At 72.7% G+C, this 45,812-nt stretch carries 21 protein-coding genes (1 of these 21 cut by a window edge); 3 read left to right on the top strand and 18 right to left on the bottom strand.

Annotation, left to right across the window (positions count from 1 at the left end; all coding sequences use genetic code 11):
* Positions 1-57: 57 nt before the first annotated feature.
* On the bottom strand, positions 58-780 hold the full coding sequence (locus tag ACZ56E_RS02755) for a phosphatase domain-containing protein (RefSeq protein WP_471210209.1): 723 nt from the start codon (positions 778-780) through the stop codon (positions 58-60).
* Here ACZ56E_RS02755 and ACZ56E_RS02750 point away from each other — a divergent pair.
* Positions 685-1,224 carry an HAD family hydrolase gene (locus ACZ56E_RS02750; protein ID WP_471210207.1) on the top strand — a complete coding sequence of 180 codons (540 nt, stop codon included), beginning with the start codon at positions 685-687 and terminating at the stop codon, positions 1,222-1,224. The genes ACZ56E_RS02755 and ACZ56E_RS02750 overlap by 96 nt on opposite strands.
* Here ACZ56E_RS02750 and ACZ56E_RS02745 read toward each other — a convergent pair.
* Genes ACZ56E_RS02745 through ACZ56E_RS02735 form a run of 3 tightly spaced genes read right to left on the bottom strand, consistent with a single transcriptional unit; the run spans position 1,106 to position 5,825 of the window.
* Positions 1,106-2,452, bottom strand: coding sequence for an MFS transporter (locus ACZ56E_RS02745; RefSeq protein ID WP_471210204.1), 1,347 nt, complete (start codon positions 2,450-2,452; stop codon positions 1,106-1,108). The two genes, ACZ56E_RS02750 and ACZ56E_RS02745, sit on opposite strands and share 119 nt — an antisense overlap.
* On the bottom strand, positions 2,449-4,458 hold the full coding sequence (locus tag ACZ56E_RS02740; protein ID WP_471210202.1) for a PEP/pyruvate-binding domain-containing protein: 2,010 nt from the start codon (positions 4,456-4,458) through the stop codon (positions 2,449-2,451). The genes ACZ56E_RS02745 and ACZ56E_RS02740 overlap by 4 nt, the downstream gene beginning before the upstream one ends.
* Positions 4,455-5,825, bottom strand: coding sequence for an ATP-grasp domain-containing protein (locus ACZ56E_RS02735; protein ID WP_471210200.1), 1,371 nt, complete (start codon positions 5,823-5,825; stop codon positions 4,455-4,457). Before ACZ56E_RS02735 ends, ACZ56E_RS02740 begins: the two co-directional genes overlap by 4 nt.
* A 241-nt stretch (positions 5,826-6,066) precedes the next feature.
* On the opposite strand from ACZ56E_RS02735, the gene ACZ56E_RS02730 reads away from it, so the two are divergent.
* Positions 6,067-7,098, top strand: a complete 1,032-nt coding sequence (locus ACZ56E_RS02730; RefSeq protein ID WP_471210198.1) for a PAS domain-containing protein — start codon at positions 6,067-6,069, stop codon at positions 7,096-7,098.
* Positions 7,099-7,110: 12 nt separating this feature from the next.
* Here the strand turns inward: ACZ56E_RS02730 and ACZ56E_RS02725 are convergent, their stop codons facing one another.
* On the bottom strand, positions 7,111-7,626 hold the full coding sequence (locus tag ACZ56E_RS02725; RefSeq protein WP_471210195.1) for a lytic polysaccharide monooxygenase auxiliary activity family 9 protein: 516 nt from the start codon (positions 7,624-7,626) through the stop codon (positions 7,111-7,113).
* 206 nt (positions 7,627-7,832) lie between these two features.
* Between ACZ56E_RS02725 and ACZ56E_RS02720 the strand changes: the two genes are divergently transcribed.
* Positions 7,833-8,837: an MsnO8 family LLM class oxidoreductase gene (locus ACZ56E_RS02720; RefSeq protein WP_471210192.1), complete on the top strand. Its 1,005-nt coding sequence runs from the start codon at positions 7,833-7,835 to the stop codon at positions 8,835-8,837.
* A gap of 215 nt (positions 8,838-9,052) precedes the next feature.
* On the opposite strand, the gene ACZ56E_RS02715 is transcribed toward ACZ56E_RS02720, so the two are convergent.
* The 13 genes from ACZ56E_RS02715 to ACZ56E_RS02655 all read right to left on the bottom strand — a co-directional run.
* Positions 9,053-10,225, bottom strand: a complete 1,173-nt coding sequence (locus ACZ56E_RS02715) for an ABC transporter permease (protein ID WP_471211507.1) — start codon at positions 10,223-10,225, stop codon at positions 9,053-9,055.
* Positions 10,226-10,299: 74 nt separating this feature from the next.
* Positions 10,300-11,067, bottom strand: coding sequence for an ABC transporter ATP-binding protein (locus ACZ56E_RS02710; protein WP_471210189.1), 768 nt, complete (start codon positions 11,065-11,067; stop codon positions 10,300-10,302).
* Positions 11,064-12,482, bottom strand: coding sequence for a peptidoglycan-binding protein (locus tag ACZ56E_RS02705; RefSeq protein WP_471210186.1), 1,419 nt, complete (start codon positions 12,480-12,482; stop codon positions 11,064-11,066). The genes ACZ56E_RS02710 and ACZ56E_RS02705 overlap by 4 nt, the downstream gene beginning before the upstream one ends.
* Positions 12,479-13,072 (bottom strand): hypothetical protein, encoded by a 594-nt coding sequence (locus ACZ56E_RS02700; protein ID WP_468606830.1) that lies wholly within the window; start codon positions 13,070-13,072, stop codon positions 12,479-12,481. Before ACZ56E_RS02700 ends, ACZ56E_RS02705 begins: the two co-directional genes overlap by 4 nt.
* Before the next feature lie 188 nt (positions 13,073-13,260).
* On the bottom strand, positions 13,261-14,631 hold the full coding sequence (locus tag ACZ56E_RS02695) for a cation:proton antiporter (RefSeq protein ID WP_471210183.1): 1,371 nt from the start codon (positions 14,629-14,631) through the stop codon (positions 13,261-13,263).
* 5 nt (positions 14,632-14,636) lie between these two features.
* Positions 14,637-15,164 (bottom strand): flavin reductase family protein, encoded by a 528-nt coding sequence (locus ACZ56E_RS02690; protein ID WP_468606834.1) that lies wholly within the window; start codon positions 15,162-15,164, stop codon positions 14,637-14,639.
* A 9-nt stretch (positions 15,165-15,173) separates the two neighbouring features.
* Positions 15,174-16,736: a tryptophan halogenase family protein gene (locus ACZ56E_RS02685; RefSeq protein WP_471210180.1), complete on the bottom strand. Its 1,563-nt coding sequence runs from the start codon at positions 16,734-16,736 to the stop codon at positions 15,174-15,176.
* 86 nt (positions 16,737-16,822) lie between these two features.
* Positions 16,823-17,035 carry a ferredoxin gene (locus ACZ56E_RS02680; RefSeq protein WP_471210177.1) on the bottom strand — a complete coding sequence of 71 codons (213 nt, stop codon included), beginning with the start codon at positions 17,033-17,035 and terminating at the stop codon, positions 16,823-16,825.
* A 57-nt stretch (positions 17,036-17,092) separates the two neighbouring features.
* Positions 17,093-18,295, bottom strand: coding sequence for a cytochrome P450 (locus ACZ56E_RS02675; RefSeq protein ID WP_471210174.1), 1,203 nt, complete (start codon positions 18,293-18,295; stop codon positions 17,093-17,095).
* An 8-nt stretch (positions 18,296-18,303) separates the two neighbouring features.
* Positions 18,304-19,419: a cytochrome P450 gene (locus ACZ56E_RS02670; protein ID WP_468606842.1), complete on the bottom strand. Its 1,116-nt coding sequence runs from the start codon at positions 19,417-19,419 to the stop codon at positions 18,304-18,306.
* A 71-nt stretch (positions 19,420-19,490) separates the two neighbouring features.
* Positions 19,491-20,693 (bottom strand): cytochrome P450, encoded by a 1,203-nt coding sequence (locus tag ACZ56E_RS02665; protein ID WP_471210169.1) that lies wholly within the window; start codon positions 20,691-20,693, stop codon positions 19,491-19,493.
* 38 nt (positions 20,694-20,731) lie between these two features.
* Positions 20,732-32,128 carry an amino acid adenylation domain-containing protein gene (locus ACZ56E_RS02660; RefSeq protein ID WP_471210165.1) on the bottom strand — a complete coding sequence of 3,799 codons (11,397 nt, stop codon included), beginning with the start codon at positions 32,126-32,128 and terminating at the stop codon, positions 20,732-20,734.
* Positions 32,125-45,812, bottom strand: the 3' portion of a protein-coding gene (locus ACZ56E_RS02655; RefSeq protein ID WP_471210162.1) for an amino acid adenylation domain-containing protein. Its footprint extends 484 nt past the window's final position; only the last 13,688 of its 14,172 coding nucleotides appear in the window; its start codon lies off the right edge, out of view; it ends in the stop codon at positions 32,125-32,127. Before ACZ56E_RS02655 ends, ACZ56E_RS02660 begins: the two co-directional genes overlap by 4 nt.

Here is a 45,812-nt window from a genome sequence, read left to right as displayed (position 1 = left end):
TCGTGGTTTTCGCGCCGTTCCCCGCGCCCCTGGTAGGGGCGCCCCCCAGCTGGGTGGTTAGGTGCGGCCCTCTCGTTCTTGGGCGTCTTTCAGGGGGGCCGAGGGGGGTGCCCAGTCGGCTCTGTGGGCGGGGAAGCCTGCTCGTTTTGCCTCTTCGCAGACCAGTTCGTCGTCGTCCACCAGGACGCGGATCTCGCGCTTGCGGGAGATCCTGCGGAGGATCTCCAGCTTGGTGCGGCGGGCGGGGCGGCGGTCGTCGTTGCGGCGCATCCAGATGCGCCCGGCAGGCAGGCCGTGGCGGGCCAGCCACTCCTCCGTGTCCGCGCGGCAGCGCTCGGGGCGTCCGGTGAGGTAGACGATCTCGCACTCCTCCGCGCTCGCCAGGGCCAGTTCGACGCCGCGGGCCAGCGGCGGATCCTGCGGCGCCGCCGCGAAGAACGCGTCCCAGTCGCGGGGCTTGCGCTCCAGGTACCGCTGCCGGTGCGCGGTGTCCGCGAGGGTGCCGTCCAGGTCGAACACGGCCAGAGGTTTGTTCTCTTCGGTCACGTGGACAGCGTAGAACGCGGGTATAGCGCAGTGGAGCAGTGTGTCTGGGTGGGCGTGAGGGAAGTGGGGGGAAGAGCTGTGGGCGTATTGGATCGGGCCGCCTTCAGGGGGGTCGTGCGAGGGAGTCTCGCGTTGAGCGTGGCGCTCGTGCCTGCCGTGTTCTGCGGGCCGGCGCGCGCTGCGGTGCCCGTCTGTCCCATCGTGTACTTCGACCTGGGCGAGACCCTCGTGCACACCGCCGACGACGGCGGCATCAGCTACCGGCCCGGGACGGACTCCTACCTGCGTGAACTGCGCGAACGGCACATCCGGGTCGGCCTGATCACCAATGTGCCGTCCGCCTGGGGCTCGACAGACGCCGAGCGTGCCGCCCGGCTGAAGCAAGAGGTCGACGCCACCTGGCGCGGATCCACGCCCTTCGCGTGGAAGGACTTCGGCGACCGTATTCTCACCCCGCGCACCGAGGCGGAGCGCAAACCGGCCCCCGCCCTCTGGCAGCGGGCGAAGGCCGGTTCGGGCGATTGCCGGGTCGTCCATCAGGCGGAGACCGCCGAGGAGGTCAGAGCCGCTTCCGCGGTCGGCTTCGTGCCGTATCAGGTGGGCCGACCGCACCGGCCCGCGTTTCTTCCGGTCCGGCTGGTGGAACTGCTCGGGGACCGGCACCACTCCCCTGCTTGACCATCCCGCTGCGCAGGAGCAGTTGGAAGACGCCGAGCAGCACCGCCGTCGCGAGCGCGCTGTGCCACAGCAGCGCGTCCAGGCGCCCGGCGGCGAGATAGGCGCCCACGGCGATCGCGGCCAGCGCGCACACCGCGCGGTCCACGATGCTCTCGACGGAGAGCAGGGTGGCGCGCGGGGCGTGCGCGGGCACCGCGTCGTTCACCAGCTTGCGCTGGATGGGGTACGCGAAGCCGGTCGCGGCGGCGAAGAGGCAGAGCAGCGCGACGACGGCCCAGGGTCCGCCGAGCGTCATGGCCGCCAGGCTGCCCGCGAGGGCGAGGCTGAGGATCGAGACCCAGGCGACCGGCGGCAGGCGGCGGCTCAGCCACTGCGGGCGGGCCGAGGCCACCGCCTCCGCCACCGTCATCGCCGCCATCACGCCGCCGTGCGAGGCCTCCGCGATGCCGTGGTCGAGGAGGATCGGCTGGAAGAGGTTGACCTGGCAGATCCGGGAGAGCGTGAAGATCGCCACGCCCTGCACCATCACCAGGGCCAGCCACCGCGAGGCGGCGACGCAGCGGAGCGCCGTGCCCGCGTCCCGCAGGAACGCGCCTCCCCCGCCCACCCTCTTCCCCGTGCCGCCGTCCGGCCCCGCGAGGCGCGGCAGCGCGATCGCGCAGGCGAGTGAGCCCGCCGCGCTCGCGGCGCTGAGCACGTACGGGGTCGGGTGCGCCACGGCCATCAGGGGGCCGACCAGTGGCCAGCACACGACCTTCGCCACCAGGCCCAGGGCCCGCGCGGTGCCCTCCGCCTTCAGGTAGTGGTCGTCGCACTTCTCGGAGCGCAGCCCGTCGTACAGGTAGGCGCTGGCCGCGCCCGAGGTGAGGGAGCGGCCCGCGGCGATGGCCAGGAAGTGGACGAGGAAGCCGGTGTAGGAGGCGCTGAACACCGGAGCCAGGTTCGCCGCCGTCATGACCACCGCGCCGGCCCGCAGGCAGTTGCGGGTGCCGATCCGGTCGGCGATCAGGCCGGTCGGGATCTCGAACAGGCAGAAGGCCACGTAGTAGATGCTCTGGATGCCGAAGATCTGCCCGTCGGAGAGCCCGGCCTCCTTCTGGTAGGCGTAGAAGACGGGCATCCACCACAGCAGGTTGAACAGCAGCTGGAAGCCGTAGTTGAGCCGGATGATCCGGTGGGCGGTGGGCGTGAGGCTGGTTGGCGCCGCCTTGCCGGAGGGCGCCCTCACAGCGCGTACGGGCGGATCTGGACCAGCCGGAAGTCGCCCCGGTCGGTCATCAGCCACTCGATGTCCAGCGGCCTGTCCACGTCGTCCGCGCTGAAGTGGGACTGGAGGAGCCGCCCGGTCAGGGACAGGTCGGCGAGCCGGGCGCGGGTGGCGGCGGAGAGCGCGTCGCCCCAGGAGCCCAGGGCGACGGTGCGGCCGCCGCCCTCCACGGTGTTGTAAAGGTACTGCTGCGGCAGGACCGAGCCCTCGACCACCTGTTCCGGGGAGCCGGGGGAACAGTTGAGGTAGACGTTGCGGAAGTCCTCGCGGCGGGTGGGGTTGCAGGTCACCAGGACGCCGCCGAGGGCTGCGGGCACGTACTCCTGGATGATGACGCCCATGTAGGTGTCGTCCAGGGAGATGCCGACCTGGTGGCGGAGGCGCACGCTGCGGGGCGAAAGCAGCGAGGCCCACACCTGGCGTACGGCCTCCAGGAGTTCGCCGGTGCCGTGGACGGTGGTGACGGAGTCGTAGACGCCCGCGGCGGAGAAGCCCGGCAGGTCCTCGGCATTGGACGAGGAGCGCACCACCAGGCGGCCGCGCGACCCGGCGGGGGCCGGGAAGGCCTGGCTGATCTGCCGGGTGACCGACTCGGGGACGGGGGTCTGCCGGATCAGGTGCTGGAGTTGCAGGCAGAGCGAGTCCAGGACGTCGGTCGCGTCGAGTTCGAGTGCCATCTTCAGCTTGCCGATGCCCTGTTGGAGTGCGGGCGAGGAGGCGAGGAAGTGCTGCTGGAGCGCGAAGGGCAGCGCGACGCCGTCCGGGGCGCCGACCGTCCGGGACACGAACTCGGCGGCACGCGTGCGGAGTTCCCCTTCTGAGGGTGCGGTCAGGCCGAGGCGGGTCGCGAGGTGTCCGCAGAGGTGCTCGCGCGGCGGGCGGGGCCGTCCGTAGAAGGCGGTCAGGTCGGCCGTACGGCTGTCGAGCACGTGGTGCAGCTCGCCGAGGTTCGCCGCCTTGGTGCCGTAGCGGTCGCGGTCGGCTGCGCGCAGCCGGTGCAGGGCGAGGACGGGGGTGTCGTCGAGCAGGGGCGGTTCGAGGCGGATGCGCTGCTGGTGCCAGGCCGGGGCCCGCAGGCCGGGGTCGTGGTCGAGCCGCTCCAGGGATATCTCGTCCTCGCGGACGCGGTAGCGGACCCACGCGCCGTCCAGGCCGTCCTTCTCGACGAGCTGTTCGAGGTCGCGCACGATCGCGTTGGGGATGCCCCAGCCGGAGGCGAGGACGTTGGTGTGGGAGAGCGGGGTGATCGGCGCGGTGTTGAGGAATCCTGCCACCCGGGGCACGTCGTCCGGCAGGCACGGCATGGCCACGATGTCCGCCCAGCCGAGCTGAGCTGCCGCCGCCTCGTACTCCTCGGTCGTGCGGAAGAACCGCAGCCGGCCGGTGGCCTCGCCGGGGTTGAGCGGCGTCCGGGTCCGGGAGCCGAAGAGTTCGTGGCTGAGAACGCGCGGCACGCGCTGCTCGCTGATCGCCGCCAGCTCCTCCTCCTGGCCGTGGTTGGCGGGTTTGAGGAGCAGCGGCAGCCTGCCGTCGACCCGGGAGCGCACGAACTCGTAGAAGAGGACGAGCAGTTCGCCGTGCATGGTGTCGGCCTCGGTCGTCTCCAGGACGAGGAAGGTGCGTTCGCGGCCGTCGGGCTCCTCGTCGGTGTGCAGGGAGAGCACACCGAGCAGGAAGCGGCGCTCGGGGTCCATGTAGACGGAGGCGTTGAACGCGTCGAGGTCCGCGTCGAGGGCGGTGAGGTCCATGCCCAGGACGCGCGTGGCGATGTAGTCGACGTGGAAGGGGTGCGCGGCGGTGTCGAGCAGGTGCCAGGTGTTCTCGGCGCGGTCGACGACGACTTTGAGGTACGGGTGTCCCGCGAGGACTCCGGAGAGGGTGCGGAAGAGCGGCAGGGAGAGGTTCTGGCCGATGACCGTGCGGTCCGTGGCCGGTTCGGCGGCGCCGGTGAGCAGGTGGGCGGTCATGCCGAGACCTCCTCGGGTGCCACGAGAGAGGGCCGGGCGGCGGGCAGGACCCGGGGCAGGGCGTCCACCAGGGTCTCGAAGTCGCGGAGCACGGTCCGCGCGTCGGTGGCGGAGAGCAGGCACAGGGCCGCCATGGTGTTGGCGCCCGCGGCCGGTTCGTACACCGGCACGACACTCCCGTCGGGCAGCGAGCTCTCCGCGACCACCGACAGGCGGCTGCCTCGGCTGAGAGGTGTGTCCGCCGAGACGGCGGGGAAGTCCCAGATCCTGCGGTCCTGCCAGGCGCGGCCGCTCCCGTCGACCGCGAGGACGACGAGGGAGCCCGCCGCGCCGCGCGCCTGCGCGGGGGTGAGTGCCTGCGCGGGCCAGTGCACCTCGCGTCCGAGGAGGTGGTCGACGAGCATGCCGACGAGGTCGAGTCCGAAGACCTCCTCGATCTGCGGCACGGTCATCGCGCCGCCGAACCGCGCGGCCGTCTCGATCAGCCACATGCTCCCGCCGGCGCCGAGCTTGATCTCGGTGTGGGTCCCGCAGTCGCGCAGGCCGAGGGCGTCGACCGCGCGCCGGGCCAGCTCCACGATCCGGTCCTGGGCGTCCCGGTCCAGGAGGGCGGGGGTGATGCTCGCGCGTTCGGTGAACGGCTCGACCGTGGGCATCCGGCCGCTGAGGCAGACCGGGTGGAAGGTGCCGTCCGTGACGACGCCCTCGACGCTGACGTAGTCGCCCCAGCCCGGCTCGTCGAACCAGTCGGACGCGGTGCCGGTGACGATCTGCTCGACCACGTAGTCCGCTGCGGCCTCGGCGACATGCAGCTCCGCGTAGCCCAGCTGGGCCGATTCGGCCATCACGTCGCGGGAGCGGGCCCAGGCGGCCGGCGCCTCGTGCGGGGAGCGGATGATCTGGTGTGCGGTGGAACCGGCGCTCCAGGCGGCCTTGAGCAGCAGCGGTCCCGGCAGGGAGCGGGCCGCCGCGCGCAGGTCCGCCTCGGTGGCGACGGGGCGGAACTCGGGCTGCGGCAGGCCGTGTCGGCGCCAGGTGTGCCGCATCAGCCGCTTGTCGCGGGCGAGCGCGGCGGCGCCGCCCGCCCCCGCGAGTCCGAGCGCCTCGCACGCCTCGGCGACGGCCACGACCGCGTACTCGGAGAAGGTGAGCACCGCGTCGGCGCCCACGGCTCGGGCCCGCGAGACGATCAGGGACACGAGGTCGGGGTGGTGTGCGTCGTCGGGTGTCACGACCGAGGCGCACAGTCTGCGGGCGGAGCCTGCCACGGCGGGCGGAAGAGCGCTGAGCGCCAGCAGGTGCACTTCCGCCTTCGCGGCCGTCCGGGAGAGGACGTGACCGAGGGGCGGGCCACCCTTGGCATGCACTAACAGCACCTTGCTCACGGAAGTTCGTCTCCATTCGTGTGGGTTGCCACGGATCGCCGTATCCGTGCGGGATGTGGGACGAGGCCGTGGGAATCAGCCGGTCCACATCGCGGGGCGTGTTCACCCGCTCACTCAAGGGGACCAGGCCACAGACGCCCGTGACGCCTCGATGGGCGCCCACGACTCAGGCAAATGCCTGAGTGACCGCGCGTCGGAGAGTCTGAGACGGACGGAGACCGCTGTGGACGATTCCAGCCTCAAGGCGCTGCCCCCGAGCGAGAGCCGGGCCCACAGCTTCGCGGACCTGGTGGATCTCGCCCCGGCCGCCGCCTTCATACGGGACAGCGACGGCCGCTACCTGTGGGCCAATCACGCCTACGCGCACCTCTACGGCACGGTCCCGGAGGACGTCGTCGGCAAGTACATCGAGGATCTCGACGCGCCCGCCGAAGCCGGCCGGTTCCGCGCCCTGGACCAGGAAGTCCTCAGCAGGGGCGCGCCGGTGCGGCACACGCTCGGCTACCGGCGCAGGGACGGCAGCGCGGGCCGGGCCGTGGGGCACCGCTTCCCCGTCCGGGAGAACGCGCGGACCTGCGTCGCCGGGATCTACGTGGACGTCACGGACCATGTGCGCGTCACGGTGCGGTGGCAGGAGGCGGAGGAGAATCTGCAGGCACTGCGCGACCACAGCGGGCTGCCCTGCGCGCTGCTCTCGGCGAACGGGCGCGTCGTCGAGGCGAGCGCGGCGGCCGCGGAGCTGTTCCGCCTCGACCCGCACGACCTGGTCGGCCGCCGGGCGCACACGCTGCTCGCCCCGGAGCCCGGCCTCGATCTGCTGCACCGCCGCTGGCAGGACCTGCTGTCCCGCCGCACCAGACGGATGGAGACGTCCGCGGTGCTCGTGGACGCCCAGGGGCTGAGGCGCCGCGCGCGGCTGCATCTGACGACGATCGGTCACTCCGCCGTACGGGCCAGGTACGTGTGGGCCGTCGTGACCCACCAGAGCCTCGCGCACGAGGCCCATCCGTCGCTCACCGCCGCGCAGATCCGCATCCTCTCCCTCCTGGCGGAGGGCAGCAGCAACGGGGACATCGCCACGTCGCTGAAGCTGTCCCGGCAGACGGTCGACTACCACCTCAGCCGGCTGCGGCAGCTCCTGGGCGCGGCGACCCGGCCGGCTCTCGTCGCCCGCGCCTATGTTCTCGGCATTCTGGCGCCGTGCGCCTGGCCGCCGCGCTCCGCCACGGCGGCCCATCCGCTCAGCGCTGTCTGACGGGTCCTCCGGTCAGCGGATGTTGACGTCGATGCAGGCGTAGAAGGCGTTGGAGGTGTCGCCGATGTTCCACACCGCGAGGACCTTGTGCCTGCCGGTGAAGTTGCCGAGATTGACCTGGTGCGAGACGGTCGACGGAGGCTGCTGGTTGCCGCCGTCGATGGTGGCGACCTTGGTGCCGTCGACGAAGTACTCGTAGTTCGCGGTGCGGTGCCGTGCGGTGAACGTCCAGGTGAAGGTCTGCGTCCTGCTGACGTCGCTGACCTTCCAGCCCTTGCTGTCGTTGTCCAGCTCCGCGAACCGGGCGTTGCCGCCGCTGCAGCTGCGCAGGCCCTTGGGCCCCTCGACGCTCTGCGGTTCGTACTTGATGTCGCCGCAGGGCACCGTGCGCGCGGCGCACTGGGCCTGGCGGCTCGCCGGGGAGTTGACGTAGCCGTGCGCGCTGGCCGAACCGGTCGGCAGGGTGAGGGCGAGGACGGGTGCCAGGCCGGCGCCGATCGCCGCGGCGATCTTCCGCTTCTTGTCCATGCGTACTCCTTCACGGGGCGGTGCTTCATGGGGGGGTGCGGCGTGAAGTGCTCTCGTGGGGCGAGTGAGGGGGTGGGGAATGGTGGGGGTGATGAGGGTGTTGCGGTCGAGCAGGGCCGGGGGTTCGCGGCTGCTGATTAGTCCAGACCATAGACTTCGGCCAGACGCGGTCAAGGTTGGTTTCCGGCCAGGTGAAGGGGTCTCCTGTGGAAGCAGTCCGGTTCTCTGTCCTCGACCGTTCACGCACCCGTGAGGGGCACGACGGTCCGGAGGCCCTGCGCGACACCGTGCGCCTCGCCCAGGACCTGGAAGCTCTCGGATATCACCGTTTTTGGGTCTCGGAGCACCACGGTGTGCCCGGTGTCGCGGGGTCGGCGCCGACGGTCCTCGCGGCGGCCGTCGCTGCGGCCACCCGCACCATCCGGGTCGGCACGGGCGGCGTGATGCTGCCGAACCATCAGTCGCTCGTCGTGGCCGAGCAGTTCGGGGTGCTCGAATCGCTCTTCCCCGGCCGGATCGACATGGGACTCGGCCGGTCGGTCGGCTTCACCGACGGGGTGCGCAAGGCGCTGGGGCGCGACAAGCACGACGCCGAGGACTTCGCGGACCAGCTGGCCGAGCTGCTCGACTGGTTCCGTGGCACGTCCGGCACGGGGGTGCGGGCCCGCCCCGCCGAGGGCCTGAGCGTCCCGCCATACATTTTGGCCGTGGGCGAGGGCGCGGCGATCGCCGCCGAGGCGGGTCTTCCGCTGGTCATCGGTGACATCCGGGGCCGCGAGAAGATGATGCGCGGCATCGAGCGGTACCGCGACGGGTTCCGGCCCTCGCCGTGGCTTGCCGAGCCGTACGTCATGATCTCGGGCACCGTCGCGGTGGCGGAGACCGAGGAGGCCGCCCGTCGCCTGCTGCTTCCGGAGGCCTGGTCGATGGCGTACTCCCGCACGCACGGCACGTTCCCGCCGCTCCCGCCGGCCGAGCGCGTGGAGGCGCTGGCCATGACGGAGAAGGAGCGCGGCTTCTACGAGTCGGGGCTGAGCGGCCACATCCACGGCACCGAGGAGCAGGTGGCGGACGCGTTGGGGCGGGTGATCAAGGAGAGTGCCGCGCAGGAGGTGCTTGTGACGACCAGTACGTACGACCGGGCGGGCCTGCTGGACTCCTTCCGGCGGCTGGCGCGGGTGGCGGGCCTGACTCCGGGCGGGCGCGCGTAGAGCAGGGCGCGCGTAGAGCAGGGCGCACAGGGCGGGGTCCGGGGTCCCGTTTCTCGGGTCCCGCCCGCGTCGCGGTCCGGGATCGGCCCGGAGGCGGCGCGGACGGGCGCGGTGCCCCCGTGGCACGGGGGACGGTTCCAGCGGAAGCACCGCGGTCCCAGTGGCCCTTGCGGTCGCTCCCCCAGGGCCCTCGGGGGTGGGTCGGGCGAAGGCGCTCACGTGGTCGCCAGCGCCTCCGTCGGGGGCAGCCGGGCCGCTCGTACGGCCGGGTAGAACCCCGCGAGGCCGCCGATGACCAGCGTGGCTCCGACGCCGCCCGCCATCGCCCAGAACGGGACCACGGACGGCCAGCCCTGGTAGGCGGAGTACCCGCCGGTGACGGCGATGCCGAGCAGGACGCCGCCGAGGCCGCCGAGGGCGGACAGGAGCAGCGCCTCGGCCAGGAACTGGGTGCGGATCTGGCCCCGCGTCGCGCCGAGCGAGCGGCGCAGGCCGATCTCGGAGCGGCGTTCCAGGACGGAGATGACCATGGTGTTGGCCACCCCGACGCCACCCACGAGCAGGGCCACTCCGCCGAGGCCGAGCAGCAGTCCGCTGAGGGTGTCGTCGGTGGCTTCCTTGGCGGCCAGCGCGTCCGAGGGGCGCGAGACGTTCGCCTCGTTGGGGCTCTCGGGGTTGGTGGTGGCCCCGAGGACGGCCTGTACGTCGTTGACGGCCGACTCCTCGGCCCGCGTGAAGATGGCGGTCGGTGAGCCGTCGAAGCCCAGTTCGCGCTCCGCCGCGGTCCAGCCCACGAGGGCCGACGAGTCGAGCGAGGGCACGAGTTCGTTGGGTGCGAGCAGGCCGACGACGGTGAACCAGCGGCCGCCGAGCCAGACCTTCACGTCCTCCCCCGCCTGGTGCACACCGAGCTGTTCGGCGGCCTTGGGGCCGAGGACGACGGACGGATAGCGGCTGTTGGCTGCGTTGAGCCAGCGGCCGTCGACGATCTCGGCGCCGACCGACTGCGGCAGGTCCGTCCTGGCGGCCGAGACGTTGAGGCCGCCGGTCTCCTCCTCGGGCGTGTGGTCGCTGCGGTAGACCTTGGCGTCGGTCTTGCCGATGGCGGAGACCGACTCGACGTCGTCCATGTTGGCGATCATGTCGACCGACTCCACGGGGAGATGGGCCTCCCCGCCGCTGAAGTTCTGCCCGGGGGTGACGGTCAGAAGATTGGTGCCGAGGGCCTGCAGCCTGCGGTTGAGGTCCTCGGTGGACGAGGTGGAGATGCCGACCACGCCGACCATCGCGGCGATGCCGATGGCGATGCCGAGCGCCGAGAGGAAGACCCGCATGGGACGGGAGCGCAGGCCGGAGCCGCCCACCCGCAGCACGTCGGCGGGGTTCATCCGGGCCGGCCGGGGCCGCCGCACGGGCTCGGGGGGTTCGGGAGCGGCGGACCGCTCCAGTTCCTTGATGCCGGTCATCGCACGGCCTCCTGGTGGGGAACGAGGGAGGAGGTGCTCCCGCCCGCGGCGACCGAGTCGTGCTCGATCCGGCCGTCCTTGAGGCGCACCTCGCGGGGCAGGGTCGCGGCGATGTCCCGGTCGTGGGTGATGACCACCACGGTCGTCCCGGCCTCGTGCAGCTCGTGGAGGAGCTCGATGACGACCGCTCCGGACCGCGAGTCAAGGGCGCCGGTCGGCTCGTCGGCGAGCAGCAGCGGCGGGTCGCCGAGCACCGCGCGGGCGATGGCCACGCGCTGCTTCTCGCCGCCGGACAGCTGGTGCGGCTCGTGGTAGAGCCGGTGGCCGAGGCCGACCCTGCGCAGCGCGCGCTCGGCGAGGCGGCGGCGTTCGCCGCGCGGCCTGCCGCTGTAGAGCAGCCCGTCCGCCACGCTGTCCAGGGCCGGTACGCCGTACGCCAGATGGAACTGCTGGAAGACGAAGCCGATGGTGTCGGCCCGCAGCGCGGACAGTTCACGGTCGGACAGTTCGGCCACGTCGTGTCCGTCGATGCGTACCCGCCCGGACGAGGGGCGGTCCAGGGTGCCCATGATGTTGAGCATCGTGGACTTGCCCGACCCCGAGGGGCCGACGATGGCGAGGAGTTCGCCGCGCCGGATGACGAGGTCCGCGCCGCGCAGGGCGGCGACGTCCTCGTACGTCTTGGAGACCCCGGTCAGCTCGACCACCGGCCGGTCCTGCCGGCCTGTCGCGGGCGCGGGGATCTCGCGGATGGGCAGGTTCACTTGGGAACCCCCACGACGGTGCCTTCCTTGATGCCCTCTCCGGACACCTCGACCTTGCTGTCGGCGAACATGCCGAGCTTGACCGGGCGGTACTCGGTGCCGTCGGCGGTGACGACCTCCACGGCGTACCCTCCGCCGCGCTGTGCCACCAGGGCGGCCACCGGGACGACGAGGACGTCCTTGCGGGACTCCGCCTTCAGCGTGACCTCGACGGCGGCGGCCTGGTAGCGGCCGAGGCCCTTCTGGTCCTTCACCGTCAGCTCGACGGGCAGCGTGGCCTTGTCGTCGGACTCCCCGGAGCCTGCGTCGCCGGAACCGCCCGCGGAGTCGTCGCTCTGCGCGGTGGACGGCGTTCCGATGTCCGTCACCTCGGCCTCGACCGTGTTGTCGTCCGGGAGTTGGACGGTGGCCTTGGTGCCCTTCTCGACGAGGTCCTCGAACTGCACGTCGAGGTCGACGCTGACGATCCGCTCGGTGCCGGTCCAGGAGAGCACGTCGCCGCTCAGGGCGGCGCCCGGCGCCGCCTTCACGTCCGCGACGCGCCGGGCGTCGGGGGCGACCACGGCGTCCCCGGCCCGTACCGTGCCGGTCTCCTCGCGGTTCAGGTCGTCCTGCCAGTCCTTCACGGCTTCGGCCGTGGCGGAGTTGTACGTCTCGTCGACAGTGAACCCCTTGTAGCCGAGGGCGCGGAGGTTCTTCTCCAGCATCTCGACGTCGTCCCCCTCGCTGCCCGAATGCAGGGTGCGGTAAAGGGGGAACGAGCCGTACAGGAGCGGGACCCGCTGCTGGTCGACGCGGTAGACGGTCTCGCCGCGCTCGACGACGGTGCCCTCCTCGGGCACCCAGGTGACGATGCCGTCGCCCGCGCTCCCGCCTGAAGCCCCGTCCTGGCCCGACTGACCGGACTGCCCCGACTGTCCTGACTGCGAGGACTGTCCGTCGCCCGTGCCGGACGCCGAGGCCGGGGCCTGCACGGTGGTGGCGTCGCCGTAGCCGAGGTTGCCGTCGACGCTCTCGGTGTCGGTCAGCGTCGTGCGCTCCACCTTCGCGGTGGCCGGCGGACCCGCGGGCGCGGAGCCCCCCGAGTCACCGCCGTCGCCGCCGATGGTGCCGGTGGCGGCGACACCGGCCGCCGCGGTCACGGTGATCGCGGCGAGCGCGATCAGCGAGGTGCGCAGCGGGCGGCGCCTGCGGCCGCTGCCGGACGCCGGCTCCTCCTCGTCCGCACCCGCCGCGGAGACGCGGTTCTCCGTGGAGACGGTCTCCAGCTCGGAGGCGGTGTCCGGCGCCGCGGTCGTGTCGAGCGCGGCGCCGCCGGTCCGGTTCGCCGGCACCTCGCCGGACCCGTGGCGTTCCAGCGCGCCGGACGGCTCGCCGGAGAGGGGCGGTGCTTCGGTCTCGTCGCGGCCGGTCACTGCGGGACGCCTCCCCCTTGACCGTTGTTCATCATCATGCCGCCACCGGGGTACTTGCTCTGGCAGGCGCCCATGGCCTTGGTGAACTCCGGGCCGCCCGGGGTGATGCCGGTGCCGTTGATGTCGATCTTCATGTTGCTGCCCTCGATCTCCGGGTCGGGGAACTTGGTCAGCCCGTTCTCGCGCAGGCACTTGGCCCACGCCGAGACCTTCTTCGAGTCGAGGGCCGCGCCCCCGCCCCCGCCGCCGCCCAGGCCCTGCGGGGCCTTGTCCCGGCAGGCCTCCTCGGCCTTCTTGTACGACTCCGAGTTCATGTCGACCCCGTCTCCGGGGGTGAGCCTGACGCCGCCCGTGTCCTGCTGCGGGTCGGGGTAGTCGGCCGCCCCGTTCTCGCGCATGCACTTCGAGTACGCGAGGCCCTGGTCGAACGGGCTGGTCGGGGAGGCGGACGAGTCCTTGTCCGACGAGGCGGCGGAGGAGTCTCCCGAGCAGCCGGTCAGGAGGGACCCGGTGACGAGGGCGGATGCGGCGACGAGTACGGGTGCGATGGTTCGCTTGCGGGCGAATGCCCGCTTCTGTGTGGTGAACATGGACCCAACTTCTACGCGGCGGGCGGTCACACGGCGGGCACAAAGCCGGGCGTCCGCACAGTGCCGCCATGGGTGGCGCAGAGCGCGCCGGGGCAGGCCGGAACGGCCGCGTGCCGAGGGCGCGCGGCCGTTCCGCTTCGCCCCTGGTGCGCGGGGGCGCGGGGTGCCGGTCAGGGGGCGGGTGCCGGTCAGGGTTCGGCGCGCTCCGGGCTGCCCCGGACCTGTGGTGTGCCGCACCACGCCGTGCGCCGGTGCTCCTCCTCCTGCGTGGAGTCGATCCGCTTCATGGCCGCCTTGAGCAGCGGTGGCGCCATGACGGAGGTGACCACCGCGACCAGCACGATGATCGTGTACGTCCTGGTGTCGAGGATGCCGAGCCGCAGTCCGACCATCGCGACGATCACCTCGATGACGCCGCGCGCGTTCATCCCCGCGCCGAGTGCCAGCGCCTCCCAGCGGCTCAGTCTGCTCAGCCGCGCCCCGATGTAGGCGCCCGCGAACTTGCCGAGGACCGCGATCGTGAGGACGAGCAGCGCGGCCGCGAGCACCGGCGGATGGCGCAGTGCCCGCAGGTCGATGCGGAGGCCCGCGGTCGCGAAGAAGACGGGGGCCAGGACGGCGAGGACCACCATGCGCAGCGACACCGTGCGCGCCCGGTCGAACTCCCCGCTCGAGCCGATGAGCATGCCGCAGAGGTACGCCCCGAAGACCGCTTCGAGGCCGAGCGCCTGGGTGCCGGCCGACGCGAGCAGGATCATCGCGGCGGCCGCCGAGACGGTCCGCTCGTCCGATCCCCTGCACAGCCGCAGGGCTCTGCGGACGACCGGGCGGCCGATCAGCAGCGCGAGCAGGAGGACCAGCAGGAGCGAGCCGATGGCCTCGGCGAACACGCCCGCGGTCAGCCCGCCGACGGTCATCGCGGACACCACGGAGAGCATGAGCCAGCCGAAGGTGTCGTCGATCATCCCGGCGGCCAGGGTCAGCTGGCCCACGTCGCGGTGGATGAGGTTCATGTCCATCAGCGTCTTGGCGATGACGGGGATGGCGCTGACGCACATCGCCACGCCGAGGAAGAGCGCGAACATCTGCCGGTCGGCCGCGCCGATGCCGAGCATCCGCGCGAGCGGGTAGCCGAGCCCGATCCCGAGGGCGAGGGGCACGAGGAGCCCCGCGAGGCTGACGCGCAGTGCTGTGGCGCCCCTGCGCCGGATCATCCGCAGGTCCATCTCGATGCCGGTGAGCCCGACGAGGAGGAGCACCGCGAGCTGGCCGACCGCGTCGAGGAGGTGGACCTGCCCGGGGTCGGAGGGCAGCAGCCAGGCCGCGGCGTCCGGCGCCACCCAGCCGAAGAGCGAGGGCCCGAGGAGGACGCCGGCGCTCAGCTCCCCCACGATCGCGGGGAGCCCGCAGCGGGCCGCCAGCCTGCCGAGCATGATGGCGAGCAGCAGCAGCACGCCGACCTGCAGCAGGAAGATCAGCAGGGCGTGCGCCGCGATCGGCGGCACGGGCGCGGCCGCCCACACCAGGTCGGCGGCCGCGGTCGGCCCGGTGCTGTGCACCGTGGTCACCTCCCGGGTCTGGATCCGGCGCCCCGCTCACCGGCCACGGCCGGTACCCCGGGGGAGAGTTCGCTGTACCGGCGGAAGCCGTAGAGGAGCGCGCTCTCGTGGCGGAAGCGCTCGACGGAACGCACCGCCCCGACGACGATCACGTGGTCGCCGGAGGGGTGGGTGCGCTCGACGGTGCATTCCGCGACCGCGTGCGCGGCCTCGATCAGGGCGGGGCTGCGGGTGCGGCCCGACGGACGCCAGGCGACGCGCTCGAACCGGTCGGGCGCGCCGGAGGCGAAGAGCGCGGCGACCCAGTCGGCCTCCCCATGCAGCAGGTTGACCGCGAACGCGCCGCTGGCGAGCACCGCGCCCAGCGTCGGGCTGCCGCTGCGCAGGCACGTCAGGAGCGTCGGCGGGTTCACACTGAGGCTGCACAGCGAGGAGCATGTCATCCCGCGGGGCTCCGCGCTGTCGTCCCGGGCCGTCACGACCGACACGCCGGTCGGGAACGACGCCATCATGTCGCGGAACTCGGTGTCCATGTGCCTCGCTCACACCCCGTCGCGCATGCGCTTGAAGTACTCGTTCTGCGTCGGCAGGGTGCGCACCAGCGACCGCGCCTTGTCCTTGATCGCCTGGAACTCGGCGAGCGCCTCCTTCTCGTCGACCAGGTCGAGCGCGGGCGACGGCTTCACGGGGATGCCGCCGGTGCCGAGCAGGATGCAGTTGTACGAGTACGGCGGCAGGCCGTGGTAGCGCGGGTAGACCGTGCCGGTGTCGGGGATCTTGCTCTCCCACAGTTCGAGGCGCTCGGCCAGCGAGTCGGGCACCTTCCGGGTCTTGGTGTCGCGCCAGTACTGGTTGTCGGCGCGCTTCGCGCCCCGGTAGTGCAGGACGAGGAATTCGCGTACGCCGTCCATCACATGGGTCAGGGCGCTGTTGTACTGCTCGCGCAGCGAACGGTCCCAGTCGGCCGCCGGGTAGTACTTGACCAGCTGCTCGATGGCGTAGTGGATGAAGAAGATCCCGGTGGACTCCAGTGGCTCGACGAAGCCGCTGGACAGGCCGATGGCCACGCAGTTGTTGACCCAGGAGCGGCGGCTGCGGCCGATCCGCATCCGGATGTGGTTGGCGGGCACGTCGGCGGCGGCGGGTCCGACGAACTCGCGCAGGGTGCGCTCGGCCTCGTCGGGGTCGATGTAGTCGCGCGCGTAGACGTATCCGGTGCCGATGCGGCTGATCAGCGGGATGGTCCAGATCCAGCCCGCGTCCTGGGCGGTGGCCGTCGTGCAGGGGCGGATCGGGTCCTTGTCCATGTCCATGGGGACCTGCAGGGCGACCGCGCTGTCGTTGGGCAGGGTGTCCTGGTACGGCACGAACGGTTCCTCGAGCGCCTTGTTCAGGAGCAGGCCGCGGAAGCCGGTGCAGTCGACGAAGAGGTCGCCCTCCAGCAGACCGTGCTCGGCGGTCCGCACGTGGGAAAGCCAGCCGCGCTCGTCGAGGCCGACGTCCACCACGTTGTCGACGACGTGCCGCACGCCGCGCTGCGTGGCGTACTTCGTGAGGTACTTGGCCAGCAGGTGCGCCTCGAAGTGGTAGGCGTACGGGAACTGCGCGCCCTGGTACTCGGCGATCGTGTTCGGCGGCGTCTCGCCCTCGACGAAGTCCTGTTCGAGGAGGCGGTTGTCGAGGTAGCGGGGGCTGCGGTCGGCGTCGATCACCGAGGCCATCACGAAGCAGTCCACGTCGAACCGCGCGGTGGTGGGGTGGCGCAGCCACCAGTCGGTGAGGGGGAAGCCCTTGACCGACCTGAGCTGCTCGAAGGGGTGGTAGAAGTGGTGCCCCGGCTCGCGCCAGTCCTCGAAGCGGACGGCGAGTTTGTACGTGGCGTTGCAGGCGGGCATCCAGTCCCGCTCGGCCAGGCCGAGGAACTCGAAGAAGTGCCTGATGTCGCTGAACGTGGCCTCGCCGACGCCGATGGTGCCGACGTCCGCAGACTCCACCAGTGTGATCTTGATCCGGTCGCCGAAGGCCGCCGTCAGATACGCGGCGGTCATCCAGCCGGCCGTGCCCCCGCCGACGATGACGACGTTGCGTACAGGAGCATGCGTCATTTCCCCCACCCCACTTTGATGATTGACCACCGATGCGCCGATGCACCGATGCCGGTGTGTCGGCGCACCGACGCACCCGCCGCGGCCTACCGGCCGCGTTCGTCCTGACCGCTCAGCGTGATCGCGCCGGCCGGGCACCTCGCGGCCGCGCCGCGTACCGCGGCGGCCGCACCGGGCCCGGGCCGTGCCGCTAGGAGCAGCACTTTCCCGTCGTCCTCCGACTGGTCGAACACAGCGGGTACGTAGCTCATGCACAGGCCGGAGCCCGCGCACCTGCCGCGGTCGACACGTACCTCCATCTCTCGCCCCTCCCTCCCCTCTCGCCCCTCTCGCTCCTTCGCCGGGTCGCCCCGGGCTCACCAGGTGACCGGCAGCCGCTCCACGCCGTATGCGGTCGACCGGACGCGGAACTCGACGTCCCGCACGGGCACCGCGAGCCGCAGGCCGGGGAAGCGCCGCAGCAGCGCCGCGTAGGCGATGCGCAGCTCCATCCGGGCCAGCGCGGCGCCGATGCAGTGGTGGATGCCGTGCCCGAACGCGACGTGCGGCACGGGTTCCCTGGTCACGTCGAGCCGGTCGGGCTCGGGCGTCAGTGCCGGGTCGCGGTTGGCCAGCGGGATCGAGCAGACGACGGTGTCGCCGGCCCTGATCAGCCTGCCGCCGAGCGTGACGTCCTCGACGGCGGTGCGGGGCGTCGGCGCGTGCGGCACGGACAGATAGCGGAGCAGTTCCTCGACGGCGCGGTCGAGGGCCGCCGGGTCGTCGCGCACCAGGGCGAGCTGACCGGGGTTCTCCAGGAGCGCGAGGGCGCCGAGGCCCAGCATGCCGGAGATGTTGTCGAGTCCGGCGAGCATCAGCAGGATGCAGATGCCCCGCAGTTCCTTGTCGGTGAACTCGGCGCCGTGGTCGCGCACCAGCATGCCGAGGAAGCCCTCGTCGGGGTCCTTTCGCTGCCGGGCGACCAGGGCGGCGAGGTAGCGGGTGAACGCCGATCCCGCGGCGGTGCGCTCCTGGCGTCCGCCGCCGGTGGCCAGGTGGGCGTGGCAGCGGCGCAGGAAGTCGTCGCGGTCGTCGCGGGGCACGCCGATCAGTTCGCACAGCACCGGTCCCGGGATCGCCGACGCGAACAGCTCGGCGAGGTCCGCGGGGCGCCCGGCGCGCTCCATGGCGTCGAGGCGCTCGGCGACGATGCCCTCGATGCGCGGCTGGAGTCTGCGCATCCGCCGGACCGTGAACTCCGGTGTCAGCATCTTCCGCAGCCGGGTGTGCTCGGGCGGGTCGTAGTCCATCAGGAGCCCGACTCCCTCGTCGGGCCGCCGGTCGTCGTCGGCCGGTGCGTGCGAGCCGAAGCGGCGGCGGGTGGAGAACCGGACGTGGTCGCCGAGTACCTTGCGCACCTCTTCGTGGCCCGTGACCAGCCACAGGGGCTCGCCGCCCGCGCCGGGGGCCAGGCCGGCGCGGGTGACGGGCCCGTCGGCGGCGAGCCGGCGCAGGTCGTCGGCCGGGTCGAAGCGGGTGCGGCGGGTGTGCAGCGGCACGGCTGCGGTCTCGTGCGGCATGTCGCCCCTCACCAGGCCACCGGCAGCGTCTCCACGGCCTTCGACGTGAAGCGGAGTTGGTCGCGCGGCACGGCGAGCCGCACCTCGGGGAACCTGCGCAGCAGTTCCGCTATGGCGATGCGCAGTTCCATCCTGGTCAGCGGCGCGCCGAGGCAGTAGTGGATGCCGTGCCCGAATGCCATGTGGCGGCTGTTGTCGCGGGTGATGTCGATGGGCTCCTGCGGCTCTCCCGGCGAGTTGGTGTTGTTGGCGCCGAGCAGGGAACAGGCGATGGACTCCCCCGCCTTGACCGTCTTGCCCGCGAGGGTGACGTCTTCCAGGGCGGTGCGGGGCGAGGCGTGCGAGATGATCGACACGCTCCGGATCAGCTCCTCCACCGCGTGGTCGATGAGCTCGGGACGCTTCTTGAGCAGGGCGAGCTGGTCGGGGTGCTCCAGGAGGGCGAGGATGCCGAGGCCCAGGGTGCCGCCCACGTTCTGGATGAAGGAGGCGAGGAGCGTCGCGGCGGTGCCCGTCAGTTCGGCGGGGCTGAGGTCGGCGCCGTGCCGTTGGATGAGCCGGCCGAGCATGTCCTCGCCCGGGTCGCGGCGCTTCCGCGCGGTGAACTTGCTCAGGTAGATCAGGTACGAGTTGCCCGCCGCGTCCCGCTGCTCCCTGTCCGGGTTGTCGATGCGGTTGGTGTCGAGGTGGCGGGCCAGTTCGGCCTGGTCGTCCCGGGGTATGCCGAGCAGCTCGCAGCCGATCAGGCTGGTGGTGGGCCACACGAAGTGCGGTACGAGGTCGATGGGCTGCTCGGCGCCCTCCATGGCGTCGAGGCGCTCGGTCACGATCTTCTCGACGAGTGGTTCCAGGGTGCGCACCCGCCGCAGTGTGAACTCGCCGGTGAGCATCTTCCGCAGCCGGGTGTGCTCGGGCGGGTCGTAGTGCAGCAGATTGCCGGGCTGGACGAGGCGTCGGGAGTCCTCGATGGTGTCCGCGGGCGGCAGCGTGGTGAACCGCTCCGTGTCGCCGAGCACCGCCCGCACCTCGTCGTACCCGGTGGCGAGCCAGGCGCGTTCCATGGTCCCCGGCGGGGTGGTCTCGACGAGCGGCGACTGTTCGGTTTCGTCCAATGGCTTGGGCATTCTCGGAATCCTTTCGCCCTTTCCTACGAGTCTGAATTCGGTGCCGCACACCCGTCAAGGATGTCCAAGTGTCACCAGCGGACGAGGAGTTCGTCTATTCCGTAGTTCGGCGTCCAGGTGCGGAAACGGATTTCCTCCGCGGGTACCGCGACGCTGAGTTCGGGGAACCGGCGGAACAGGGCCGCGATCGCGATGCGCAGCTCGACCCGGGCCAGTACGGCACCCAGGCAGTGGTGGACGCCGTGCCCGAAGGCGAGGTGCCCGGAGTTGTCGCGGGTGATGTCGAGGGTGTCCTGCGGCACGCCGTCGACCGGGGAGCGGCTCACCGCGAGCAGGGAGCAGATCACGGACTCGCCCGCCCGGATCAGGTGCCCGCCGACGGTCACGTCCACCAGGGCGGTACGGGGTGTGGCGTTCTGCACGGACGAGACGTAGCGGATGAGCTCCTCCACCGCCGAGGTGATCAGGTCCGGCCGCTCCTGGAGCAGGGCGAGCTGGTCGGGGTGGTCGAGCAGGGCCAGCGGGCCGAGGCCGAGCATGCCGCCGATGTCCTCCAGGCCCGAGCCCATGATGGCGGCGGCCATGCCGGTCAGTTCCTCGTCGGTGAGCTCCGCGCCGTGCCGGCGGATCACCATGCCCAGCAGGTCGTCGCCGGGGGCGCGGCGCTTCTGCCGGATGAGCCTGCGCATGTAGACCATGTACGCGTTCACGGCCGCCCGCTGCCGTTCCCGTTCCTCGCGGCTGGTGTGCCGGCCGAAGCCGGTGCCGGTCCTGCTGATGTTCAGGTTGCGGGCGAGTTCGGCCGCGTCGTCGCGGGGCACGCCGAGCAGCGCGCAGCCCACCAGGCCGGGGGTGGGCCAGGCGAAGTGCCGTACGAGGTCGGCGGGTTGTCCCGCGCCCTCCAGCGCGTCGAGGCAGTGCGCCACGGTCTCCTCGATGAAGGGTTCCAGCCTGCGGATGCGCCGGAGGGTGAACTCGGGGGTGAGCGTCTTGCGCAGCCGGCTGTGCTCGGGCGGGTCGTACTGGCGCAGGTTGCCGACCTCGATCTGGGGTTTCCCGCCCCTGCCGTCGTCGGGCGGCAGCATGCTGAACCTGTCGTCGCCGAGGATCGCCCGCACCTCTTCGTAGCCGGTGGCGAGCCAGTGCCGGGTCGGGGCGCGCCCGCCGGTGTCCAGTTCGACGAGCGGTGTGCGGGCGCCGAGTTCCGTCAGTTCGGGAACGGGTTCTATTCCGTTCCTGCGTGTGTGCGCGGAGGTGCTCACTGCCTTCGACATTCAGGGTCCCTTTCGCCCTGTGAAATCCGGAGAGCAATTCACGATTCCAGCTTTTCCGCGACGACTTCGCCGATCTGTGCCGAAGGCGCGGGCTGCAGCATGGTGTAGTGGCTGGCGGCGATTTCGTGGGACTCGATGGCGCCGCCGATGTACGGCCGCCAGCTCTCGCCGGAGACGGCTGCCGGGGTGTCCGCGGGCCGGTCCTCGGCCGCGACGAAGAGCAGCAGGTCGCCCTGGAAGCGGCGGGGCGTGTGGTGCGGGGTGAGCCGTCCCACGTTGTCGATGACCTGACGCATGTTCGCCCTGAGTCCTTCGTCCATGTCCTGGCCGATGTTCTCGTCGGGCGGCAGCCCGAGGTCGCTCGCCCTGGGCGTGGACGTGTCGTCCTGGCCCGCCGCGGGCTCGACGTTGCTGTACTGGGCTCCGCCGAATCCTTCGGGGTAGCCGTCGATCACCGCGAGCAGTGCGACCTGTTCGCCCTGTTCCTCCAGGTGGGTGGCGACCGCCTGGGCGATGAGGCCGCCGAGGGACCAGCCGAGCAGGTGGTAGGGGCCGGTGGGCTGGACGGTCCTGATGCGCTCCGCGTAGTCGGCCGCCATCTCCGCGAGGCTCTGCGGCAGCGGTTCCGGTGCGGCGAGTCCGCGGGCCTGCACGCCGTACACGGGCCGGTCCTGCGGCAGGTGCCGCAGGAGGGCGGCGTACGCCCAGCTCAGTCCCGTACCGGTGTGCATGCAGAACAGCGGCGGGAGGTCGCCCTTGGGCCGTAGCGGCAGCAGCATCTCCAGGTCGCCGTGGTCGCCGCCCGCGCGCCGCCCGGCGGTGCGGGTGCCTTCGCGGCCCTTGCCGCGGAGGGCGAGGAGGCCGTCGGCGGTCCGCCTGGCCCGTTCGCCCGTGCGCAGCATCCGTTCGCCCTCGGTCCCGTACGGGCAGGCGACGAACCGTTCACCGGTCGGCGCCGGCGCCTCGGCGTAGCCGCGGGCGAGGGACGGTCCTGCGACGTACAGGTCTCCCGTGGCGCCCGGCGGGACCGGTCGCAGGAAGTCGTCGAGGACGAGGGCTCGGGTGTTGGGCACGGGCCTGCCGGCGGGGGCGAGGCCGGGCAGGGACTCGCCGGGCTCGGTCCGGTGGCCGAGCCAGGGGCCGCCGGTCTCCGCGGCGCCGTGCGCGCTGACCAGGGTGGTCCCGGGGTGGTCCGCCAGCCATGCCCGGGTGTCGTCGACGGCCGCGGGGCCGCCGGTGTCGACGACCGTCACCTCCGCGAACGGCGCCTCTCCGGCCGCCCTGTCCGGCGCGGCCGGCAGCAACTCCCGTGTGGTGACGAGGTGTTGCGTTCCGCCGGGGCCCGCGGTCGGCACGGCGTCCTCGCCGGGTGCGCCGAGACGGACGCCGCCGCCCGCGCACAGGGCGGAGAGCAGCGGTGTCAGCAGGGCGGACACCGGGGCCCGTACGTCGAGGAGCGTCACCCCGTGGTGTGCGGGTGCGGTGTGCTGGTGGTGCACCGCGTGGTCGACGAGCGTGCGGTGCTCGACGACGGCGCCCGCGACGGTCCCGTCGCCGCTGTCCGCCGCCGTGGCGCCGAGCACGAGTGCCGCCTGCCGGGGCAGGGGCGGCGCCGGCGGTGGGCCGGTCTGCGGGGAGGCGCCGTTGGTCGCGGCGAGCCGCGGGTCGTCGAGCAGCAGGACCGGCACCGTCACGCCGTCGCCGAGCAGCGGTGCCAGGGCTGTCGCGCAGATCAGCGCGGCGGGGGTGACCTGCCGCAGACAGGAGGCGACGTCCTCCATGGGCCGGTTCGGGTCGGCGATCAGGCAGGCGGCACCGGACTTGAGCACGCCGAGCAGCGCGACGACGAGGCCGGTGGTGGGCGGCAGCGCCAGAACGACCACGTCCTCGGCGCCGATGCCCCGCTCGGCGAGGCGCCGGGCGAGCCGGCCGGACGCGTCGTCCAGCGCGCCGTGGGTGAGCAGCCCGTCGTGGTCCATGACGGCGACGGCGTCGGGGGCCAGCGCCGCCTGCTCGGCGAGCAGCTCGACGACGGTTCCGTCCGGGACCCGCGCCGCCGTGGCGTCGTGGGTCTCCAGCACCAGGCGGCGCTCCACCTCGTCCAGGAGGATTTCCACCTGGCTGAGCCGCAGTTCGGGATCGTCCGCGACCTGTTGGAGGACGCGGGTGAGCCGCTGGGCGAGGGCGGTGGCGGTGGTCCGGTCGAACAGTTCGGCGGCGTAGCGGAGCGTGCCGTCGACGCCGTTCGGACCGCTGTCGGAGCCGTGCCGTTCGGTGAGGCCGACGACGAGGTCGGCCTCGGCCGCCGGTGTTCCGACGGGCAGGCGGGTGGTGCGCAGGCCCGGCAGCTCCGGCGACTCCCACATCTCGGCGGAGTCGCCGAGGATTTCGAGGACCGCCTGGAACACGGGGTGATGACCCGCCTGGGGCAGCGCCAGCGCGTCCACGAGCCGGCCGAAGGGCACGTCGGGGTTCTGGACCGCGCGCTGGTAGGCGTCGCGTGCGCGCCGCAGCAGTTCGCGGTACGTGGGGTCGCCGGAGGTGTCCGTGCGCAGGGCCAGCGGGTCGGCGAACGGGCCGACGAGACCGTCCAGGTCGCCTTCCTCGTCCCGGCGCGGCAGCACCGTGCCGAGCGTGACGTCCGTGCCGGCGCCGAGCCCGGAGAGGAGCAGCGCGAGCGCGGCCTGCACGACCATGAAGAAGGTCGCGCCGTCGGCCTCCGCGATCTCCGTGAGCCGGATGTGCGTGGCGCTGTCGAGGGCCAGCGGCACCTCGTCGGCGCGGTGGGACGGCAGGGGCGGCCGTGGCCTGTCGGCCGGCAGCTCCAGTTCGGTGGCGGCGTCCGCCAGGGCCTTCTTCCAGTAGGCGAACTGCTCGCCGATCAGGCTGTCGCGGTCCTCCTCGTCCCGGAGCATCTCCTGCTCCCATAGCGCGTAGTCGGCGAACTGCAGGGGCAGCGGTGCCCGTTCGGGCACGCGGCCCTCCCTGCGTGCGCCGTACGCGGCCGCCAGGTCGCGGACCAGGACGATCAGCGACGCGTCGTCCGTGGCGATGCGGTGCACGACGAGGAGCAGCACGTGGTCGGTCTCCGCGAGCGCGAACAGGCGCGCCGTCCAGGGCGTCTCCCTGGCGAGGTCGAACTCGTGCGCCGCGTGGTCGGTGAGGAGACCCGGCAGGTCGTCCTCGGTGGTGTCGGTCACGGGCAGGACGGGACGGGCGGCTTCGGCGTCCAGGACACGTTGGCGCACACCGTCTTGCTTTATGTCCTCGGGGCGCACGTCGTCTTGACTCATGTGCTCGGGGCGTACGTCGTCTTCGCGTACGTCCTCGGGGCGTACGTCGTCTTCGCGTACGTCCTCGGGGCCCACGTCATCGCCCGCACTCTCGGCACCTGCGCCGACGAACGTCGTCCGCAGGATGTCGTGCCGTGCCGCGACGTCGCCCAGCGCGGCCTCCAGCGCCTCCCGGTCGAGCCTGCCGCCGAGGCGCAGCGCGATCGAGGTCCGCTGGGCGGTGGAGCCGGGGTTGGCTTTGGCGAGCCGCCAGGTGCGCAACTGGCCCGCAGTGACGGGGATCTCGTCGGGGTGGTCGACCGGCCGCAGCTCCGGGAGCTCCTTCGACGTCAGCATCCGGGCCACGCCCAGCGGGGTGGACTCACCGAAGAACCGCCGCATGCTCAGTTCGAGGCCGAGCTCCTCGCGGATCCGCGCGGAGAGGCGCATCGCGAGGCCCGAGTCGCCGCCCAGGTCGAAGAAGTTGTTGTCGACGCCGACCCGCTCCAGGCCGAGGACCTCGGCGAACAGCGCGCACAGGGTCGCTTCGAGCTCGGTCTCCGGCTCCCGGCCCGAGATGCGGCCCGCGAAGTCGGGCCGGGGCAGCGCGCCGCGGTCGATCTTGCCGTTGGCGGTGAGCGGCAGTGTCTCCAGGACCACGACGGCGGGCCGCATGTACTCGGGCAGCTCCTTCGCGAGGTGGTCGTGCACGGACTGGATCTCCAGGTCCTTGGACTCCGGCACGATGTAGCCGACGAGGCGTTTGTCGCCGGGCCGGTCCTCACGGGCCACCACCACGGCCTGCCGTACGCCGGGGTGCGCCGCGAGTGCCGCCTCCACCTCGCCCGGCTCGACGCGGAACCCGCGGACCTTCACCTGCTCGTCCGCCCGGCCGGCAAAGGTGAGCTGCCCGTCGGCCGTCCAACGGGCCAGGTCACCGGTGCGGTACATCCGGCCGCCGTCCTCGCCGAAGGGGCACGCCACGAAGCGTTCCGCCGTCAGGTCGGGGCGGCCCACATATCCACGGGCCACGCCCGGCCCCGCGACGTACAACTCGCCCGTCGCTCCGGCCGGGACCGGGTGCAGGAAGCCGTCCAGGACGTACGTCCGTACGTTGTCCAGCGGGCGCCCGATCGCGGGGGGCTTGTCCTGCGGCCTGATGTCGTCGTCGACGGGTCCCGCGGTGGCCATGACGGTGGCTTCGGTGGGCCCGTAGGTGTTCCAGACCCGTGCCTGCGTGGTCCAGCGGCTCGCGAGGCCGGCGGTCATCAGCTCGGCGCCGAGGACCCAGTTCCGCACTCCGGGGACGGAGGCGGGGTCGAGCATCGTGAGCAGGGAGGGCACGACGCTGGCCGTGCTCACCCCGGCCGACTCGATCATCTCCGCCAGCGCCGAAGGCTCCGCACGCTCCTCGGACGAGGCGATCGCCAACGTACCGCCCCCGGACAGTGTCACCGCCACATCCAGCACCGCCGCGTCAAAACTGAACGACGCGAACTGCAAGGCAGTGATCCCCTCGGACACACCAAGCACCGGACGCATCGCCGCCGCGAGATTCGCCACGCCACCATGCGCCACCCCCACACCCTTGGGACGCCCCGTCGAACCCGACGTGTAGATCACGTAGGCGAGTCGATCCGGTCCTGCGGTCGCACCCAGCGGTTCGGCGGACTCGGCCGCCACGGCCTCCACGATGTCCGCCGCGTCCAGCGGGACGGCCCGCGCCTCGCCGACCGACACCTCCGCCAGGCTCTCCGCCACACCCAGCACGACGGCCGCACCACTGTCGGCCACCATGAACGACAACCGGTCCACCGGATATTCGGGGTCCAGCGGGACGAAAGCGCCCCCCGCCTTCCACACCGCGAACTCCGCCGCCACCATGTCGACGCCGCGCGGCAGGCACAGACCCACCCGCGACTCCGGACCCACCCCGAGCCCGACCAGATAGCGCGCCAGCCGATTCGCCCGCGCCTCCAACTCCCCGTACGTCACAGCGTCCGCACCACACCGGACCGCCACCGCCTCCGGCGTGCGCACCGCCTGCGCGGCGAACAGTTCGGGCACGGAGGTGTCGGGGTGGGAGACGTCCGTGGTGTTCCAGGTCTCCAGGACGCGGGTGCGTTCCGCGGCGTCCGAGAGCTGGAGCCTGCCGACGGGGGACTGCGGGTCGGCGGCCATCTGGCGGAGGGCGCGCAGCAGCCGGTCGAGGAGGGCGTGGGCCGTCTCCTCGTCGAAGGCGTCCGGGCGGTAGGTGAGCCGCATCCGCAGCCCGTTGAGGGGGTCCACCACCAGGCCGAGCGGGTAGTTGATGGACTCGCGCATGCCGGCTTCGGTGAGCTCCACTCCGGCCGGTCCCGGCTCACGGGTGCTCCCGTCGTCCTCCGTCGCCGCGTCCACTCCGGTGGGGAAGCTCTCGAACGCCATGAGCGTGTCGAAGGTCGCCCCGCGTCCGGCCACGCGCTGGATGTCGCCCAGGCTCAGGTACTGGTGGTCCATCAGGACGGACTGCCGGGTCTGTACGTCCGTGAGGACGTCGGCGACGGTCGTCGCCGGGTCGAACCGCACCCGTACCGGGGCGGTGTTGATGAAGAGTCCGAGCATGTTCTCCATGCCGGGCAGGTCCGCGGGCCGGCCGGCCACGGAGGCGCCGAACACCACGTCCTGACGCCCCGCCAGCTGGCCTACCACCAGCGCCCACGCGGTCTGGACGACAGTGTTCAGGGTGACGCCGCGGGTGCGGGCCAGCTCGCCGAGCGCACGGTCGAGCGCGGGGCCCGCCACGGCGAAGACCTCGCCGGACGTCGCGTTCGGGTCCGTCCCCGCGACCGCGCCCGGGGCCATGGGGACAACCTGCGTCGGCTCGTCCGTGCCGGCCAGCTCCGTCCGCCAGGCCTCCTGGGCCGCCTCCTTGTCCTGCTGCGCCAGCCAGGCCAGGTACGCGCGGTAGGGCGTCACGGGCGGCAGCCCGGCCGCGGTGCCGCCGGCTTCGTAGCACGCCCACAGTTCGCGCCGCAGGACGGGCAACGACCAGCCGTCGAGCACGATGTGATGGAGCGTCACCATCATCCGGTAGCGGTCCTCACCGGTCCGGGCGAGGAACACCTTCACCAGCGGCGGCTTCGCCAGGTCGAAGCCCTTGGCCCGCTCCTCCCTGCCGATGCGCTCGGACTCCTCCCACGCCGCGTCGTCGTCGAGCCCGCAGAGGTCCTCCTCGCGCCACGGCAGGGCCGCGCGGTCGGCGACGACCTGCACGGACTGTCCGGAGCCCGCCACCTGCCGGAACCCCACGCGCAGGCTGGCGTGCCGGTCGACGACCGCCTGCCAGGAGGCGCGCAGGCGTGCCGTGTCGAGGGGGCCTTCGAGGCCGACGATCATCTGCTCGACGTACACGTCGGTGCTCTGCCGGTCGAACAGGGCGTGGAAGAGGAGGCCTTCCTGCAGCGGCGACAGCGGCCAGATGTCCACCAGGTCCGGGGCCGCCGTCTCCAGCTTCTCGATCTGTGCCTGGTCGAGGGTGACCAGCGGGAAGTCGGAGGGGGTGTGGCCGCCGGCGGTGGGCTCGTCGACGTGTGCGGCGAGGCCGGTCAGCATCGCCGCCCAGGCCTCGACGAGTGCCCGTGCCGCCGTCTCGTCGAGCAGCCGCCGCGGCCAGGCCAGGCTCAGCGTGAGCCGTGGCCCGCCGGTGGCGTCGTGGACCACACCGGTGACCTCCAGCGGATGCGCCACGGGGAACCGGCCGCCCGCGGGGTCGCCCGCCTGTGCCTCACCGGCGTCGTCCGGTGCGCCGCCGGGGATCCGGCCGAGGTAGGTGAAGCCGATCCGGGCGGTGGGCAGGGCCGCGAGGCCGGCGGCGGTGTCCGCGTTGAGCCGGCGCAGCAGGCCGTGGCCGAGTCCGTCGCCGGGCACGGCGCGCAGTTGTTCCTTGACGCGTTTCACGGCGTCGCCCGCGGCCGGGCCGCCGTCGCGGAGGTCTTCGAGGTCGTCGGCGTCGGCCGTTCCCACGTCGATGCGTACCGGGTGGGTGCCGGTGAACCAGCCGATGGTGCGCGAGAGGTCCATGGTCTCGGTGAGGGCCTCGCGGCCGTGGCCCTCCACGTCGACGAGGAACCCGCCGTCCGGCGTGCCGCCGTCGCACCACTCCGCCACGGCGGCGGCGAGCCCGGTCAGGAGCACGTCGTCGACGCCCGCGTGGAACGCCTCGGGCACGCCGGTCAGAAGCGCGGACGTGACGTCGGCGGGGACGGTCACGGACACTCGCCGCACGGTGTCGGCGAGGTCGAGGGCCGGGTCCATGGGCACCGCGGTGAGCTGCGGGTCGGGTCCCTGGAGCAGCTCGGTCCACGCGTCGAGCTCCGCCGTCCGTGCCGCGCTCGTCGCCTGCTCCGCCAGGGCGCGCGCCCAGTGCCGGAACGAGGTGGGGACCGGCTCCAGTTCGGGCTCGCGGCCCGCGGCTGTCGCGGCGCACGCCTGCTCCAGGTCGGGCAGCAGGATCCGCCACGACACGGCGTCCATCACGAGGTGGTCCACGACCAGGACGAGGCGTCCGGCGGTGTCGGGGCCCAGGTCGAGCCAGACCACCTGCAGCATGACGCCGGCCCGCGGGTCGAGCCGCTCCACGGCGGCCCGGGTCTCCTCGGCGATCGTGTGCGGCAGGTCGTCGGGGGCCGTACCGGTCGCGTCGAAGCGGCGGACGAACGATCCGGCGGGCACGGTGCCGGGCCCGGACACCACGAGGCGGCGCTCCGGGTCGGTCTCCAGGCGGGCCCGCAGCGCGTCGTGGTGGTCGACCAGCGCCCGCACCGCGTCGGCCAGGGTTTCGGTGTACAGGCCCGCGGGGGCCTCGACCACGGCGGACTGGACGACCCGGCCCACCGCGTCGGCGCCGACCCGGTCGATCAGTTCGTGCATCACGGGCGTCAGCGGCACCTCGCCGATGCCGGAGTCGCCGCCGCCGGTGTCCGCGGTGCCGGACGGGACGGCGACGAGTGCGAGGGCCGCCGGGGTGCGGTGTTCGAAGACCTGCCGTGCGGTGATCGCGAGGCCCGCGCGCCGGGCGCCGGACACCAGCATCATCGATGAGATCGAGTCGCCGCCGAGCGCGAAGAACGAGTCCTCGGCACCGGCCCGCTCGACGCCGAGCACCTCGGCGAACAGGTCGCACAGGACGGCCTCGACGGGTGTCCGCGGGTCGCGGCCGCCGGGCACGGCGAGTTCGGGGGCGGGCAGCGCGGAGCGGTCGAGCTTGCCGTTGACGGTGAGCGGCAGCGCGTCGAGCACGACCACGGTGGCCGGGACCATGTACTCGGGGAGCCGGGTGGCTGCGAAGGCGCGCAGCGCCTCGGTGTCGAGGGCGGGGCCTTGGGCTGCGTCCTGGCCCCGCGCGGGGTGGGCAGGGCTCTCGGCACCGTCCTGCCCCCGCGCGGGGTGCGGGGTGTCCGTCGCCGGGACGACGTACGCGACGAGGCGTTTGTCGCCGGGCAGGTCCTCGCGGGCGATCACCGCCGCCTCGCGCACGGCCGCGTGTCCGGCGAGGACGGCTTCGATCTCGCCCGGCTCGATCCGGAAGCCGCGCAGCTTCACCTGCTCGTCCGCGCGCCCCGCGAACGACAGCTGTCCGTCAGCGGTCCAGCGGGCCAGGTCCCCGGTGCGGTACATGCGCCCGGCGTCCCCGAAGGGGCACGCCACGAAGCGTTCCGCCGTCAGGTCGGGCCGTCCCACGTAGCCGCGCGCGACGCCCGGCCCTGCGACGTACAGCTCGCCGGTCACGCCGGGGGGCACCGGACGCAGGAAGCCGTCGAGGACGTAGGTCCGCATGTTGCCGAGCGGGCGGCCGATGGACGGCGGGGCGTCCACCGGTTTGATGCCCTCGTCGACCCGGCCGACGGTCGCCATCACGGTGGCCTCGGTGGGCCCGTAGGTGTTCCACACCCGGGCCCGCGTGGTCCACCGGCTCGCGAGGTCGGCGGTCAGCCACTCGCCTCCGAGGACCCAGTTCCGTACGCCCGGAACCGTCTCGGGGTCCAGGGCGCGCAGCACCGACGGCACGACGCTTGCGGCCTCGACACCGGTGGTGCGGATCATGTCCGCGAGGGCGGTGGGCTCGGTGCGCTGTTCCGTGGTGGCGATGGCGAGCGTGCCGCCTGCCGCCAGGGTGACGGCGACGTCCAGGACCGCTCCGTCGAAGCTGAAGGACGCGAACTGCAGCATCACGACGCCGTCGCGCAGGTCCAGTGCGGGCCGCATCGCCTCGGCGAGGTTCAGCAGGCCGTGGTGGGCGAGGGCGACGCCCTTGGGGCGGCCGGTCGAGCCGGACGTGTAGATGACGTAGGCGAGTTGGTCGGGGGTGACCGGGATGCCCAGCGGCTCGGCGGGCTCCGCCGCGATGGTCCGCGCGGTCCCCGGCTCGTCGAGGAGGACCACACGGGCGGTGCCCACGGGTACTTCGGCGACGGCGGTGCCGGTGGCCAGGACGACGTCGGTGCCGCTGTCGGCGATCATGTAGCCGAGCCGGTCGGCGGGGTGGTCGGGGTCGAGCGGGACGAAGGCGCCGCCCGCCTTCCACACCGCGAGCTCCGCCACGATCATGTCGGTGCCGCGCGGCAGGCAGAGGCCCACGCGGTCTTCACGGCCGACGCCGAGTCCGGTCAGGTGCCGGGCGAGCCGGTTCGCCCGCTCCTCCAACTCGCGGTAGGTGAGGGTGTCTTCGTCGCATCGCACGGCTGCCGCGTCCGGCGCCCGGCGGGCCCGTCCCTCGAACGCCTCGACGACCGAGCCCGCCGGCAGGGGGCGGCCGGTCGCGTTCCACTGCTCGACCACCGAGGCCCGTTCGGCCTGTTCCAGTACGTCGATGTCTCCCACGCGGGCCGACGGGTCGCCCACGACTTGCTCGAGGACGCGTACGAACCGCTGGACGACGGACTCCGCGGCGGCCCGGTCGAACAGGTCGGGCCGGTAGTCCAGCTTGAAGCGCATGCGGTCGCCGCCCGGCACGGCGACGAGGGTGAGCGGGTAGTGCGAGGCGTCGCGCGACGCCCCCGAGGGCCTGATGGTCACGGCGTCCGGGCCGGGCTCTGGTCCTGCGGGCGGCAGCGGGTAGTTCTCGTACAGGACGAGCGTGTCGAAGACCGCGGCGGGCCCTGCGAGCTTCTGCACCTCGGCGAGGCCGACGTGCTGGTGGGCGATCAGGCCGGACTGGGCGGCCTGCAGACGCGCCAGGAGGTCGGCCACGGGCTGCGCCCCGTCGAGGCGTACGCGCACGGGAAGCGTGTTGATGAACAGGCCGACCATCGATTCCACGCCCGGCAGCTCCGCCGGGCGGCCCGCGACGGTCGCGCCGAAGACGACGTCGGTGCGCCCGGCGAGCCGGGCGAGGACCAGCGCCCACGCGCCCTGCACCACGGTGTTCACGGTCAGGCCGTGACCGCGCGCCAACTCGACCAGGCCGGCGGTGAGTTCCTCCGGGAGGTCGGTGAGCACGTGGTCGGGCAGCACCGGGGCGCGGCTCGGGTCCGTCGGTGCGACGAGCGTCGATCCGTCGGCGCCCGCCAGCTCGGCGCGCCAGGCGGTGCGGGCCGCGTCCTTGTCCTGACGGGCCAGCCACGCCACGTACTCGCCGTAGGGTGCCACGCGCCCGAGGACGGAGGCGTCGCCGCCAGCCTCGTACACCTGCGAGAGCTCGGTGAGGAGGACCGGCATCGACCAGCCGTCGAGCAGGATGTGATGGAACGTCATGACGAGCCGGTGCCGCCGGTCGCCGAGCCGCACGAGCAGGAGCCGCAGCAGCGGCGGGACGGCGAGGTCGAACCGCTGGGCGCGTTCGCGCGCCGCGAGGCGGTCGATCTCGGCGAGGGCCTCGGGCTCCACGAGCCCGCTGACGTCCGCCTCCTGCCAGGGCAGTACGACCTCGCGCGGGATGACCTGCACCATCCGGGCGCCGGTCACCGGGCGGAAGCAGGCCCGCAGCGCGGCGTGCCGGGCCAGCAGCGCCTCCCACGACGCCCGCAGCCGATCCGTGTCCAAGGGCCCGTCGATGTCGAGGCCCGACTGCACGGTGTAGACGTCCGGGCCCTGGTCGTCGTAGGAGGCGTGGAAGAGCATCCCCTCCTGCAGCGGCGAGAGGGGCCACACGTCCTCGACGAGGGAGCGGGATCGGGTCGTCATCGGTCTGTCTCCTCAGTACGGCTGGTGGCTGTGGGCCATGGCTTCTCGCCGGCGAATCCGGCTTCTAGTTCCTCGATCTGGTGTTGTGCGAGGTTGAGGAGGTGGAAGTCGGATGGGGTGTGTCCGCCTGCCGCGGGGTCGGCGGTGTGGTCCGCGAGGCCGGCCAGCATCGCCAGCCAGGCCCTGCCGAGCTGTTCGGCGTCGGCCTCCTCCAGCAGCCGGCTCGCCCAGCTCAGCGTGATGGTCAGTGCGGGTCCGTCGGCGGTGTCCCTGACGACGGCGCTCGCGTCCAGTGCGTGGGTGGCGGGCATGTCCGGGTCGACCGAGCCGCCGATCGCGGTCTCACCGGCCATCTCCCACGGCCCCGGCGGTCCCGCGGCGCGGCCGCCGCCCGCGGCGAACCGGCCCAGGTAGTTGAAGCCGATCTGCGCGGCCGGCGCGGCCTCGAAGACGGGACGTGTCCCGGGGTTGAGGTGGCGCAGCAGTTCATGGCCGAGTCCGTCGCCGGGCACTGCCCTGGCCTGCTCCTTCACGGCCTTCACCAACGTACCGGCAGCGGACCCGCCGGCCCTAGCGGCGTCCAGGTCGGCGCCGGTCACCTCGAGCCGCACAGGGTGCACACCGGTGAACCAGCCCACCGTCCGCAACAGGTCGACGTCGCCGAGGGGTTGGCGGCCGTGGCTCTCGATGTCGACAAGCAGCCCGGACGCGGTCTGCGGCCGCCACTGTCCGACCGCGCCCGCGAGGGTCGCGAGCAGCACGTCGTCGACGCCGCAGTGGAAGGCGGTGGGCGTGCGGCCCACGAGGGTGGCGGCGTGTTCGGACGGCACGGTCCACGAGCGGTGGCGCAGGGTGCGTACGGTGTCGACGGCCGGGTCCAACGCCCGGTCGGCGACGGCCTGTTCGTCCTTACCGAGGAGGGCGAGCCAGTCGTCCGTCTCCGCGGTCCGCCGTTCGTCGGCCGCCTCGGCGGTCAACAGCTCCGCCCAGCGGCGGAACGACGTGCCGACGGGCTCCAGTCGGGGCGCGCGGCCCGCCGCTGCCGCCTCGCACGCGGCGCGCAGGTCGGGGACGAGAACGCGCCACGACACACCGTCGACGACGAGGTGGTGCACCACCAGCACGATGCGGCCGGTGCGGCCGGGGCCTGCGTCGACCCACACTGCTCGGGCCAGCACCCCGGCGGACGGGTCGAGCCGGCGCGCCGCTTCCTGCGCCGCCCGGCCGGCGATCTCGTCGAGGGTGGCGGTGGCGGTGGTGGTCGTCGCGTCGACGCGTGTCACCAGGGGCGCCGCGTCGACCGACCCTCGCTCCCCGACGACCAGCTTCGGCTCGCCGGGCACGGTACGGGCGCGCAGCATGTCGTGCGTGTCCAGGACGGCGGCGAGGCCCGCCGAGAGGACGTCGAGGCCGAGCCCGGCCGGGGCGCCGACGACCACCCACTGCGCGAACGCGGGGCTCGTCGCCCGCTCGCCCAGCGCGTGCATCACGGGGGTCCAGGGCACCTCGCCGACGCCGATGTCGTCGGGTGCGGTCTGCGGTTCAGCGGTCACCGTCACCTGCGCGAGGCGTGCGGGGGTCTTCTCGTCGAAGACCTGCCGCGAGGTGAGTGTCAGTCCTGCCCTGCGCGCCCGTGACGCGAGCTGCATCGACATGATCGAGTCGCCGCCGAGCTCGAAGAAGCTGTCGTCGACGCCGACCCGCTCCAAGCCGAGCACTTCGGCGAACAGGTCGCACAGGGTCCGCTCGGTCGCCGTCCGCGGCGCACGGCCGGTGACCCGCCCGGCGAAGTCGGGCGCGGGGAGCGCGGCCCGGTCCACCTTGCCGTTGGGGGTGAGCGGCAGCCGCTCCAGGGGGACGAAGGCGGTAGGGACCATGTACTCGGGCAGCCGGTCGCGTACGTACGCGGGGAGCCCGGGGGGTTCGGAGGGCACGGAGGGCTCGGGGAGCCCGTCGGAGCCAGGAGGCTCGGAGGGCTTGGTGAGCTCATCGGAACCAAGAGGCTCGGAGGGCTTGGCGAGCCCGTCGGAACCAGGAGGCTCGGGAGGCTGCTCGCCGTCGGTGACCACGTACGCCACGAGGCGGTGGGTGTCGTCGGGGCCGTCGCGGCGCGCGACGACCGCGGCCTGCGCGATGTCCGGGTGCGCGGCGAGGACCGCCTCGATCTCGCCCGGCTCGATCCGGTGGCCCCGGATCTTCACCTGGTCGTCGGCGCGGCCCACGAAGCGCAGTTCGCCCCGGTCGGTCCACCGGGCCAGGTCGCCCGTGCGGTACATCCGCTCCCCCGCGCCGAACGGGCAGGCCACGAACCGCCGCGCCGACAGACCCACGCGCGCCAGGTAGCCGCGGGCGAGCCCCGCGCCGGTCACGTACAGCTCACCGGTCACTCCCGGAGGCACGGGCAGCAGGAACTCATCCAGGACGAAGACCTGTACGCCGGTCATCGGCCGCCCCAGCGGAACGTTGACGTTGTCGCGGCCTGGCGTCAGCGGTTCGCTCATCGCCGCGCAGACCGTGGTCTCGGTCGGCCCGTACGCGTTGACCATGCGCCGGCCCGCCGACCACCGGTCCACCAGGGCGGGCGGGCACGCCTCCCCGGCCACCACCAGCGTCTCCAGCTCGGCGGGCAGGGCGTCCTCGGCCGCCAGTACGCTCGGCGGCACCGTCACATGTGTCGCGCGCGTCTCCCGCAGCGCCGCGTCCAGCGACACGCGCGGCGGCAGTTCGTCGGCCCCCGCGACGATCAGCGTCCCGCCCGAGAGCAGCGCCATGCACAGCTCGGAGACGGCGGCGTCGAAGCTCAGCGACGCGAACTGCAGCACGCGTGAGTCCGCCCGCACGCCGAAGCGGTCGATCTGGGCCCGAGCGAGATTCTCCAGCCCCGCGTGGGTGACGACGACACCTTTGGGCGCGCCGGTGGAGCCCGAGGTGTAGATGACGTACGCGGCGTGGGCGGCCGTCAACGGCACCGACCGCTCGGCGTCCCGCACCGGACCGGCCGGAAGCCGCCCGATCTCGCCGACCACCACCGGGTCGTCCACCACCACGACCCGCCCGGCGAACCCGTCGGGCACGGCGCCCCGCGAGGCCGTCGTGCACACCACCACCGAGGGGTCCGCGTCACGCAGCACGTACGCGACCCGCTCCGCCGGATATCCCGCGTCCACCGGTACGAACACGCCGCCCGCCAGCGACACCGCGAGCAGCGACACGAGCAGGGACACGGACCGCTCCCCCACCACGGCCACCCGGACCTCGGGCCCCACCCCCGCGGCCACCAAGTACCGGGCGAGACGACTCGCCTCCGCGCTCAACTGGTCATAGGAGAGCCGCTGTTCACCGGCCTCCAGCGCCACCGCATGCGGCGAGGCCGCCGCCTGTCGGGCGAACAGCTCCGGAAGCGGCGCAGGGGCGGGGGGTTTTCCTGTGGCGTTCCACTGGCGCAGGACCCGGTCGCGCACGTCGGTGTCGGCGACGTCGACCCGGCCCACAGGTACCGACGGATCCGCGACCAGCTGCTCAAGGACCCGCACCAGTGAGGTGACCATCTGCTCGGCGCGGGCGCGGTCGCACACGTCCGGCCGGAAGACGAAGTCGCCCTGCATGCGTTCGCCCGGCGAGACGACGAAGGTCAGCGGGTAGTGTCCCATGTCCTGCGGCAGGCCCGCCGGGCGGATGGTGAGGGCTCCTGGGGAGGCGTCGCCCGCGGGCGGGTGGGGGTAGTTCTCGTAGACGACGAGGGTGTCGAAGTCCGCGCCCGCCCCGGCGAGTTGGCGGATCTCGGAGAGGCCCACGTGCTGGTGGGCCATGAGGGCGACCTGGCGTTCCTGGAGTCCGGCCAGCATCTCGGCGGCCGGCTGCCGGGCGTCGAGGCTGACCCGCACCGGGAGGGTGTTGATGAAGAGGCCGATCGCCGATTCCGCGCCCGGCAGGTCGGGGGGCCGTCCCGCCACGGTGGCGCCGAACACCACGTCGGTGCGTCCGGCGAGGCGCGCGAGCAGCAGCGCCCACGCGCCCTGCACCAGCGTGTTCACCGTCAGTCCGCGGTCGCGGGCCAGTGCGGCGACACCCCGTGACAGTTCCTCGGGGAACGCGAAGCGCACCCGGTCGGGCACCACGGGCACCCGCACCGAGTCCGCGGGCACGACGAGCGTCGGCTCGTCCAGGCCCGCCAGTTCCGTGCGCCATGCCTGCCGCGCTTTCTCCTTGTCCTGACGGTCGAGCCAGGCCAGGTGTTCGCGGTACGACGTCACCGCCGGCAGGTCCCGTTCGTCGCCGCCCGTCGCCAGGGCCTCGTATGCGGCGGTCAGGTCGCCGATCAGGACGGGCAGGGACCAGCCGTCCATGATGATGTGGTGGCTGGTGATGACCAGGTGGTGACGGTTCTCGCCGAGGCGGATCAGGAGCAGCCGCATCAGCGGCGCCCGCGTGACGTCGATCCGTTCCGCGCGTTCGCTCGCGGCGAGGCGCTCTGTCTCGGCCTCCGCCTCGCCCGGGGCAGAATCGGTCAAGTCGGCCTCACGCCAAGGCAGTTCGACGTCGCGCGCCACGGCTTGCGCGGCCTCGCCCGAGGCCAGGCGGTGGAAGCTCGCGCGCAGAATCGGATGCCGGCGCAGCAGGACCCGCCACGCTTCGCGCAGCCGGGCCGCGTCCAACGGCCCTTCGAGTTCGAGGGCCCGCTGTCCTTCGTAGACGTCGGGGCCGTCCTCGTCGTAGGTGGCGTGGAACAGCATGCCTTCCTGCAACGGTGACAGCGGCCATACGTCGGTCAGCCCCGGCACCGCGGCGGCCAGGTCTTCCACATCGCCCTGTGTCATGGCGGAGCCGAGGAGAGGGAAGTCGGAGGGTGTGTGCCCGCCTGCGGCGGGGTCGGCGGTGGTGTGCGCGGCAAGACCGTCCAGCATCGCCACCCAGGTATGGCCGAGCTGCTCGGCTTCCGCCTTCGGTATCAGTTCGCCCGCCCAGCTCAGCGTGAGCGTCAGCTCCGGTCCTTCCGGGGTGTCGCGCACCGCGGCCCCGGCGTCCAGGGAGTGTTGCAGGGGCATGTCGGGGGCGACGGTTCCGCCGATGGCGGTCTCGCCGGTCAACTGCCAGGCGTGGGAAGGGGCTTGGGGTCCCTTGGGCGCGCCCCCAGTGAACCGGCCCATGTAGTTGAAGCCGATGTCGGGGGCGGGACGGACACGGAGCAGGGGGGCCGTTTCCGGGTTGAGGTGGCGGAGGAGTTCGTAGCCGAGGCCGTCGCCCGGGACGGCGCGCAGGTGCTCCTTGACTGTCTTCAGCAGTGTCCCGGCTGCGGGGCCGCCCGCCTTGACCTGGGTGAGATCGATACCGGTCGTGTCCACCCTGACCGGGTGCGCGCTGGTGAACCAGCCCACCGTGCGTGACAGGTCCACATCGCCGATCGGTTCGCGACCGTGACCCTCGACGTTGATGAGGAGGCCGGACGCCGCCGCCGTTTCTGGCCGGCAGTGCGTGACGGCGGCCGCCAGTGTCGCCAGCAGGACGTCGTCGGCGCCGCAGTGGAAGGCGGTCGCCGTGCGGCCAAGCAGCACGTCGGCCTGCTGCGGTGGGACCACCCAGGTGCGGCGGCGGGCGGTCCGGGCGGTGTCGACGGCAGGGTCCAACGCGCGTCGGCCGAGGGGTTTTTGGTTCTGCTGAGTCTCCCCTAGTAGGGCCAGCCAGTCTTCCAGCTCCGCGACTCGGCTCTCGTCGGTCGCTTGCGCGGCCAGCAGCTCCGCCCAGCGGCGGAACGAGGTGCCGACGGGGTCGAGCCGGGGCGCCCGCCCGTCGGCCGCCGCCTCGCACGCGGCCCGCAGGTCCGGGACAAGGACGCGCCAGGATACGCCGTCCGTGACCAAGTGGTGCGCCACGAGTACCAGTTGACCGGTCTGGTCGGGGCCTGCGTCGACCCAGGTCGCCCCCAGCATCACACCCGAGGCCGGGTCGAGCCGGCCCGCTGCCGACCGGGTCAGTTCGCCCAGGTCCAGGCCGCCTTGGCCGTCCGTGCCGCCCGGGCCGCCCGGGTTGTCCGAGCCCAGGCCCGGATCGTCCGCGCGGATGGCCGACGCGTCCACGCGGACGATCAGGCTCTCGGCGTCCAGCGATCCCGGCTCGCCGACGATCAGCTTCGGCTCGCCCGGGACGGTGCGGGCCCGGAGCATGTCGTGCGTATCGAGTAGGGCGTTCAGGCCCGCCGTCAGGACGTCCGGGCGCAGCCCGGCCGGGGTGGTCAACACCACCCACTGGGCGAATTCCGCGCTGGTGACGCGGTCGCCGAGCGCCCTCATGACCGGTGTCCACGGCACCTCGCCCACGCCGACATCGGCGGCCGCGACCTCGCGGGCCGCCGTCTCCACGACGAGCGCCAGCCGTTCCGCGGTCTTCTCCTCGAACACCTGGCGAGGTGTGAGGACGAGGCCTGCCTGGCGGGCCCGGGAGGCCAGCTGCATGGAGCTGATCGAGTCACCGCCCAGCTCGAAGAACCCGTCCTCGACCCCGACCCGCTCCAGCCCCAGCACCTCGGCGAACAGGCCGCAGAGGACCCGCTCCGCCTCCGTGCGCGGCTCACGCCCGGACACGCGTTCCGCGAAGTCCGGCGCGGGAAGAGCCGCCCGATCCACCTTCCCGTTCACCGTCAACGGCAGCGCATCCAGAACCACGACCGCCACCGGCACCATGTACTCCGGCAGCATTTTCGCCACGTACGCGCGCAGCTGCTCGGGATCGGGGTCCTCTTGGCCATGAGGCGCGACGTAACCGACAAGGCGTTTCTCGCCGGGGCGGTCCTCGCGGGCCACCACCGCCGCCTGACCGACCGACTCGTGTCCGGCGAGTACCGCCTCGACCTCGCCCAGCTCCACCCGGAACCCACGCACCTTGACCTGCGCGTCCGCCCGCCCCACGAACAACAGCTCACCCTCGGCGGACCAGCGCACGAGGTCACCGGTCCGATACATCCGCCCGCCCCCGCCGAAGGGACACGCCACGAAACGCTCCGCCGTCAGACCGGGCCGGTGCAGGTAGCCGCGCGCGAGGCCGGGCCCCGCGACGTACAGCTCGCCCACGGCCCCCGGGGCGACGGGCTTCAGGAAGTCGTCGAGCGCGTAGGCACGGGTGTTGACCAAGGGGCGGCCGACCGGCACGGGGCTCTCCTCCGCCGCCGGTCGCAAGGGCTCGCTCATCGCCGCGCAGACGGTCACCTCGGTGGGTCCGTACGCGTTGACCAGGCGACGGTCCGACCAGCGCCGCGCCAGCCAGGAAGGGCACTCCTCACCCGCCACCACCAGTGTCTCCACGGTGTCCGGCAGGGCGTCGACGGTCCCGAGGACCGACGGGGGCACGGTCATGTGGGTGACGCCGAACTCGGCGGCGACCTCCTCCAGCCTCCCGTGCGGCGGCAGCCGTTCGCCGTCGACCACCACCAGTGCCGCACCGGACAGCAGGGCCATGCACATTTCTGAGACGGCGGCGTCGAAGCTCCACGAGGCCAGTTGCAGGACGCGTGAGTCCTGTCGTACGGCGAAGCGTTCGATCTGGCCGGTGGCGAGGTTGCCGATGCCGCCGTGGGTGACGACCACGCCCTTGGGCGTGCCCGTCGAACCGGACGTGTAGATCACGTACGCGGGGTCCTCCACGCGGCATGCGGACCGAGCCGGCCGGGTCGCGCTCCCGGTGAGCGCGGAGACGGACAGGGGGGCGTCCAGCACCCAGCGGGCGGTTCGGGTGGGGCGGGTGGCGTGGGTGGCGCTCGTGGGGGTCTTGGGGATGTCGGGGATCGCCGGCTCGGTCGCCGTCGTGCACACGACCAGTGCGGGGTCCGCGTCGGCGAGCACGTGCGCGATCCGCTCCGCCGGGTACGCGGGATCGACCGGTACGAACGCCGCCCCGGCCCGGGCCACGCCCAGCAGCACCGCGACCACGTCCACGGAACGCTCCATGACCACGCCGACCAGGTGCCCCCGGCGCACACCGCGCGTCACCAGCCCGTGCGCCACGCGGTCGGCCGCCCGGCCGAGTTCGGCGTACGTCCACTGCCGGTCGGCGCCGATCACGGCCGGCGCGTCCGGGGAGCGGCGCACCTGCTCGTCGAAGAGCTCACCCAAAGTCCCTGTGCGGACCGGGCCGGCCGTGTCGTTCCACCGCTCCACGACCGAGGTGCGCTCGACCGTCTCCAGTACGTCGATGTCGCACACCCGCAGCGACGGGTCGGCCGCGAGCTGTTCGAGCACCCGCATGAGCTGCCGGCCCACCTGAAGGGCCCGCTGCCCGTCGAACACGTCCGGCCGGTACGTCACCCTGACCTCGATGCGGTCGTCCGGGACGACGCCGATGGCCAGCGGGTAGTGGGTTCCCGCCTGGCTGCTGAGCTGGGTGAGGGTGACCGGTGTGGGGGTGGGGCTGGTGGCGGCGGTGCCGACGCTGGTGGCGGTGTCGGTGAGCCGGGAGGTGTTCCGTGGGTAGTTCTCGACCATCAGCATCGTGTCGAAGACCGCGCCGGGCCCGCCGAGCGCCTGGATCTCGGCGAGGCCTGTGTGCTGGTGGGGGAGCAACGCGGCCTGGCGCTCCTGCAGCGCGGTGAGCAGCTCCGCGACGGGCTGTGCGGCGTCGAGGCGTACGCGTACCGGCAGGGTGTTGATGAACAGGCCGATCATCGACTCGATGCCGGGGATCTCCGGTGGCCGCCCCGCCACCGTCGTACCGAACACGACGTCCGTACGCCGGGCGAGGCGGGCGAGGACCAGCGCCCACGCGCCCTGCACGACGGTGTTGACGGTCAGCCCCTGGGAACGGGCCCATTCAGTGATGGCCCGCGTCGCCTCCCTGGACAGCCGTACCGAACGTTCCTCGGACAGGACCAGGCCGCCGCCGAGGTCGGCGGGCGCCACGAGCGTCGGCTCGTCGGCCCCGGCGAGCTCCGCCCGCCAGGCGGCCCGCCCGGCCTCCTTGTCCTGCTTGCCCAGCCAGGAGAGGTAGTCGCCGTAGGAGGCCGAACGGGTCTGGGGCAAGGCGGTCATGACGGCAGGGACGGCAGTGGTGGCTGCCGCTGTGGCGCTCGCGGTGGCCGCCGCGTAGGTCGCCGAGACCTCGTTGAGCATGACCGGCGTCGACCATCCGTCGGCCACGATGTGGTGGCTGGTGACGACGAGCCGGTACTGGTCCGCGCCGAGGCGGATCAGCAGCAGGCGCAGCAGTGGCGCGGCGGTCAGGTCCAGCCGCTGTGCCGCCTCGTTCTCGGCGAGTCGGTCCGCTTCGGCGAGGGCGTCGTCCCGGGAGAGCCCCGCCAAGTCAACCTGTCGCCAAGGGAGTTCGACACTGCCAGCCACGGCCTGCACGGCCTCGCCCGAGGCGAGACGGTGGAAGCCGGCACGCAGCGCGTCGTGCCGGGCGACCAGCGCTTCCCAGGCCGCCCGCAGCCGCCCGGCGTCCAGCGGGCCGTCGACGGCGAGCACACGCTGACTCTGGTAGGCGTCAGGGCCTTCTCGGTCGTACGTGGCGTGGAACAGCATGCCTTCCTGCAACGGCGACAACGGCCATACGTCGGCCAGACCCGGCACCGCCGCCTCCACCCTGTCGACGTCGGCCTGCGTCAGGGCGGCGCCGAGGAAAGGGAAGTCGGAGGGTGTGTGTCCGCCCGCAGCGGGGTCGGTGGTGGTGTGCGCGGCCAGTCCGGCCAGCATCGCCACCCAGGTACGGCCGAATTGCTCGGCCTCGCCCTGCGTCAGCACTCCGCCCGGCCAGCTGAGGCGGATCTCCAGCTCGGACCCGTCGGCCGTGTCGCGAACGGTCGCGTTCGCCTCCAAGGCGTGTGGCAGGGGCAGGTCCGGGGCGACGGTGCCGCCGATGGGGGTCACCCCTGCCAACTGCCAGGCGCGAGATGCCCCTTGGGACTCCCTTGGTGCGCCGCCCGTGAACCGGCCCATGTAGTTGAAGCCGATCTCGGGGGCGGGTCGGGCGTGTAGCTGGGGGGCCGTTTCCGGGTTGAGGTGGCGGAGCAATTCGTAGCCGAGGCCGTCGCCCGGGACGGCGCGCAGGTGCTCCTTGACTGTCTTCAACAGTGTCCCGGCTGCGGGGCCGCCCGCCATGACCTGGGCCAGGTCGATCCCGCTCGGGTCCGTCCGCACCGGGTGCGCACTCGTGAACCAGCCCACCGTGCGCGACAGATCCACGTCACCGACCGGCTCGCGACCGTGTCCCTCGACATCCACCAGAAGGCCGGACGCCACCGCCTCCGGTCGGCAGTGCGCGACGGCGGCCGTCAGCGCCGCCAGCAGGACGTCGTCGACGCCGCAGTGGAACGCGGCCGGCACCGGGCCCAGCAAGGCCTCGGCCTGCTCCGGCGGCACCACCCAGGTGTGCTGGCGCAGGGACCGGGCCGTGTCGACGTCGGGGTCGACCGCCCGCCGCCCGATGGGGTTTCGGTCCTCGCCCAGGAGTTCCAGCCACGCTTCCAGTTCCGCGACCCGGCTCTCGTCGGTCGCCTGCGTCGCCAGCAGTTCCGCCCAACGCCGGAACGACGTGCCCACCGGCTCCAGCTTCGGCGCCCGCCCCTCAGCCACCGCCTCACACGCGGCCCGCAGGTCCGGCACCAACACCCGCCACGACACACCATCAACCACCAAGTGATGCGCTACGACAATGAGTCGCCCGGCACGGCCGGGTCCCGCATCCACCCACACCGCCCGCACCATCACCCCGGACACCGGATCCAACCGCCCCGCCGCCTCCTGCGCAGCCCGCCCAGCGATCCCCTCCAACTCACCCGCAGCAGCACCCGTCGCATCGACACGAGAAACCACAGCCCCGGCATCGACCGACCCCGGCTCACCCACCACCAGCCTCGCCTCACCAGGAACGGCCCGCGCCCGCAACATGTCGTGCGTATCAAGGACAGCGCTCAGACCCGCCGCAAGAACATTCAGACCAAGGCCGGCCGGGGCACCCAGCACCACCCACTGCGCAAACCCCGGCCGCGCGGCCCGCTCACCCAGCGCCCGCATGACCGGCGTCCACGGAACTGGACCGGTACCGACGTCGGCAGTCCGCACCTCGCGGTCGGCCACCGTCTCCATGACCAGCGCCAGCCGTTCCGGGCTCTTCTCCGTGAAGACTTGCCGGGGTGTGATGACGAGCCCGGCGCGGCGGGCCCGGGAGGCCAACTGCATCGAGCTGATCGAGTCACCACCCAGCTCGAAGAACCCGTCCTCGACACCAACCCGCTCCAACCCCAACACCTCGGCGAACAGGCCGCACAGGACCCGCTCCACCTCCGTACGCGGCTCACGCCCCGACACCCGCTCCGCGAAGTCCGGCGCCGGAAGAGCCGCCCGATCCACCTTCCCGTTCACCGTCAACGGCAAGGCATCCAGAACCACGACCGCCACCGGCACCATGTACTCCGGCAACACCCCCGCCACATACGCACGCAACAGCTCGGGATCGGCGTCCCGACGACCATCGGGCACGACGTAACCGACAAGGCGCTTCTCGCCACCCGGGATGTCTTGGCGGGCCACCACCACTGCCTGCCCCACGGACTCGTGTCCGGCAAGTACAGCCTCGACCTCGCCCAGCTCCACCCGGAACCCACGGACCTTCACCTGCTCATCCGCGCGCCCCACGAACAACAACTCACCCTCGGCGGACCAGCGCACGAGGTCACCGGTCCGATACATGCGCCCGCCCCCGCCGAAGGGGCACGCCACGAAACGCTCCGCCGTCAGGGCAGGCCGCCGCAGATATCCGCGTGCCAGGCCGGACCCAGCGATGTACAACTCACCCACCACACCGGGCGGGACCGGGCGCAGGAAGGCGTCCAGGACATACGTGTGGCGATTGGTGAGCGGACGCCCGATCGGCAGGGCAGGCCGGTTGGGTGCCCCTACCGGCAGCGCATGCCATGTCGCGCAGAGCGTGATCTCGGTAGGGCCATACAGATGCCGTACCGCCACGCCCGGGCACGCCTCCCGCACCCGCGCCACCGCCCCGACCGGCACCACATCGCCGCCGGTCAACACCTCCTTGAGACCGGCGAAACACTCCGGGGACTCCTCCGCAAGCACCCGGAACATCCCCGCCGTCACATGCAGCACCGACACACCGCCCGCAACAGCGGCACGAACACGACCGGCATCCACCACACCCGGCCCCGCCACCACCACACGGCCACCCGCCGCCAACGGCACCCACACCTCAAAAAGCGACACATCAAAGGCATGCGGCGCATGCATCAACACCGCATCCTCCGGACCCACCGACCAGCCCGAATCCCCCACCAGCCCCGCCACACTCCCGTGCGGAACCGCCACACCCTTCGGCACACCCGACGACCCGGACGTATACATCACATACGCCACGTCCTCCGCCCCGATACCGACAACCGAGCGGCCAACCGGGCACCGCTCAACATCCGCGCGAACCCCCGGGTCATCCAGCACCACCAGCCGCGCCCCTACACCCGCAGGAACCACACCCCGATAGGTCTCCGTGCAGACGACCGCCACCGGCGCCGAGTCCTCCAGCAGATACGCCACCCGCTCCGCCGGATACTCCACATCCACCGGCACATACGCCGCCCCCGCACGCCACACCGCCAACAGCGCAACAACCAGGTCGACCGAGCGCTCCATCACCACCGCGACACGATCACCACGCCCCACCCCCACACCCGCCAGGTAGGACGCCAGCCGACCCGCCGCCGCATCCAACTCCCCGTAGAGAATGGACCGGTCACCATCCGCCACGGCGACCGCAGCCGGTGCGCGCTCCACCTGACGCGCAATCAGTTCAGGGACCGTCCCCGCCGGTGTCGGCCGTCGTGTCGCGTTCCATGCCTCCACCACCAGCGACCGCTCCGCCGGGCCCGCCACGTCGACGCGTCCCACGGGAAGCGACGGATCGGCCACCAGTTGTTCGAGGACCCGTGTGAGCCGGTCGATGACCGACTGGGCTGCGGGACGGTCGAACAGGTCGGGGCGGTAGTCGAGCTTGAAGCCCATCCGGTCGGCCTCGGGCGCCACGACCAGCGTGAGCGGGTAGTGCGCCGCCTCCTCGCCGCCGAGGAACCGGATGGCGAAGGTGCCGGGTGCGGGCTCCTCCTCCGGGGGGCGCGGGTAGTTCTCGTACACGACGATCGTGTCGAAGACCGCTCCGGGGCCCGCGAGCTTCTGGATCTCGGGCAGCCCGAGGTGCTGGTGGGCCATGAGGCCGGCCTGTCGTTCCTGGAGGGCGGTGAGCAGCTCCGCGACGGGCTGCGCGCCGTCGAGGCGTACGCGCACCGGGAGCGTGTTGATGAACAGGCCGATCATCGATTCCACGCCCGGCAGTTCGGCAGGGCGACCGGCCGCCGTGGCGCCGAAGACGACGTCGGTACGCCCGGCCAGGCGGGCCAGGACCAGCGCCCACGCGCCCTGGATCACCGTGTTCACCGTGACTCCGACGGTCCGGGCCGTCCGTGCGAGGCCCTGCGTCAGCTCCTCGGAGACGTGGGTGATGAGGCTTTCGGGGGCCACGGGTGTCCGGCCCGGGTCCGCCGGTGCCACCAGCGTCGGCTCGTCGGCCCCGGCGAGCTCCGCCCGCCAGGCGGCCCGTGCGGCACCCTTGTCCTGCCGGTTCAGCCAGGCCAGGTACTCGCGGTAGGACGTCGTGCGGGGCAGGCCGCGGGTGTGGCCGCCCGCCGCGTACACGG

Source organism: Streptomyces sp. NPDC039480, assembly GCF_055597165.1.
The sequence above is the reverse complement of the archived record's forward strand: the minus strand, read 5'-3'. Positions and strand labels throughout refer to the sequence as shown.

Excerpts from the sequence above, each read along its gene's own strand:
- ACZ56E_RS02740 (WP_471210202.1), bottom strand. The coding sequence starts at position 4,458 with ATGACCGCCCACCTGCTCACCGGCGCCGCCGAACCGGCCACGGACCGC.
- ACZ56E_RS02725 (WP_471210195.1), bottom strand. The coding sequence starts at position 7,626 with ATGGACAAGAAGCGGAAGATCGCCGCGGCGATCGGCGCCGGCCTGGCA.
- ACZ56E_RS02715 (WP_471211507.1), bottom strand. The coding sequence starts at position 10,225 with ATGAACCCCGCCGACGTGCTGCGGGTGGGCGGCTCCGGCCTGCGCTCC.
- ACZ56E_RS02700 (WP_468606830.1), bottom strand. The coding sequence starts at position 13,072 with ATGTTCACCACACAGAAGCGGGCATTCGCCCGCAAGCGAACCATCGCA.
- ACZ56E_RS02690 (WP_468606834.1), bottom strand. The coding sequence starts at position 15,164 with ATGGACACCGAGTTCCGCGACATGATGGCGTCGTTCCCGACCGGCGTG.
- ACZ56E_RS02685 (WP_471210180.1), bottom strand. The coding sequence starts at position 16,736 with ATGACGCATGCTCCTGTACGCAACGTCGTCATCGTCGGCGGGGGCACG.
- ACZ56E_RS02680 (WP_471210177.1), bottom strand. The coding sequence starts at position 17,035 with ATGGAGGTACGTGTCGACCGCGGCAGGTGCGCGGGCTCCGGCCTGTGC.
- ACZ56E_RS02675 (WP_471210174.1), bottom strand. The coding sequence starts at position 18,295 with ATGCCGCACGAGACCGCAGCCGTGCCGCTGCACACCCGCCGCACCCGC.
- ACZ56E_RS02670 (WP_468606842.1), bottom strand. The coding sequence starts at position 19,419 with ATGCCCAAGCCATTGGACGAAACCGAACAGTCGCCGCTCGTCGAGACC.
- ACZ56E_RS02665 (WP_471210169.1), bottom strand. The coding sequence starts at position 20,693 with ATGTCGAAGGCAGTGAGCACCTCCGCGCACACACGCAGGAACGGAATA.
- ACZ56E_RS02660 (WP_471210165.1), bottom strand. The coding sequence starts at position 32,128 with ATGACGACCCGATCCCGCTCCCTCGTCGAGGACGTGTGGCCCCTCTCG.